We start from the raw sequence: 56308 nt of genomic DNA on the forward strand, positions 1-56308 counted from the left end.
AAAGGCAAAGGCAGATCACCTCTCACAACCCGTAAGCCTAACGTGCCTGATCTGCGCCCAGACTTGGTCGAGCGTGAATTCAAAGCCCCCGGACCGAACAAACTGTGGGTGGCTGACATTACGTATGTGCGCACGAAGAAAGGCTTTGTGTATGCCGCGTTTGTCACCGACGTTTACTCCCGACGGATCGTTGGGTGGGCGTTATCAGACTCCATGCGCACCGAAGCGTTGCCGCTGCAAGCTCTTAATCAGGCGATCGTGTGTGCTGAGGAAACAACAAGTCTCATTCACCATTCGGATCACGGCTCGCAGTACGTCAGCGTGGTCTACAACGAGCGCCTTGCCCAGCACGGGATTGCCGCTTCCACCGGAACTGTCGGGGATTCTTATGACAATGCTCTGGCTGAAAACGTTAACGGCTCCTACAAGAACGAGCTGATCCATACTCGCAGGTGGGAGGATGTTGTCGAGGTAGAAATCGCGACGTTCGAGTGGGTGTCATGGTGGAACGAGATGAGGCTTCACCAAAGCTTGGGATACCGAACCCCAGTCGAAGTGGAAACCGATTTTTGGAAGCAGAAACCGCCACAGGAAATAATAGAAATCAAGGCAAATGCCTAGGAACAAAACTCGGGGCACTTCATCGCAGTATGGCATGGCCACTCCACATACGTACTAAAGAGCGGCCGAATCCCGGCTTTAGACTAGCTCTTATTGCTTGATTGAACCATGAATATGCAGTTAAAACACTGCAGTTGCCAATCTCTGCTCGGCTATACCCAAGCATGGTGGAAACCCCCAATGTTCCTGATCTCCGTCGTCACCTAGATGAAGCGCGTTGGCAATTATTACCCTTAAAGAGTGATTACCAACGAACTTCGAGATTTACTGGCCAAAGCAACCACCCATGCACAGCGTTTTCAAGACGGAGAAGACCACACTGTAGCCGCAGCGCTCCTTACCAAATCAGGAAAACACGTACTCGGTTTGAACGCGCACCACTTCCTCGGTGGTCCTTGCGGGGAGATCTCGGCTTTAGCCAACCATGCTGCTAGTTATCCAGAGGACCCAATCCAAGCAGTAGTCGCCGTATACGGACCTACTGGTCAAGTTATTCCTCCCTGCGGTAAATGCCGCCAGGTGCTTTTTGATGTTGATCCGTCCATTCGGTGCATCGTGCGCGGAAGCAATGGACTTGAAGCACCTACCGTAGAAGAACTCTTGCCATTCGCATTCAACTGGCGAGAAATGGAACAAGAGCAGCGCATCTACATGTGGGAAGGCTACGAGGAATCAATTCGTAGCGGAGAAAAGCAACAAACCATCCGGGTAGACGATCCTTTCCATGAAGGAAGTGCCCAAATTGTCTTCGAGAAAGAATCCGGAGAGGTCGTCACTATCCCGGCACAGGTTACGTCCGTTGTCTCTACCCAGCGAAGTGAATTGTCGGAAAAGCAAGCTAGAAATGACGGTTTTGGCTCTCTCACCGAGCTTCAGGAAGCGCTAGATACTCACTATCCCGGATTAGGTGACGATGACGAAGTAGACGTCGTAGAGTTCAAACTGCGATAATCCATCCAGAACAAAAGGTGAAATCGCCCTCCTCCCCACGTGCAGAATTCGCCTAATCCATAGCGTCGTAATTGCGGTGTGAAGATTGCGGGGGCTAACGCTGGGGGTCTTCTAATTCCCTTATCCAGAAATCCATCATCTCAGCGGTAGGATTCGGGGAGGAAAACACTTCACTCGCTACTTCCCGAGGAGACCAACTATCCGGAAGGTCATGAAATCCTGCGCCGACCTTTCCAAGCGTCACTGCTGAGGAGTTTTTGACTGCGCTAAGGATGGTAACGACATCGTCATACGTAGCATCAAACGAGTCTTTCCCATTCGCCCCAGTTGCATCAGCAATACAGATCCAGTCATTGAGTTCCGCCATATCGCTCAAAATATTATCGATGATTTTTCTTGAATCTGTTTCCATATGCTCACTCGTTGTGTTTGCGCCTTCTACTAGCACTCAACCTTAACTCTGAGAATTAGCAACCGCTTTGCCAATGTTGGCTACGATTTTTATCGAACCAGCAAAAGCGGCCCGTGGGGTTTGTGATTTACCGGGAACCTAAGTGAATTTTGCAGGTGCCTACTAAGCACCACTCGCCCTCTACAATGACACCCATGGATGCACAAAGGCGGCAGGACTTGGAACGCTACGGCTCATGGGAGCGGATGACCGGTGGGGAGTGGTTCTTGCCGAGCATGCCGGAGGCGAAGGAAGAGCACCAGCGCACTTTTCGCTTGGTTAAGCAGCTCAATGAGCTGCACAATACGGACCAGAAGCGTGCCGAAGGCATCCTGCGCGAGATACTGCCGGAAGAATCTGCGGTGCCGGGCCTGCACGTTCCGCTGAACCTAGAATACGGCTGCAATTTGGTGTGCGGTGAACGCGTCTTTATTAATTTCGGTGCCACCATCTTGGCGCAGGCCAAGGTGACGCTCGGCGATGGCGTCATGATAGGCCCGAATTGCTCCCTGATTACGGTGGGGCATCCGGTCAATGATCATGAGATGCGCGCCGGTGGGTGGGAAATTGCCAAGCCCATCACCGTCGGTGAGAACACCTGGTTCGGCGCCAATGTCACCGTGCTGCCGGGGATTACCATTGGGAAGAACTGCGTCGTAGGCGCGGGCACGCTTATTACCACCGATATCCCGGATAATTCGCTGGTCCTGGGATCACCCGGCCGCGTGGTGCGCAAGCTGGAAGACAATGAGGAGGCCTGGGAGCGCCAGGATCTCAACGGCCCCGTCGAGGGTTTTGGAGCCGCCAACTAAATGTTTGATCTCGCCAGAATCGGCGCGGGCCTGCCCGTAGCCGAGACCATCGATTCGCTGCCGAGCTCCGGAAACGTTGTCATTCAGGCCCCGCCCGGTACGGGTAAAACCACGCTCGTGCCACCGGCGCTGGCCAATCATGCGGCAGGTCGCGGCAAGGTCATCGTCACCGCCCCGCGCCGTGTGGCTGTGCGTGCGGCCGCGCAGCGCCTGAGTACTCTCAGCGGCACCCCGGACAAGGTGGGCCTTGCCATCCGCGGTGAGTCCCGCAAGGGCAGTGAGGTCGAGTTCGTCACGCCGGGTGTGCTGCTGCGCCGCCTGCTCAAGGAGCCAGAACTCGAGGGCGTAGCCGCCGTTGCCATCGATGAGGTCCACGAGCGCCAGCTCGATACGGATCTGGTGCTGGGCATGTGCCTGGAACTAGCCGAGCTACGCGAGGACTTCCGCGTCATCGCCATGTCCGCCACCGTGGATGCACAACGCTTTTCCCAGCTCATGGACGCCCCCGTCCACGTCACCGAGGCAGTCACCCACCCGCTCGATATCCACTACGCCCCCATGCCGGGCAGGGCGGCGGGGGCGAGGGAGTTTTACGGGGACGTCGCCAAGCAAGCAGCCCGCCAGCACGAATCAACGCTGGTCTTTGTGCCCGGCGTGCGCGAGGTCAACCTCGTGTGCGAGGCGCTGGACGGCCATAATGTTTTCCCGCTGCACGGCAAGCAAACCACCGCGGAGCAAGACGCCGCGCTGTATACCGATGAGCAGCGCATCGTCGTGGCTACCTCCATCGCGGAGTCCTCGCTTACCGTGCCGGGCGTGCGCGTAGTGGTGGATGCCGGGCTCTCCCGCGTTCCCCGGCGCGATGCGCAGCGTGGCATGTCCGGGTTGGTGACGGTGTCTACCTCGAAGTCGAGCGCCGATCAGCGCGCTGGTCGTGCCGGCCGTGAGGCACCTGGCACCGTCATTCGCTGCTACTCGCAGGATGATTACCAGCACTTTTCTCCGCATACCACCCCGGAGATCTTGTCCGCGGATCTGACCCAGGCCGCGCTATTTCTGGACTGCTGGGGCGCGGGCCCGGATTTCCCATTACTCGATCCCCCGCCGGCCCCGGCCCTTGCGGCCGCGCACGCCACCCTTGAGCGCATTGGTGCCACGCAGGAGCTCGCCCTCCTGCCCACCGATCCGCGCCTCGGCGCCTCCTTGCTCCGGCACGGCAGTCAGGCCGCGCCCATTATTGCCTCGCTTGCCGACGCCCCCTTAACCCCCAACCTCACCCGTCACCGCCCACCCCACAGGGAGGTCAAGCGGCTCGCCCGCCTCGTCGACGATCTCGGCCCCGCCGATCCCGGAGAGGTCGTCGCCACTGCCTTTCCCGAGCAGGTGGCCAAGCGCGTGGGCGAGGATTACCTGCTGGCCAGCGGCACCCGCGCACGGCTGCTGGATAACTCGGGCCTGGCCGGCGCCCCGTGGCTCGCCATCGCGGAGGTATCCCTGTCCAACGCGGGCAATGCCATCATCCGCTCGGCCGCCCGCATCGAGGAAACCGCAGCCCTCGAGACCATCGGCGTCACCGAGGAGACCCGCGCCTTCCTGCGCGATGGCCGCGTGCGCGGCATCAAGGTCAAGGCTGCGGGCGCCATCACGCTCTCAGAAACCCCAGTCAAGGTCACCGGCCCCGCGGCCGAGGAGGCGCTTGCCGCCGGCATCCGTAAGGAAGGCTTGGGACTTTTCACCTTCAGCAAGAAAGCCCAGAGCCTCAAAGACCGCCTGCGCCACCTACACGCTCACTATGGCGCGCCTTGGCCCGATGTCGATTCCGCGGATCCCGCCGAGTGGCTCGGCCCCGAACTGCACAGTATTGCGGAGGGAACTCCCGCCGCCAAGCTCGACATGTATCCCGCGCTGCAACGCCTCCTGCCCTGGCCGGAAGCCACCCACCTGGACGAGCTCGCCCCCGAGCGCCTCCCGGTTCCCTCCGGCCGCGATGCCGCCATCGACTGGTCCGGCGATCGCCCCATGGTCCACATCAAGCTGCAGGAATGCTTCGGCTTGGCCGAATCCCCCGAATACTGCGGCCACCGTGTGCAATTCCACCTGCTCTCCCCCGCCGGCCGCCCGCTCGCGGTGACCGATGATCTCGCCAGCTTCTGGTCCGGCCCTTATGCCGGCGTGCGCGCCGATATGCGCGGCCGCTACCCCAAGCACCCATGGCCGGAAGACCCGTGGAATGCGGTGGCTACCGCGCGCACCAAGAACCGGATGTAGCTAACCCCACTGCTGCCAGCCGAGGTAGCAGCTCATAACCACGACCAGGATGAGCAGCGCGTAGCGAATCAACTTGGCGCCGCCGCCCAACACGGTGCGCGCGCCCAGCTGCGCGCCGGCGATATTCGCCACCGCGAGCACGATGCCGAGCGTCCACCACACGTGTCCACCGATAATGAAAACAATGAGCGCACCTAGATTGGTGGCGGTATTGACCACCTTGGCCATGGCTGCAGAGGTCAGGAAGCTCTGGGCAAAGATGGAGGTAAAGGCCATGATCAAAAACATGCCGGTGCCCGGACCAAAAATGCCGTCGTAGAAGGAAATAATGCCGGAAAGCACGAGGACCACGACGGTGCGCCAACCGCCGCGGATGCCGGCCGCGTCGCTGCTGCCAAAGTCTGGCTTGAAGGCCACGAAGATGCCCACGGCCACCATGAGGACAATGATGATGGGGCGCATGACGTCTTTATCTAGGCTCGAGGCCACGCTGGCTCCCAGCCCAGAGCACACCAGCGCGATGAGGATAAAGCGCGCCATTTCCGCCTTATCTAACTTCACCTTGCGCGCAAGGGTCACGGCTGCCGAGCCGGTGCCAGTTACCGAGGCCAGCTTGCTCGTTCCCAACGCCGCCGCAGGCGCGAGGCTGGGAAGGACTGCGAGCAGCAGCGGGATGAGGATCAATCCTCCACCGCCGATGACCGCATCGATCCACCCCGCAGTCGCGGTACCGAGGAAGAGAATCACCCACTGCGCCACATCGATTTCCATGCCCCGATCATAAATCTTTAATCATGTATTGTGATAACTCGCCCCTATCCGCTGCCCGCGGTAATGAAAGGAAGGGGCGCTAGACTCAAGTCGCAGAGGTAATTTGAGGAGGGCGCGCATGGCCGCACAGCAGGAAAGCAGTGGACTTAATGCCCACACCGTGGCGCGGTGGGCTATCGTCGTCCCAATCTCTGTCCTTTTGGGCTGGCTATTTAACTTGTGGCATGTGCCCGCCGCGTGGATTCTGGCGGCCATTATCGCCTCGGGCGCCATGGCTCTCATTACTGGCGAAGATCTCCAGGTCAACCGGACTTTTTATAATATGTCCCGCGGTTTTATCGGCATGATGGCAGCGCTGCCCCTCACCGTGGTGCCGCTGGGCCAGCTGGTCGGTTTCCTGCCCGCGGCGGTGACGATGTCCTTTGTCACCATCATGGTTGGCATCGTCGGCGGCTTGCTGTTGCACCGCGCGCAGCCGCGCGATGTGTCCTCCGAAACCGGCATTTTATCCATGCTGCCGGGTGGTGCCTCGCTGATGCCCGCGCTTGCCGACGAACTCGGTGCCGACTACCGCTACGTCGCCCTCACCCAGTACCTGCGCTTATTGGTGGTCTCCGTATCGCTACCGGCCGTCGTCGCGCTGCTTGATACCCCGGCCGGTAAAGGCGCGGACCTCACGGTGGAGGGAGAAACCACGTGGTGGATCATCGCGCTCGTTCTTGCCATCGCCTTGCTGGGCGAGAAATTGGGAAAGCTGCTGCACCTGCCCGCCACGGCCGTGCTCGGCCCCCTTCTGCTGACGGTGCTGGTCTCCTTCGTGCTGCCGGAGGGCCACACGCTTGAGCCGCTCTATGTCTTTAAGGTGATGGCATTCTTATCCATCGGCTGGGTCTGCGGCGGCGGGCTATCGCTGCCCGCACTCAAGGCCTTTGCCAAGCAATTGCCCGCCACGGTTCTTTTCATCGTAGTCATCATCGGCATCTGCGCGGCCACCGCTTGGCCGCTGACCAAGTGGTTGCACATCTCCTACTTCGAGGCCTACCTGGCCACGAGCCCCGGCGCGCTCGAGACGGTGCTTGCGCTCTCCGCCGAGGGCGGAGCCGGACCAGCGGTCATCGCGGTACAGCTCACCCGGCTCATTGCGGTGCTCGTCATCGCAGGCTACCTGCCGCAGCTGCTGCGGCTGGCGAAGCGCCTGCTGCGGCGTTAGTTGCCCAGCACGGCCTCGCGCAGGACGGACATCGGCACGGAGCCCAAGGCGAGGGCCTCCGAGTGGAACTCGCGCGCGCTCATGCCCTGCTTCTCGGCCTCGGCGCGAGTTTCCTGCCACAGGCGCTGACCCAGCGCATAGGACGGCGCCTGGCCCGGCCAACCGAGGTAGCGGTTGACCTCGAAGTTGAGGTTGGCATCATCCATGGCGGTGTTTTCGCGCATGAAGGTCTTTACGTGCGCCTTGTCCCAAACGCCGGAGGTAGAGCAATCCGGCAGCTGCTTGCCCAGGTGCAATCCGATGTCCACGACCACGCGGGCGGCGCGCAGGCGTTGCGCATCCAACATGCCCATGCGGAAGCCCGGATCATCCATGTAGCCCAGCTCGGCCATGAGCTGCTCGGCGTAGAGCGCCCAGCCCTCGCCGTGGCCGGAGTTCCACGTCACCGCGCGGCGCCACAGGTTGAGGTCTTCTTGCACCAGTGCGGAGCCGAGCTGCAGGTGGTGGCCCGGAACACCCTCGTGGTGGACGGTGGTCAGCTCCTGCCAGGTGTGGAAGGTGTCCTGGCCCTCTGGCACGGACCACCACATGCGGCCCGGGCGGGAGAAGTCATCACTCGGCGGGGTATAGAAAATGCCGCCAGTGCCGGCCGGATCGATGCAGCACTCGATCTCTTCTACTTCCTCCGGAATATCGAATTCCTTGCCGTTGAGCTCAGCGATGACGCCATCGGCGGTGGACTGCATCCACTCCACCAGCGCATCGGTGCCGCGCAGGGTATAGCGGTCCTCGTGGTTGAGCTTGCGCATCGCCGAGCGCACCGAACACTCGGAGCCGTAGAGCTCGTGGGCGATCTTTTCCTGCTCCGCGCGCAGGCTGCGCACCTGGTCGAGGCCCCATTCATAGGCCTCGTCGAGGTTGACGGCATCGCCCACAAAGAGCTTGGAAAAGCGCTCGTAGCGCTCGCGACCCACGGCGTCCTTGGTGGGCGCCTGGGGCTGCAGATCATTGGAGAGCCAATCGGAGAACTCGCCAAAGGCCTCCTTGGCCTGCTGCACCTCGGCGGAGTCGGCGTCGAGGCCGAGGGACTCGAGCATCGAGTCGGCGTCGGCAAGCCGCTCGCACTGCACAATAACCTCAGAGATCTGGCGGTGCGGTGCCACCATGCCGTGGGAGGCTGCTTCCTCCAAGGAGCTGCGGTATCCGGCCAGGGAGGTCTTCACCTGGGATAGGCGGGAGCGAATGGCATCGCGGTCCTCATCCGTGTCCTGCGGCATGAGCAGCAGGGTATCGCGGATGGTCTGCACCGGGGAGGCGATGTTATTCAGGCAGCGCACGTCCTCGCTGTGGTGGTGCAGATCTAGTTCAAGGCAGAGGCGATCGCGCAGGACGGCCGCGGTGACATAGTCCACGTCATCAAAGTCATCCTCATCATCGGACTCATCGGTGGTGTCATCCAAGGCATCCAAGTCTGCCACCATTTCGCGGGTGCGGTCTGCGATGGCGGTGAAGTACTCGGGGGAGAAATCCTGCAATTCGCCCTCGTAGCCGTCAATGCCCCACGCGGTGGCATCGGTGGGGGAAAGCTCGGCTAGGTCGTGAACGAAGTTATCGCACGAAGCGTCCAGTAGAGAGGGCTGGCGCTTAGCGGTCTGCTCAGAACTCATAACGAGGAAGTCTATCCCTAAGTATCGCCTATAGGCCACCCGGGCGGGCTGAAGTTGCGAACTTGTTAACTAATCGTTGTCCCACTTGGTTCCGGGGTAGCTCCAGCCGCTGAATTTATCTAAGATATCCTGCGGTTTCTCCTCCATCACCAAGGCGTCAACAAAACGCGGCAAGATGAAGCCGGACTCGGCCATGGCGGCGTACATGGCGTGGAACGGGCGCCAAAAGTCCTCCGTATTAACAAGGCCTACCGGGCCGCGGATGTGGCCCAGCTGCTGCAGGGTGAGCACCTCGGTGAGCTCTTCGAGGGTGCCGACGCCACCGGGAAGGCAAATATAGGCATCAGCAAGCTGCTCCATGCGGGTCTTGCGCTCGGCCATGGAGCCGACCACCTCGAGGGTGGTCAGACCGGGGTGGGAAATCTCCAGGTCCACCAGTGACTGCGGCATCACGCCGGTGACGGTACCGCCGGCGGCCAGGCAGGCCTCTGCCACCTCGCGCATCAGGCCGATATTGCCGCCGCCGTAGACCAGGGTCAGGCCGCGTCGGGCCAGCTCCGTGCCCAATTCCTGTGCCGCCTGCGTATAGGCCGGCGAGTTTCCTGTTGCTGAACCACAATAAACCGCTACTGACTGCATGCTCTCCAGCATAGATATCTGCGCGCCCACCACCACCTTTAGACCATTCGGTACATGGTGCATTTAAGAGATTAGACAAAGCAGTCTGGAATATTTATACTTCTTTTTATGATCAAACCTGGCCCAGTGTTCACGCGCCCCCGCACACCGGCCGCAAAGTGCCTTCATTTGGTGCGCCTGAACCCGATCATCACCCGGAGCGAGCTGGTGGAAGCCACCGGGCTTTCCCAGCCCACCATCACGCGCGCCACTACTTCCCTACTCAACGCGGGCCTCATCCAGGAACGCACCGACCTCACCCAGTCCCGCGGGCGCGGCCGGCCAACGGTGCCGCTTGAGGCGGCCGATAATGACTGGGCGCTCGGCGGCATTTCCGTGGGCACCAAACAGACCTACATCGGCCTTTATGACATCAAGGGCCGCACGTTGAGCGAAGAGGAATTGACCACCCCGGTGGCTAACCTCAGCGAGGATGACTTCCTCGAGCACATCATGGCCGGCATCAACCGCATGATGACCAACCTGAACCACCGCTTGGTCTCCCTCGGCGTGACCACCTCCGGCACCGTGGATGATAACGGCCTGGTCACCGCGGAAAACCTCAATTGGCACGGCGTGGACATTGCCGAGCGCCTGCGCTTCCAGTTCGGCGTACCCGTGGTGGTCTCCTCCGCCATCCCGGCCATCCTCGGCTCCGAAACCCAGGCGGCCGAGATTGGTACCAGCGAGCGCGTTCTGGTGCTCTTCGCGGATGATTCCATCGGCTCGGCGCTCTCCGTAGAAGACGAGGTCAGCCCCATTATTCCCGTGCCGCAAACGCACTCTGAGCTCCTTGGCCGCGGCGCCTCCGAGCGCCTGCTGGCCACCCAGCACGTCCTAGAGAAGGTGCGTCACGAGGGCGTGGAGGCAGCCACGCTTGCCGACGCCGCCCAGGTAGCCGACTCCCACCCCACCATCCGCGCCATTTTGGACGAGCGCGCCCGCCAATTGGGCGCCATCGCTACGGAACTGGTCAAGGCTCACTCCCCGGCCACCGTGGTCATCGCCGGCGGCGCGTTTACCGACGACCCGAAGGCCCCCAAGCAATTCGCCGCCACCGTCCGCGCCTCCGCAGGCGATGAGTTGCAGCTGCGAATGATCCCCAGCCATAAGGAGATTGTCCGCGCAGTAGCCCGCACCGTGGCCACCGACCAGCTCCTGCGCCAACCGCTGGAGCTGGGCCGCTCACTCCAGTGTGCTTAGCACCTCGCGTACCGAGTCGATGCCGCGAAAGAGGTGGGCATTGAGCCCGCAGTAACTAGCACCCTCCACGTAATCGATGCGGTCATCAAAAAAGTGCGTATCTTTCGGCTGCGCGGACAGCGCATCCACGGCTACACGATAGGCCTCTGGGTGCGGCTTTGACAGCCCAATATCGCAGCTGAAGGCCACCGCCGCGCAGTCCTCCAGCCACGTATGCTTCTCACGCACCTGCCCCGCCAGCGTGGTGGGAATATTGGACAAAATGCCTACACTATACCCTTCCCCGATAAGCCCCTTGACCAAAGCGACCATCTCCTGGTCGGCCTCCAGCAAACCGCGGTTTTCACACGCTACCGCCTCCGCGACGGGTATCTCCCCCAACCCTGCGCGGGCCGCTACCTCATTCCAAAAGTGGCTATCACTAAAGATGCCGGCATCATAGTCCGGGCGATAAAACCCGTAGGCCTCCCACATCGCCGCTGGATCGGGCGGCGCCACAAGGCGCTCCAAGTCCGCATGACTTTCTGGGGTGGCCGGGCGCATGAGCACGCCATACATATCAAAGAGGAGTTTGGGCATAACGAAAGCCAGTTTATGCGCGTTTCGGCGCCTGGGTCAGCACGGCCACGATTCCCACGCCCGCACCAGTGACAAAGATGGGCAGCATCGCGGAGGCTTGTTCTATAGACAAGGCGAAAATGCCGCCGATCGCGCCGATGAGCAGCATGCCACCGAGGCTGTACAGCGAGCGCGTAACCAAGCCGCGCTTGCCCGCGGCACCGTAAACCAGCAGCGCGAGCCCGGCGAATGGGCCGAGCATGAGCGCCGCGGTGGTCAGAAATACCCCCAAGGCCACGTGCGTGGACATGATTGCCGCTCCCACGATGAGAAAGAGCGCCAGAACGAACAGGGTTATGGCGCACAAAGCCTTGCGTTGCGTTGACATAGAAACAATCCTCCCACCATTCCGCAGTGTCGTGGGAGGATTGCTTTAAATCTTGATGGGTTTGTTATTCACCTAGGCGCGCTTAGGCAGCGCCGCCTTCGGTACGACCAGCCAGGCGCTCATCGATGCGCAGCAGGCCAGAGCCGTCATTTCCTACTAGCTTGATCTGGTCCAGAATCTCAGAAACGGTAGCTTCTTCTTCCACCTGCTCGCTCAGGAACCAGTCAACGAGTTGGCGGGATTCCAGGTCCTGTGCGTCCAGCGCCGCGCGAGCGATGGTACGGATTTCCTCGGAGACCTTCTGCTCGTGCTCGAGGGAAGCCTGGAAAGCATCCTGCGGGTTAGCAGCCTTCACGGAACCAACCGGGATGTCAGTGAGCTCTACGCGATAACCGCGGGAGAGCAGGTGGTCCGCAATCTTCTCGGCGTGCTCGCGCTCTTCAGCAGCCTGGCCCATGAACCAATCGCGCATACCCGGGAAGGAGAGGTTATCCATCTCAAAGGCCAGCTGGGTGTAGACCATGGAAGCGCCGTACTCGCTAATGACCTGGTTATTCAGGAGGGTTTGTAGTTTCTCGTCCATTGTAAAAACCTTTCTGTGCGGGAAAATTAATTAGTGCTAAGCACCACACTACCGAATATTCCCTTGCGATCCAGCAAGGTCTACTTAAGTAAACTTGCACGTCATTATGCTTTTTTAGATTGGATAACCTAAGTTAGCCAAGACAAAGCTAGCCACCGCGCGCAGGCAAAGTTCCCCTAAGAATGCGAGGTCATCGCGGATCCTTTGCATTTACGCGGACGCGAGCCCGGGACCAGTTCGGCGCCTACCGCTTGAGACCCCGCACCCTAATCCGTAAATGTGATATTAGTCACCTAAGCGGCCACTAAGGTGGTTGAGGCGCTGCGCGCTCGCTCCTTCCAGGCCACGGAACTCTACCTCGATGCCTCGCTCGGCATACTTCTTCTGCACCGCATCCAGCGTCGCCACGGTGGAGGCATCCCATACCTCAGCCTCGGTCATGTCTACCACCACGCGCTGGGCATCCAGCGTGTAATCGAAGGCGTAGACCAAGTCATTGGAAGAGGCGAAGAAAAGCTGGCCGCGCACCGCATACTCGGCATCGCCCACTTGTTGTACCTCCACCAGGTGCGCCACGCGGCGGGCAAAGCCAATGGATGCTGTCACCACGCCGAGCACCACTCCGACCGCTAAGTTATGTGTGGCCAGCGTACCTACCACGGTCACGAGCATCACCAGCGTTTCTGATAGCGGCATGAGCTTAAGCGTGTGCGGGTGAACCGAATGCCAATCCACCGTCGTTGCGGCCACGATGATCATCACCGCCACCAGGGCGGCCATCGGAATGCGGCCGACAGTCTCGCCGAGGAGCAGGCAGAGGATAAGGAGGAAGAAGCCCGCGAGGAACGTCGACAAGCGTGTGCGCGCCTGGGATGCCTTCACGCCGATCATGGTCTGGCCAATCATGGCGCACACGCCCATACCGCCAATGGCCGCGGCGAGGATATTGCCCACGCCCTGACCAAAGGACTCGCGCGTTTTATCGGAGTGGGTATCCGTAATATCATCCACCAGCTTGGCCGTTAGCAGCGATTCCATCAGCCCCACCAGCGCCATGCCGAAGGCATAGGGCGCTATCAGCTGCAAGGTATCCAGGTTCCACGGAATATCCGGCACGAAGAGCCCCGGCAGCGAGGTAGGCAGCTCGCCTTGGTCCGCCACATCGGGGACCTTCCAGCCGGCCGCGACCGCAATAATGCTGACCACCACAATGGTAACGAGCGGGGCGGGAATCACCGTGGTCAGCCGCGGTAGCCCCAGCATGATGGCTAGGCCCATGGCCACCAGCACATAGACCATCCACGGCACATCGATAAGGTGCGGCAGCTGCGTAGTAAACATCATGATTCCCAACGCATTGACGAACCCCGTCATCACCGAGCGCGGGATAAAGCGCATGAGCTTGGCGACGCCCAACGCGGCCAAGACCACCTGCATGATTCCCGCCAAGAGCACCGCGGCGACCACGTAGTCATGCCCGTGTTCATGCGCGAGCGGTGAGACAACGAGCGCCACCGCGCCGGCCGCCGCGGAAATCATCGCCGGCCGGCCGCCGGTAAAGGCGATGGACATTGCCATCACGACGGAGGAGAACAATCCCACCCGCGGGTCCAAGCCCGCAAGGATGGAAAAGCTTAAGACCTCCGGGATCAAAGCAAGCGCCACCGCCAGTCCGCCAAAGACTTCCTTGCGCAGTCGGGCAGGCGAGGAAAATGCATAACGAAAACTGGCGATGACGCCGGTAGGGGCAGGCTGTTCTTTAATCACGCCTGCACATCCTAGTGGACTTTAGGAGCCTTCCTTAAAGGAGCCATCTGCAGTGATAACAGGCAGCACGGACCAGGCGAAGTTGATCCACTGATCGGTCTTCTTCCACGAGAAGTCCGGTTCAAAGATGGTCTTCGGCTTGGTATAAATGACGGCCGAGCGCACCTCGTCTGCGGTTTCCTTAAGCAGATTAACCACCAGATCCAGGGTCTTGCCGGAGTCCGCGACGTCATCTACTACCAGTACCTTCTTGCCCTTTAGCGAGTCCGTATCCAACTGCGGGGACAAGATGATCGGCTCTTCCAAGGTCTGTCCGATATCGGTGTAGAACTCCACATTGATAGCGCCCATGGCCTTCACACCGATGGCATAACCGATAGCACCGGCTGGAATGAGGCCGCCGCGGGCGACGCCCACGATGAGGTCAGGGAACCAACCAGATTCCACAATCTGTTCCGACAGGTTACGGCTCGCCTCGCCGAAGACCTCCCAGGTGAGGTTTTCCCGGTCCGGGTGGATCCAATTTTCAGTCACGATTGTGTGGCTCCTTTTGCGTCATGGGATTTCTTTGTAGTTTAACGAGCATTGCCTGCCAAAGAAAAGGCACCTACCGGAATGGAACCTCGCCCAAAGTCCGGCGTAGCTTGCGCGTGCGCAGGCGCTCCGGATTTTCGGCTAGATGCTCCATCGCGCGCACCGCGCACATTACGTGAGCTTCCTTCGAATTGGAGTAGAAGGCCTGCGCCTGGGCCGGCAGCTTCGGCACCGCGTGCAGCGGCAGGTCAGAGACCGAAAGCAGAGTTCCATAAGGAACGCGGTAGCGATAGCCATTGGCCGCGAGCGTGCACGATTCCATATCTACGGCCACCGCGGTGGAGGTACGCAGCCACTCCCACAGATCCCGGTTAGTGCGCCACTCCCAATTACGATCATCGGTGGAGAGCACCGTACCAGTTCGCATGAGCGAATTATCGTCGCCATATACCGCCTTCACCGCAGACTCAAGCATGCGCTGTACCTCCGGAATCGCCGGGATGGGAGAGGTCGCCGCAACCTTTTGGTCCAAGATGTGGTCATTGCGCTGGTAGGCATTGCCCAAAATCAAATCCCCGATGCGCATGCGCCCATCCATGCCAGCGCAGTGGCCGATCATGATCCAGGCCTCTGGCCGCAGCACCGCCAAGCAATCCGTAATGGTCTTGGCGTTGGAGGGCCCTACACCGATATTGATCATCGTGATGCCATCACCACCGGCAGTGATCAGATCAAAGCGCGGCATTTGGTAGCGAGAGGTCAAGGTCAGACCATCCACATCTAGGTCCACCGCATCGTTGGGATGGATGGTCTCCCCATTGGGCAGCACCAAGGCGGTATAGCGCGAGTCTTCCCTGGTCAGCTCGCGCAAACCAAATTTCACAAACTCGGTGGTGTGCATCGCGTAGTTAGTAAACAAAATGTATTTCTGCACCGTATCGACCTCGATGCCGGTGTAATGCTCAATGCGCGCACACGCGATATCAAAACGCTGGGCACCAAAATGGAAGAGGGGCTTTTCCGCACCGTGGAAGGCCTCCCATTCGCCATCAATGATCGCATCATTGACCTCATCCAGCGTCGGACGCGGAATGGGCCCGCGCTCCTGCGGGGCTTTCCTTGTGTCCTTGATGTACTCCGGTGGAATGCGCTGGTCCGATTGACCGACGAAAATATCGCACGGATAATTCCCCGCCAGGCGAGTCAGCTGCTCGTGCAGGTAGTCCCTAATAATGTGCGGCTTGGAGATTACCGCCGAGTACTTGCCGGCCTCGTTAACGTAGCCGAAGGGCTCGGAACGATCGATCGGCTGCCATTTGCGGATATCCACCGTGACCTTGGGATAAACCACATAGCGATAGTCATCAAGGTTTCCTGATTCCAAAGTCTTGCGCGCAAGCTCGCAGGAATTCTCGTAAATCTCGATCAGGCGGTTTACCGCCTCATCAACGGAGTGGACATGCTGCAGATCGGTCATAAGCGCGAGTGTAGCGGGGACTTCGCAGTGCGGCAGCGGTCCGCGCATTTCATTATCAGCAACAAGGCGCAGGAAAGCCGAGGGACGCCTAAACCTGTACTTCTGGGGAGGTAACAAAGCGGTATCCCAACCCGGGTTCAGTAAGCAGATATTGGGGATTAGATGGATCGGTTTCCAGTTTGCGGCGCAATTGCGAGGTATAGATGCGCAGGTAGTGGCTTTGTCCTTCGAAGCCCGGGCCCCAAATCTCTGCGAGCAGATCTTCTTTGCGCACCAAACCGCCGTGGGCACGCAGCAGCGTCGTAAGCACGCCCCACTCAGTGGGGGTCAGGTGAAGAGGCTTTCCTGCCTTGGTGATGGAGTGTCGAGGGACGTCGATCAGCACATCGCCCGCCCGCACCATCGTGGCTTCCCGCTGGGCAGATGGATGCTGGGGACTGCCATGCCGCAAAGCCACGCGCACACGGGCCAAGAGCTCTTCCATAGAAAAGGGTTTGGTCACATAATCATCAGCACCGCGATCTAGGGCCGAGGCACTAAATAGGGGATCGGACCGGGCCGTAAGAATCAGAACGGGAATTGCTGACCACCCTCGAATCCCATCGAGGACCTCCCGCCCATCCATATCCGGCAGACCCATATCCAAAATCACCACATCGGGCTGGTGCTGGGAGACCACCTGCAGACCCTCCGCCCCGGTGCTGGCTGAATACACCTCATACCCACGCGCTTTAAAATTAATACTCAAGGTGGTGAGCAAACGCGGATCATCATCCACAATGACAATCGTGGCCTTCTTATCAGTCATGGCTTTTCTCCTCCCGCAGCGGGAAACTCAGGATAAAGGTCGCTCCTGGAGTGGCCTCTACGGTGATAGTACCGTCCATGGCCTCCACAAATCCGCGTACGACGGAGAGGCCTAAACCTACCCCGTTGTCATTGCTGGTATCTCCCAAGCGCTGAAAGGCTTGGAAAAGCTCTCGCTGCTTTTCCGGTGAAATTCCCGGCCCTTCATCGCTCACACTCAGCTCCACGCGCTCATCTGTAACCTGCGCATCAACGTTGACTGGTCCGCTCGGCGCGTAACGTAAAGCGTTATCGAATAGGTTCGCCAGCACGCGTTCGAGCAAAACGCTATCCGCGCAACAGGTGCGGCCACGGAGTCCAGAACCAATATGAATGCGACCAAGTTGGTCCTTGCTATGCCCAAAGGCACAGGAAGCAATAGCCCGATTGGCTACCTCGTATAACTCCACAGTATCCCGGCGTGCAGTTACCGCTCCTGCACTCAAACGCGAGTGATCCAATAGGTTGGTCACGAGCAGCGTGAGTTGATCAATGCTAGCCGCGGTTTCCGCCAGCAGTATTTCTTGATCCTTTGGACTGAATTCGATTTCGGAATTCCGCAAAGAGGACACAGCCAGCTTGGCCGTTGCTAGGGGCGTGCGCAGATCGTGGCTCACGCTCGATAGCAGTGCACGACGCAATTCATCAGCGGCAGCAATGGCATCGGCACGTGCGGCTTCAGCCGAAAGCTTGTTGCGGCGCACTATGCCGGCTAGGTAACCTGCCACAACCGCCACCAAAGCACGGTCGCGGGCGGATAACGCTGGGCCTTCCATCACAATCTGGACCGTAGTGTCCTCGCTGGAGACCAACGTTTCTACCTCACGTTTATGAGTCTTTGCGGGGATATGCAGGTGTCTACTTTGCCGGGGCGAGGCCGCCGAAGCGTGCCAGGTAGACAGTACGTCCCCGGAGGCGTCAAGAAGCACGGCCTTATGGCAGCCGAAAGTCTCTCCTACCTTGCGAAGCACTGCGTCGATGGGAGATACGTCCGCACGGCGGTTGAGGGCTGCGCGGGAAAAGACCGTCAAGAGCTCAGCATCGCGCGTGGCAATGGCCGCATTATGGTGCTCTATTTTGGTGCGCCGCACTTGTAAGCCCACGGCCAGGGCAATGGCTACCATGACCACGAGGATGACAGCGTTAGCTGGCTCAGCAATATCGAACGTGTACAGGGGCTCGGTAAAGAACCAATTGACCGCCAAGCCCGAGGCAAACGCAATAATTACCGCCGGCCACAGGCCAGCGAGCATGCTCACGAGGAGGATCAGCGCAAAGTAAAAAGCAGAACACGTGCCTGTTCCCAATGCCGAGCCGTCGATGCCTTGCAACAGTGCGGTCAAGGCGATGAAAGCGACAGCTGCGCCTACCCAAGACACCGCCCGGCGCGGGAGGGAATGCAATGGTCGCAGCAGTGGTGAAAGAGGCGAGGGTTTATCGGACGGAAGATTAACAATGTGACAATCAATCTTGCCTGAATCCCGCAACACGGCCTCAGCAACGGTGCCGCGCCAGTGCAGGCCTAAGCGACGCCGTGGTGAAACCCCCAGGACCAACTGGGTGGCGTTGACGCTGCGGGCAAAATTAAGCAGCGCTTCTGGCACCGAGTCACCGGTGACCTGATGCAAACGGGCACCCACGTCCTGAGCCAAGGATTGTAATTTGGCCAGTTGTTGAGCGGAACCTGCAACGGAAGATTCACCGGAAGAAAAGGAGTCCCCAAAAATTACGTGGACTACATGTAGCTCGGCTGAGGATTTGGATGCGATGCGGCGCCCGCGGCGAATGAGCAGTTCTGCATGCGCGACGTTCTGAATGGCCACGACCACCCGCTCCCGCGCCTCCCAGGTATCGGTAATGTCCTGCTCAGAACGGTAGGACGCGAGAGCCTCATCAACCTGGTCCGCCAACCACAACAGGGCAAGCTCCCGCAGTGCAGTCAGATTGCCCACCCGAAAATAATTATTCAACGCTGGGGCAATGCGCGCTTCTTTATAGATTTGGCCATCACTCAAGCGGGTGCGCAAGAGCTGCGGGGATACATCCACCAACTCGATCTCATTCGCCGCACGCACCACCTCGTCTGGCACCGTCTCCTGCGGGGAAATACCGGTGATCTGGTTTATTACGTCATTGAGGCTTTCAAGGTGCTGGATGTTCAGGGTAGAAATCACATCGATTCCTGCGGCTAGGAGTTCCTCTACGTCCTCCCAGCGCTTAGCGTGTTCCTCACCGCGCGGATTGGAATGGGCAAATTCATCGACCAGAACGGTTTCCGGCTGGCGCGAGATGATGGCTGCAGTATCGAGTTCTCCGGTGGATAGCCCGGCGGCGTAGCGCCGCGGGATGGTCTCAAGGCCATCACACAGCGCCCGAGTGAATTCGCGCCCATGATCTTCCACGATGCCAATGACCACATCGCGGCCGGCCAGCACAAGGCCGTGCGCCTCGTTGAGCATTGCACAGGTCTTACCAGACCCAGGCGCCGCGCCGAGGTAGATCTTCAAAGCGCCACGCTTGGTGCGCGCCGGAACTTTCTTGTCGTTCATATAGCACTCATCTTATGAGCAGGACGGTGGAATGGGCAGTGCTCGGTTGAGAGTAGTGACGTTGACTGCGTCTTCGCCCAGGAACCCGAGGCTGGCATGCTCCGTATTGTCCTCGATGAGGCTTCGCACTTCTTCGGTGCTCATCCCCTGCTCTCGAGCGACGCGCGGAGCCTGTAGTTCAGCGTACGCAGGGCTAATGCCAGAGTCGACACCAGAGCCGGAACCGGTTACCGCATCGGTGGGAACATCTTCTGGAGCGGCGCCTTCACGCTTGGCGATGTCCCCGCGCCGCTCCTGCACGGCTTTTTCTAGCTCGGAGCTACTAGCGCCGTAATTGCTCATGCCTTCGGCACGGGGGAAGAAGTACGGGCCTTCGGTCTGGCCATCTTGAAGCTGGGTCGAGCCAGCTAGGCACTCACCTTGGTAAATGAGGTTGCCCTCGGCGGAGTCCGGCTTGATGCGGGAGATTCCCCACACGGCAGCGGGATAGATCATTCCTAGTGCGACAACACACAATAGTACGGCTACGAATCCAGCGGCGAGGTTACGAAAATAGACACGCATTTTTGGTCCTTCTTTTTCTACATACCTGGAAGCAGGTTGACTACCTGGTCAATGAGCCAGATGCCTAGGAATGGGGTGATCACGCCGCCCAGGCCCCAGATGCCCAGGTTACGGCGGAGCAGGGACGAAGCAGAGGCCGGCTTATAGGCCACGCCCTTGAGCGCCAATGGAATAAGAGCAACGATGATGAGCGCATTGAATACCACTGCAGACACAATGGCGGATTGCGGCGAGTGCAGGTGCATCACGTTGAGGCGCTCGAGGTGCGGAAGCTGGGTAGAAAACAGGGCCGGCAAGATGGCGAAGTACTTCGCTAAGTCATTGGCCAAAGAGAAGGTGGTAAGCGCCCCACGGGTGATGAGCAACTGCTTGCCAATGCGCACGACATCGATAAGCTTGGTCGGATCAGAATCCAAGTCCACCATATTGGCGGCTTCCTTCGCTGCAGAGGTGCCCGTGTTCATGGCCACACCCACGTCCGCCTGCGCCAGCGCCGGCGCATCGTTAGTACCGTCACCGGTCATAGCAACCATGCGGCCGTGCGCCTGTTCCTCGCGGATCCTGGCCAGCTTGTCTTCTGGGGTGGCCTCCGCGATGTAATCATCGACGCCTGCCTCTTTCGCAATGGCCGCTGCCGTCAACGGGTTATCGCCGGTCACCATGATGGTTTTGATGCCCATCTGGCGCAGTTCGGCGAAGCGCTCCGCCATGCCCGGCTTGACGACGTCACTGAGCTGCACCACCGCAATAACCCTGCGGGTGCCGTCGGATTCTTCCACAGCAACGGGCAGCGGGGTTCCACCACCTTCAGCAATCTGGGTCACGGAGTCTGCAATTTCTTGCGGCCAGTCGCCACCTGCTTCAGTTACCCACCGGCGCACAGCATCACCGGCACCTTTACGCAGCTTTCGGCCTCTCAGGTTAAGCCCAGACATGCGGGTAGAAGCGCTAAATGGAATGACCTCAGCGGTCTTTTCTTCCTCTCCTGCTGCGGTAGAAAGGCGATAGTTTTCGGTCAACCACGACACGATGGAGCGACCCTCTGGGGTCTCATCGGCAACCGAAGCAACGCGGGCTATCTCCGCAGCTTCCTGCTCATCGACACCGTGCGCAACGATAAGCCCGGTGGCCTGCCGGTTGCCATAGGTGATGGTGCCGGTTTTATCCATGAGTAGGGTCGCTACGTCGCCCGCCGCCTCCACCGCTCGTCCGGACGTAGCCAGAACATTGTGGTGCACGAGGCGGTTCATTCCCGCGATTCCCACCGCAGATAGCAGGGCAGCGATGGTGGTTGGGATGAGGCAGACCAACAGGGCCACCAGCGAGAGCGGGGAGAGCTCCGCGCCGGTAAACAACCCCATTGGGGCCAGTGCGGTAACCGCAATGAGGAAGAGAATAGTCAGGGTAGACAGGAGGATGCTCAGCGCGATCTCATTCGGGGTCTTGCGGCGCTCCGCTCCCTCCACCAAGGCAATCATCGTATCGACGAAGGTAGATCCCGGCTCCGAGGTGATCCGTACCAAGATGGAATCAGACAAGACCACGGTACCGCCGGTTACAGCACAGCGATCGCCGCCGGCCTCGCGAACCACGGGAGCAGACTCGCCGGTAATGGCAGATTCATCGACGGTTGCCGCGCCTTCAATGACGTCGCCGTCGCCCGGGATCGTCTCTCCGGCTTCCACGCGCACGATAGCGCCCTTGGTGAGCTCAGAAGCGGCAATGACCTCGATGCCGCCATCGGTGACCAGGTTAGCGGTGGCGTCATCGCGCACGGCGCGCAAGCTATCCGCTTGGGCTTTGCCGCGGCCTTCGGCATATGCCTCAGCAAACGCGGCGAACGCAATGGTAAACCACAACCATACGGTCACCACCCAGCCATAAACGCTGGGGCTAAAGATGGACCACAGGGTAGTCAGCGCGGCGCCTACCCACACCACGAACATGACGGGGTTGCGGGCTTGGGCGAGTGGGGACATCTTGTGCGGCAACGACTTTAACGCTGCCGCAGCCAACCCACTGGTTTTGGTGGCAGGGCGCTGAGGAGTGCGTTGCTCAGTGGTCATAGTTGGTGTTGTCATGAGAGTGCCTCCGAAATGGGACCCAAGGTAAGAACGGGGAAGAAGGTAAGGGCGGCGACCAACACAATGACGCCGATGGTAAGCAGCGCGAAGGTCACACCGGACGTCGGCAAGCTGCCGGCGGTAGTGGCCTGCCGGCGTTGACCGGCTAGGCTGCCCGCCAAGTACAGGGTGAAAACGATGGGGAGGAAGCGGCCCAGCAGCATGGCGATACCGAGGGTGACTTGCCACCAGGGCTCGGTTACCGTCAGGCCGGCGAAGGCCGAGCCGTTATTATTCGAGGCCGAGGTAAAGGCATAGAGCACCTCGGAGAGACCGTGCGCGTTATCTGGGGTTCCTGGCGCGCCGAAGTTGGTCGCGGAACGCTCCACCAGCTTGCGCTGAGCCACCGATGCCCCCACGCCTACCAGGACGAGGACCGGCATGGTGAGGATGTATAAGCTCACCGCGGAGATTTCCTTGCGGCCGACCTTATTGCCCATGAACTCCGGTGTGCGCCCAACGAGCAGGCCGCCGATAAATACGGCGAGGATTGCTACCATCAGCAGACCGTAGAGACCCGTGCCCACGCCGCCTGGTGCAATTTCGCCCAGGAGCATATTGAGGATCAACAAGCCGCCACCCAATGGTGAGTAGCTATCGTGCATCGAATCGACCGCACCGGTAGAAGTGCCCGTGGTAGACACCGCAAAGAGTGCGGAAGCGTCAATACCTAGGCGCTGTTCGATGCCCTCCAAGTTGCCGCCCGCAGCCTGAGCTGCCGCACCGGTGGTAGTGTGCTGTGCCCATACCACCAAGGCAACCATAACGGTCCAGATGCCGCCGATGACGCCAAGCAAGGTCCATGCATGCTTCTGGGATTTCAGCATTACTCCGTAGGCACGAATGAAACAGAAAGAAATGACCAGCAAGGAAAAGATTTCCACGAGGTTGGTAAAACCAGTGGGGTTCTCAAAAGGGTGCGCCGAGTTGGCGCCGAAGATGCCACCACCATTGGTTCCCAGCAGCTTGATTGCCTCCTGGCTAGCCACCGGAGCGCGCGGAATATCCACGCCCGCGGAGCTCACCAGGTTGGACCCGAAGGTTTGCATGGTTCCGCCCAAGATAAGGACGAAGGAAATCAATAGTGAAAGCGGCAAAAGAATGCGCACCAAACCGCGGGTGAGGTCAACCCAGAAATTTCCGATGAGGTGCTGTCCGCTCTCAGAGCCCAGCTTGTCTCGGCTATATCCCAAGTGACCGATACCGCGAATGAGCGCAACCGCCACACACATGCCGACAGCCGCGGAGGCGAAGTTCTGGACGGTCAGGCCAAGCATCTGCGCAGCATTGGTCAGGGTTTCTTCGCCCGAATAGGACTGCCAGTTGGTATTGGACACGAATGACGCCGCGGTATTAAACGCCATCCACGGTTCCACCGCTGCGGAGCGGGGATTTCCAAAGCTAGGCACAACGGTTTGTAGGCGCTGCACCGCGTAAAGCACGAGTACGGATGCCAAGCTGAAACCAAGCAATGCACGGCTGTAGTTCTTGCTGTTATGCCCACGGTTTGGGTCAACGCGCAGGACTTTATACACCGCACGCTCTACCGCCCAGTCCTTGTCAGAGGTGTAGCTGCGTGCGATCCAATTGCCCAAAGGAACATATGCCGCCGCGAGTAAGACGACGAGGGCGAGGAACTGCGGTAACACCGCCCCAATGCTGGCGATCATGCGAAACGCTCCGGATCGACTAAGGAAATGATGAGGTAGGTCACCAAGGCCACAACAATGACGAGGCCAATGACCGCTGTAATGGTGTTCATGGTTATGCATCACCGTCCAGAAGCTCGTTGAGGACGGAGGGACAGCCAACCGTCAGGATGGCTATCAGGATTGCCACGATGTCTAACATGTGGGAAACCCCCTTGTGCGAGTGAAACTTTCCTGTGCCTGACAGGTATGCCTGCCAGGTGCCGGTACCAAGGCAGCACCTGCTAAGCACAAACGTTAGGACCACACCCCCGCTGCCCTAGGCAATCTTTGCGCTATCTTTACGCCTCTCGCTCGCAATTTTTATATTTCCTTTACACCCCTTTTGCGCCACCTTTTCTTCAGGCCGGGAACCGCCCCTTATCCACAACGAAGGCCCGCCGACAGCACATCGGCGGGCCTTCTCCCCATGACTAATCTCTCGGTACCCAAGGAGGGAATGGAGCGCACCCTCCTGCAAGCACCGCCCGTGATTAGGCAAGCCTAAGTTTATAAACCTTTCGTAGGATGGTCAAGGGTTTGCCCATAAATTTCTTCACCCCTGACAAAAACACAGTTAACCTGCAATAACGAGTACAATCCGGAACCATGGCTGAGTTGAAATCCACTATTTCCGAACAACTCCGCAAATTCTGGCGTGCCAACGAGAAGGAATTGACCGATTCCCCGCGTCGAGGCGTCGCCTCCCCTGCCGAGGCCACGGCACTGCGCGAGGAGGTCGCGGCCGAAATCGCGGACCTCATCAAAGCCCAGAAGGTCAAGACCAGCCCGGGCGACACCGCCCTCGATGCCGATGCCGCCGCCACCCTGCCCCTTGGCGCGCGCATCAAACCGCGCGGCGTCTTCGAAGATGACTGGAGCACGCGTCCTACTGCGCAGCGACCGTGGCCGGTCATCCTCATCCACGGCACCTGCGATACAAAAGGCGTATGGCAGCTCCTAGGCAATGAACTGCGCCAGGACGGCTGGGCCGTCTTCGCCCCTGACTATGGGCACCGCGCTACCCAGCCGCTTGCGGAATCTGCGCGCCAGCTTGGCGCTTATATCGATACCGTCCGCGCGGCTACCGGCGCGGACAAGGTTATTCTCATCGGCCACTCCCAAGGTGGGCTGCTTGCCCGCTATTGGATGCGTATGGAGGGCGGGGCCGAAAACGTCCTGCACCTGATGTGCATTAGCGCCCCGAATCACGGCACCACCTATGGGGGCATAGCCAGCCGCCTCATCCGCACCCCGCGCCAAGAAGCGGTGCTGCGCTCCATCATCGATGGCTGGTTTGGGCCGGCGGGCATGGACCAGGTCGTCGGCAGTGAAGCGCTGCGCGAAACCAACCGGGACGGCGATCTGGAATCCGGCGTGAGCTATACCTGCATTGCCACGCGGTCCGACGCCGTCGTTGTTCCACCCGAGACCTGCTTCCTCGACCCCCGCGGCGTCGCAGAGGGCACGGTCCGCAATATTTATGTCCAAGACTTCGACCGCCTCGCGATGGTCATGCACGAGGATATGCCTATGGATAAGCGCGTCCGCGCGATCGTGCGCACCATTTTGGAACTGGTGGAGAGCATCCCGCGCTAGTTATAGCCCCAGCTCATCGAGTACCGCGTCAAAGGCCGGTCCCACCCGGGTGCGCCACAGCGTATCCACTTTCTTATCACCCCGGCCGGGCCCACCATTGATGACGGCCACACGTTTGCCCTGTTTCTTTGCCTCCAGCACAAAGCGATACCCGCTCATTACCGCCAGCGAAGACCCAGCAACCAGCAGCGAGCGCGCCTGTCCTAACACGGCAAAAGCGGCATCACGGCGCTCCGCCGGCACGGGCTCACCAAAGTAGACGACGTCCGGCTTCAACAAGGCAGAACCACAGCGCTCGCACCCTGCCATGCGGAAGGCTGCCACATCGGCCTCATCAAGCGTCACATCACCGTCCGGGTTCACCTGATCCGCCTCCACGACAAGGCGTTCCAGGTACCCCGGGTTCGCTGCAGCTAGACGCGCATCAAAGTGCGGCCGCGCCTCCCGCTGCCCGCACATCAAGCACACCACGGTTTCCATATCGCCATGCAGCGCCACCAAGTTCGCGGTTCCCGCCTGTTTATGCAGGCCATCCACGTTTTGCGTGACCACGCCATTGACCAGCCCGGCGCGCTCCAGTTCCACGAGCGCATAGTGCGTGCGATTCGGCACCGCGGAATCCATGACCCGCCACCCCACAAAGCTGCGGGCCCAATACCTATGGCTTGCGGCCGGGTCGTGGCGAAATTCCTGATAGGTCATCGGCCGGTGCCTACTGAGCGATCCGCGCGGGCCCCGATAATCCGGCACGCCCGATTCCGTAGACACCCCAGCCCCAGTCAGCACCATCACTGGGCCCTCGCGCAGCTGCTTTACGACGTCCCCTAAGGCCTTCCCTTCCTCCGTATGCGGCGCCGATTCTTCGACCACTCGGGCGATCGAACGCAGCGCAGACTGGTGGGCAAGGGAAACGGCGGGATCCATGCCCCCGATGCTAGCTTTCGGGCAGGTGCTCTACATAAAGCCACTCCGAATCCAGCTCCCCGTGGCGCGAGCACTTAGTATGCCAGCCATCGGGGCGCACCTGGGCCACCATGCGGCGGCCACAGATCTGGCAGTAGCGCGGCACGTCGAGGCCGGCTGCAGCCGCGGGGTGCAGCGTGAAGACCTCTTCGATCGGCTTGCCGGTATTCGGATGGAAAATCGGCTCGTCCCCGGAGAGAACGGCAGCGGCCAATTCGGATGAGGGCTCGGATAAACCCGGCACTACAGGGCCTTAATCGGCAGATCGATGCGGTGCAACATGTCCACATCCTTTTCAATCTGCTGGCCCAGGGTAGTCAGGTAATTGCCGGCGATAATGGCGTTGATGCCGCCGAGCAGGCCGCGCTCAGTGCCGTCGTCGCCAAGCGAAAGCTCGCGGCCACCAGCAAAGCGCAAGGTGGTAGACGGCATGGCCAGGCGGAACGCCGCCACGGCGCGCAGGCCCTCACCCAGCGGAACCAGCGGGCGATCCGCAAAGGGGGTGCCAGGTCGCGGATCGAGGAAGTTCATTGGCACCTCGCACGGATCAATCTCTGCCAGCTGCGCGGCGAACTCAGCGCGCTGCTCCAGGGACTCGCCCATGCCGATGATGCCGCCGCAGCAGACCTCCATGCCTACCTCGCGCACGTAGTCGAGGGTCTGCTTGCGCTCCTCCCAGGTGTGGGTGGTGACCACATTAGGGAAGAAGGAGCGGGAGGTCTCCAGGTTGTGGTTATAGCGCTGCGCGCCCATATCCTTCAGGCGCTGCGCCTGCTCGCGGGTCAGGGTGCCCAGCGAGCAAGAAATCTCGATATCGACGGCGTCATTAATTGCGGCAATCGCCTCGCCCACCTGGTCCAGCAAGCGATCATCCGGGGACTTGACCGCAGCGACGATGCAGAACTCGGTGGCGCCGGACTTAGCGGTCTTCTGCGCCGCCTCCACCAGCTCCGGGATGTTCAGGCGCACGGCGCGCACCGGGGACTCAAAAAGGCCGGACTGGGAACAGAAGTGGCAATCTTCTGGGCAGCCGCCGGTCTTAATGGAGATAATGCCTTCCACCGATACGTCCGGGCCACACCACTGCAGGCGGGTCTGGTGGGCGATATCGGCGATCTCCTCCAGCTGGGAATCCGGAACCTGCAATACCTGCAGTAGCTCTTCCTGGTTGAGGCCTTTGCCTTGCTCCAGGGCTTTCTCACGGGCGATGTCAACGATGCTCATGGTGCTAAACCCTACTTGAACGGCGTTCAACTTTGGTTAAAACCACATATAAATCTGTGCGGAACTACCCTCGGGGGCATGACGCTTTATGATGACACCCTCTCCCTTCTCCAAGAGCTTATCCGCAATGCCTGCGTTAATGACCTCACCCCGGATTCCGGCCACGAGGTGCGCAATGCGGATAGCCTGGAAAAATTCTTCGCGGGCGAAGACGTGCAGATTGAGCGCTTCGAGTCCCACCCGGGCCGCGTCTCCATCGTGGTGACCGTCCCCGGCGATCCGGACAAGGAACCGCTCACCCTCATGGGCCACACAGACGTCGTCCCCGTAGATGAGCCGAAGTGGACCAAGCCGCCCTTCGAGGCCCTCATCGAGGACGGCAAGCTCTACGGCCGCGGTTCCGTAGACATGCTCTTCATGACCGCCACCATGGCCGCCGTCACGCGCGAGGTCGCCCGCGCGGGTAACACGGGCGGTACCCTCGCCTTCGTCGGCATGGCCGATGAAGAGGCCCGCGGCGGGCTCGGCGTGCGCTTTATGTCCGAGAACCACCCCGACGCCTTTTCCTGGAAGAACTGCTTATCTGAAACCGGCGGCAGCCACCTGCCCGGCGCGGTGGGCTTTAACGTGGGAGAAAAGGGAGCCGGCCAGCGCCGCCTGCACGTGCATGGCGATGCCGGCCACGGTTCCACCCCTTATGGCAAGGACTTTGCCATCGTGAAGATCGGCGAGGTGGCCCGCCGCATCGCCACCGCCGAACCGCCCACAGCCTCCAATGAGATCTGGGAAGGCTTTGTGCGCACCTTCAAGTTTGATCCCCAGACGGAGCAGGAGCTTATCGACGGCACGGGTGACTACTCCAAGTTCGGCAACCTCGACGCCTACGCGCATGCCTTTAGCCACACCACCATCGCCGAGACCGTCCTGCGCGCGGGCGGCGCAATCAACGTGCTGCCTTCGCACGCTTACCTGGAAATGGATGTGCGCCCCTTCCCCGGCCAGACCCAGGAGGATCTGGATGACTTCCTGCGCAGCGCGCTCGGGGACATGGCCGATGAGGTAGAAATCGAACACCTCATCACCGAAGATGCCACGCAATCCTCCACCGATACCGAACTATGGCGGGCGATTGAGGCCACCTCCAAGGAATTATTCCCGGACAAGGACGTTGTCCCAGTCCACGCCACCGGCGGCTCAGATCTGCGCTTCGCCCGCCGCAAGGGCGGCAATGCCTATGGCTTTGCCATGCACGCCGAGGGCCGCGATATGGCCAGCGCCAACTCCCAGCTGCACAGCCACGACGAGCACCTCTACCTAGAGGACCTCGAGCTCACCGTGCGTGCCTACCGCAGCCTGGTCAATCGCTTCCTCGGCCTGTCACAGGCGTAACAAGTGTGGCAAGATGTCTGGCATGAGCTTTGCACGTAAGTCCGCGCTGCTATCTGCAGCTACCGCCCTGACCGTCACCCTCGCCGCCCCTGCCGCTGCCCATGCCGACGCCGTTGATAATCTCCTCGACAAGATGCCTGCCGGCCAGATTTCCTGCTCCCAGGCCAAGCAGTACTGGACCAACTCCGCTGACTACAATCAGAAGAAGTCCCAGGCCCTCGCCGTTGCCACCGTGCACCCACGCGGCAACGAGGTCCGCGGCGCCATCGGCCGCATGGATGAGGCCATTGCTCGCTGCGGCCTGAACGGCACCACCGGTCAGGGCAAGCCGGTCAACACGGGCGGCCAGCGCGGCAATGCCCCCGCACCAAAGCCAGCTCCGGCTCCGGCCCCAGCTCCAGCCAAGAACGCCAAGGTCATCGAGCTGGGCACCATCCCTGGCCAGCCGACTGTCGATGTCCCCTTCCTGGGCCAGACCTTCCGCATCCCGGACGCGGCCAAGATTGCCCAGAACGCCGTATCCCAGTTCCAGCTGCCACAGATCCCACAGATCCAGCAGCTACAGCAGCTGTCTTCCTTCTAAGACACTAAGACACCGACTTGGCCGGACCGCTTAGCGGTCTAGCTGAAAATAGATCCCGGCATGCGCACTGCAGCCGGGATTAAATTTATGTCCACAGTGGGGACACGCAGGCGCGGCGGAATAGGCGTGATAGTTCATCTCGGTGCGGCAGGCGCCGCAGAGGACCGAGGGGGCGTCGACAAGCATGGGCCCAAACTCATGCTCAGTAAGCTCGGCATGGCACAGCGCGCAGGCAAAATACTTCCCGCAGGTGGCGCACTTATTGGCCACCACATCCAGCGGCGAATGCCAATGCTTGCACCGGCCCTCCGCATCAATCGCGCCGTGAATCTTCATGGCCGTCAGCATACGCGCCATTCTGCTGCCACTGGTGCTTCTTTTCCTCGGATTTCTTGGCATTGCGCACGGCCTGAATGCCCACCACGATGGCGATGATGAGTGGTACCCACACCTTGCTGTAATCCATCAAAAATACGAGCCAGTCGGGCGGATCGATGTCGATGTTGAAGTCGATATTCGGCACCGGCAGCTCTATCTGCGGAAACTCCGGCACCGGGAGCGCGATATCCGGCAGGTTAATTTCCGGCAGCTCCCAATCCGGCAACAACCGAGACAAGATGCGGCTGATGATCGGGCCAAGCACGATCACGCCAATGGCCCAGCCGGACTTTCCCAGGCCACCCAAAAGCGGATACAGCACCCGCTTGAAGGAGCTTTCCTCCATGGCCTTGCGGCGCTTTTCTCCCAATGAGCCGGCCGGGGGCTCGAGGGCGACTGCCTCCTCCCCATTGCGGTAGTACACGTCGAGGAGCTCGCCAAAGGGAGAAGCTTGGATATCTAGATAAGGTTTGCTGCGCGGGGCGGAGTTCTCAAGCAGGGTGAGGTCTTTTTCAATCTTCTTCTTAAGCGAATAGCGGCCCGTACGCGGCCGATCGTGGCGGCTGCGTACCTGACCGTTCACCACAATCTGCAGGCGTGGGCTGGGGTTCTTCCGCCAGAGTTGGACGCGCTCCGGCAGCGAAGCATCGCCCGGTACCGGGGTGAAATCCTTGGCTTTCTTCGGCCACTCGCCCATCTCCGCGAACTCGGCATCGTACCCGCGCTGCACCTCGATGGTGCCCACTTCTGGGTGCTCTAGGCGCCACGTCTCCATTAGCTCTTCCCTGCCTTAGAGCCCACCACGGCACCCAGTCTGCTCGCAGCCCATGCCAGGAACACGAATACTGGGAGGTATATCCAGGTGCCCTCGTTGAAGTACAAGGACATGGCGGCAAAATAGGCTAACCCTGCCACGCTAAAGATGGTCCAGGAGGCGCGGAAAGTGGCGCCGTCGGCAAAAGCGATGACCACCGTCAGCACGGCCATGAGGATGAGCAGATCTACGCCGGAGACTAGGTGATAGACCGCGGGCGGAAGGCCAACAAAGACCACGGCCATGGCGATGGGTGCCCACCACTGCCACCACACGCGGGTGGGCTCGTCCTTTGCCTCTGCTTCTTCCGCTAGCTCCTCAAACACGCACCCAACCTATCACAGGGCTTAAGGAAACTTATGGGGAAGAAATCCTCCCTGCGACCGGCCTAATCCTCCCCGCGGAGGATACCGCGCTGAGCAGTGCGTACCTAGCGTTGAAGGCATGAAAAGCACACCACTCATCCTCGCGGCGGGCGTAGTATTTGGCGCCATCTACGGCACCAATGCGCTCCTGCCAGACATGTATGACAACCCCACCTCTGAGGTGCAGGCCGGCCAGGCCCGCGTCCCCGGATTATCCTGCACGGAAGAAGATGGCTCTACCAGCAGTGAACCACGCTGGGACTGTGACGGCACCCAGATCCGCGCTAAAGATGTCGGCGTACAGGACAAAGACCAAGCCACCCGGCGCTACCTCCGGGCAATAGGTGAAGGTACGGCCATGCCGGAAGGAGACATCGACCGCGACGGGGATAAGCGCACGCTTAGCGATGGCGACCTCGTAGCCATCAGCATCGAGGGCGATGGCCCCACCACGTTCCTCTCCTTGCACGGACCGCGGGCTGAAGAACTTGCCCAGGAGGTAGAAAAAGCATGAAGAATCTGTACTGGCTATCTATCGCTTTCGGCCTGGTAGTTTCCGGCTTTTTCTTTGTTGATCGCCGTTTTACCGAGGTGGGGCTCATCGGTGCGCTCATCTGCGCTGGCTTGACGCTTGGACTGGGATTCTGGTGGTTTAGGCCGCGGCCAATGTGGCAAGGCATCCTATGGGGCGCGCTCGCCCAGCCGGTAGTGGTAAGCCTCAACGACCAGATGGTGGGGATTTCAGACAAGCTGGGGCTCACCTACCTGGACGGGGCCTTTTACTCGCCGCTTCCGGAGGAAACCATCAAGCTCCTTGGCGTCGTCATTATTATTGCGGCCTTTGGGAACGTGCGGCATCCGTACCAGGCCGCCGCGATCGGCATGGCGGTAGGCCTGGGCTTCGATGCCATGGAAAACGTGCCGTTCATCCTCAACGCGGCCATCGATGACCTGGATGGCGATCTCTGGGGCGTACTCATTACCGGTACCGGGCGAATCTTCACCGGCGCCTTTGGCCATGCGCTGTATACGGGGGTTGCGGCGTGGGGCGTCGGCAAGCTCTATGCGGGTGCGCGCCACGGCTACTGGCAGGTGGCCGGATTCTGGCTGGCCGCTATCGCCCTGCATACCTTGTTCAATGGCGCGACCATGATTGCGGGTGAATGGCCGGCGACCATCCTCGTTATCGCCCTCATCACGTGGGCGCTTATTATCTGGGGCCTGCGATTCATGCGCAAGCAGGACAAGAAACACGCGGCACAAAGCAGCGAAAATCCCCTACCCGCTAAAGATTCGGAATATAGCTCCTGAGCTGGATCAATGCGAAGAAAAAGGCTCGTGTCCGAGGGGTGTTATAAGGTGTAAATCGTACACAAGTTCACACGATAATTTAGGTACGATGCGCCATGGAAGAACCCTACTTTTCCACGACCAACACCACCGACCCCACCACACGCTTAGCCTTTGAGATGCGAAAGGCGGAGTACGAGTTCTGGGTAAGCCAAGTCCCGGATCTCGATTCTGATTTCGAATTAGTTACCCAATCCCTCTACCGCACCACCGGCGTTAATGAAGGCCGGATCGGCCATATCCTCATGGCGCTGCACCGTCTGGAGGAGCTGCCCGAGCTCCAGGCGCTGCAGCACCGCCTCTATCACTTGGACCTCGACCGCATTATTGCCATCAATAAATCCCTCAACCGCTTGGGAAACCCAACGCCAGAGGTAGTGGCGCGCATCGACGAGCAGCTCACCGCCTACCTCACCCCTACCCGGCCGAACCAGGCCATGCGCACGCAGGCGCAGATTAAACGCAAGCTCAACGAGCTCATCAACCTCGCCGATGACACGCTGGCCGTCACCCAAGGCCCTACCCAGCCGCGCTACACCATGGAAAACTGGGGCGATAACACCTCGGCGGTGACTTTGAGTGCGGACCCGGCGGTTATCGCGAGCGTCGATAAGTGCGTCCGGCAGACCGCGCTGGAGCTAGGTTGCTCGCTTGCCGACGCCGCCGTTGCGCTCCTCACCGGCCGCACCCAAGCCCCCGAGATCATCCTCAACGCCTACAAGGCCACCGACGTGCCCAATTCCCCGGCATTTATTGAGTCCGTAGGCTGGCTCGACCCGGCGCGCTCCAATGCGCTGCCCTACACTAAAATCCGGGAGATGAACCCAAACCACGAGGTCAAGGGCTATGTCACTCCCACCGCCATGGCCGCGTACCTGGAAGGTTTCGACGGCACCTGCCGCTACCCTGGATGCAACCGCCCAGCCACGGCCTGCCAGAAGGATCACCGCATCAACCACGCGGACGGCGGGCCGACCACCCCGGCAAACCTCGCCTGCTTATGCCAGCACCACCACAACGTAAAGACCGATGGCCGAGCCTTTTATGTCATGGATCCACATACGCGCGACATCATCTGGCTTTTTGAGGATGGCACCTGGACCACCACCGAGCCCTCCGGCCCGCTGGCGCCCAAGAACAAGAATTGGGTGCAGACATTTGCTCAAACCATGACTGCCCAGCGCGCCCGAGCATATGAAGAGGCGCAAGAACTCATGCGCCAGCAGAAAACCACCCCTAGGGAGGAGGAATAAAACCAGCAGCTTCCCTACAGTGGCTGGTATGACGCAAAATTTATTCACACTTGACGAGCTCGTAATTACTCAGACCAAGTCCTTCCTCAACGATCAGTTCATGATCACCGATCTAGACGGCACTCCTGTGGGCACTATCCTGCAATCCACCAGTCTCAAAGACATGGTGTTTAAATCCTCCCGCAGCTTGGAGGTTGCCATCACGGATGCTGAAGGCAACCCGCTACAGACGGTCATGACGATTTCGGACCCGCCGAATTTTCTGCGGGATACCTATGAGGTGCACTTGCCGGGAATCGAAAAGCCCATGGCCGTCATTACCAAGCGTTTCTCCATGCTCAAGACAAAGTTGGACTTGACCATGGAGGGTTTTGCCGACGTCGAAATTCACGGCGACTTCTGGGATTGGAACCTTTCCATCACTTCAGAAGATCGCCTGCTTGCTGACGTCTCTAACGAATGGACTGGCATGGGTAATTTCTTCATGGGCAAAAACACGTATCGCCTGCGCATCACGCCGGGCCTCAATGAGCAACATCACGCCGCCATCATCGGCGCCGTGATGAGCATGGATATGCTGCGCACTAAGCAAAAGAACAGCGACTAAGAAAAATAAAAAGGTGCTGTTGCAAAATTGGGCGGAGAGCAGCGAAGACTCAGTTTCTCGTTCCCTGATGGCCGCTGCGTGTGGGCGTTGTTAGGCGGTCTCGAAGACCCGGTTGACGATCACCGCGTCCGGGTTCGGTTGCCTGTTGGCAAACATCGCGCCTTGCCCTTTCCGCAATGAGTACATCGCCTCCATCCCTTTCAACGTCCGATATGCAAATGTCCGGTTCTTAAACGCCCCTTTCGGACCGAGGATCCGCTTCAGCCGACCATGGTCGCCTTCCAGGATGTTGTTGAGGTTTTTCACCTGCCGGTGTTCCACTGTTGGCGGGCAGATTCCCTCTGACTTCAACTCGGCGATTGCCCTGGCCAGGGAGGGTGCTTTATCGGTGTTGATCACTCTGGGATACCCGGCTGACGCATTGGATCTGACGGCCTTGGCCAAAAACACTTCGCTGCGGCCACGTTCCGCTTCGAAGAGATAAAAGTCCAGGGTCTGGCCACCGGCGGTGATCGCCCGATAGAGGCCTCATCCACCCGCCAGGAACTAGCCTGCCAGTCAGGTACCTGCCGGTACCACCGTGTTTGCTTGTCCAGCTCACGGGCGTATTTCTGAACCCAGCGGTAGATCGTGGTGTGATCGACCGGCACGCCCCGCTGAAGTCATCATTTCCTCCAGATCGCGGTAACTCACCCCGTAGCGGCAGTACCACCCACTGCCCACAGAATAATGTCACGGGGGAAATGACAACCGGAGAAAATACCCATGGCTGTGACTATTTCACGTCACTCTGCCTACTGCCCCAACTTTGCAACAGCACCTTTCAGGGTCATATGGGGGCAGTGGAGAGAAGTGGTGGATCAGTGGACGGCGGTGGATGCCGGAGTAGGCATGGCGTGTTCCTCTTTCGACTCGGTCGGAGCCAGGTGAGCCGGATCCAGATCAATGCGGCGCAGCAGCTGGGCGTTCAGGGCCACCACGATGGTCGAGGCAGACATCAAGATCGCGCCCACGGCCGGGGACAGCACGAACCCGATCGAGGCGAGCACTCCGGCGGCCAACGGCACGGCGAGGATGTTGTAGCCAGAGGCCCAGATCAGGTTCTGGATCATCTTGCGGTAGCTGGCCTGGGACAGCTCAATCATCGACAGCACTGCCCGTGGGTCATCACTGGCTAGGACCACCCCGGCAGATTCCATGGCCACATCCGTGCCGGCACCGATGGCGATACCGACGTCCGCGCGGGTCAGAGCGGGGGCGTCATTGACACCGTCACCGACCATGGCCACGCTCAAACCCCGGTCCTGCAGCTGCGTGACCTTGGTGTCTTTGTCCTGGGGCAGGACCTCGGCGAAGACCTCATCAATGCCTAAGTCCTGACCGACGGCGTGGGCCACCTGCTGGGCGTCGCCGGTGATCATCGCGACCTTCACCCCGCGGTCCTGCAGGGCTTTCACGGCGGCGCGGGATTCGGGGCGGATCTTGTCCTCGACGGCCACCGCACCGATGATCTGACCGTCGCGGACAATATGGAGCACACCGGCCCCACGCCCGGTCCAGGCGCTGGTGGTGTCGGTGAGCTCGGCCGGGGAGGTGAGGTTGAACTCGCGCAGCATGTTCGGCCCGCCCACGAGGATCTCAGCGCCATCGACAGTGGCCCGGACCCCTCGGCCGGAGGCGGCGCTGAAACCAGTTGCCCGGATTTGCCGACGGGAGGCCTCGGGATGGGCGGCCGCGGCCGCCACGATGGCGCGGGCCACGGGGTGCTCACTGTCGGCCTCCGCGGCGGCGGCCAGGGCCAGCAGCTCTCCCTCGGTGACGCCGACAGCTGCCGCGACACCGGTGACCGCGTGCGCACCCTCGGTCAGGGTGCCGGTTTTGTCGAAGAGCACCACGTCGATGGTGCGCATCCGCTCGAGCGCCATACGGTCCTTGATGAGCACCCCGGATTTCGCGGCCCGCTCGCTGGAGATCGCAATGACCAGCGGAATCGCCAGGCCCAGGGCATGCGGGCAGGCGATGACCAGCACCGTGACCGTGCGCACCACGGCGTCGTCCGGGCTGCCGATAATGGTCCACACCACCGCGGTGATCAGAGCGGAGATCAGCGCGAACCAGAACAACAACGCCGCCGCCCGATCCGCCAGGGCCTGGGCCCGGGAGGAGGACTCCTGGGCGTCGGCAACCATGCGTTGGATCCCGGCCAAGGCGGTGTCCCCGCCGGTAGCCTCCACCCGGATGCGGACGGTGTTGTCGGTGGCCACGGTACCGGCGACCACCTTGTCACCGGTGTCGCGGAAGACGGGACGGGATTCGCCGGTGATCATCGCCTCATCGAATTCGGCGGCTCCGTCGAGGATGGTTCCGTCGGCCGGCACCCGGGCACCGGCCCTCACCAGCACGACGTCGTCGACGACCAGGTCGGAGATGGCCACGGTGCGGGTGGTTCCGTCGATGACTTTCTCGGCCTCATCCGGCAGCAGGGCAGCCAGCGCGTCAAGCGCGGAGGACGCGGCCCCGAGAGCGGACATCTCCAGCCAGTGGCCCAGCAGCATGATGGTCACCAGCAGGGCCAGCTCCCACCAGAAGTCCAGCTCAAAACCGCCCAGCCCCAGAGTGGTGACCCAGGAGGCGACAAACGCCACGGTGATGGCCATGGCGATCAGGAGCATCATCCCGGGTTGGTGGGATTTCAGTTCTCTCCATCCGCCCTTGAGGAAAGGCGTTCCGCCGTAGACGAAGATGATCGTGCCCAGCACCGGGGGGATCCAGGTGGATCCGGGGAATGCCGGGAGTTGGTAGCCGAGCAGCTGGGCGACCATGGGGCTGAAAATAACGACGGGAATGGACAGAATCAGCGACCACCAGAAGCGGTCCCGAAACATTGCAGTGCTGTGTCCGGCGTGTTCGCCGTGACCATGAACGTGGTGGTCTTCGTCCAGGGCGGAGTGCGGGTGATCGTGGGGCATCGCCTGGCCGTGGGTGTCGGCATCCGCGTGGTGTTCCTGGCCGGCATGATCCGGGTGGTGGGTGTGGTCTGTTTCCGGAGCGGGGTGATCACCATGGTGACCACCCGAATGGTGGGGAGTGCTCATGACGTTCCTTTCGCTCAACCCGGTCGGGGTCGAGATGATGGGTAAAACTGATCAGGATAAGACGGTGTAGCCGGCCTCCTCGATGGCCCGGCGAACCATCTCCGGAGGTACGACACCGGTGACCGTGACGGTGGAAACTTCACCAGCAGCGAGATCAATCTGGACGTCGTCGACCTGGGGGAGGGCCTGAAGGGCCTGGGTCACGCTTTTCGCGCAGTGCCCGCAGGTCAGGCCGGTGACCTGGTAGCTAGGGGAGGACCCTCCTGCTGACGAGTCGCTGGTGGCAGGGGTGGAGGCGGTGTCGGCACGTGAGGCAGGTCCGCAACAGCTGCAGCCGTGGGAGGCCATCGGCAAGAGGCGGGGCGGGGAGGTGATCATGGGAAAGCTCCTTCGGTTCGGTGGGGTGCGGCGATGCCGCTCTCCAGCGTATACCCCCAGGGGGTATATCTTCAGCATACCCCCTGGGGGTATATTTTCAAGGGGTGGAGGGCACGGCCCTCACGCGGGGCAGGGTGTGGTCACCGAGCAGCCTCCTCACTGTCGGGAGGGGACAGCGGGAGGCGGAGGGCAAACACCGCTCCGCCACCGGGTCCGGGGGAGGTGGCGGTGAGAGTGCCGCCGTGGGCCTCGATCAATGCCTTGGAGATGGTCAGACCGATACCGGCCCCGGCGTCGTCCCGGCTGCGGGCGGCATCCCCCCGGTAGAAGCGTTCGAAGATGTATCTGAGCTGGTCAGGTGGGATGCCCTCGCCGTCATCGGCGACGTGGATGAGTACGGTGGACGCCCCCTGTCGGTGGACGCTGATCCGGACCTGCCCGCCGGCCGGGGTGTGTCGTAGCGCGTTCGACAGGAGATTGCTCATCACCTGGCCGAAGCGTTGCCGGTCCACGAGCACCCGGGTGGTGTCCGTAATGGTCTCGACCTGTAAATCGACGCCTTTGTCAGCATAAGCTTCCCCCGCGGCAGCAGCGGCGGTATGGAGCAGATCCCCGAGCCCTTCCTCCGCCAGGTCCAAATCGATCCGGTGTTCCTGGGCCCGGGAGACATCGTCGATGTCTTCCATCAACCGGGTCAGGCGGGTGAGTTGGTCAGCCATGATCGTGTGGGTGGCATTATTCCAGTCCACGACCCCGTCCTGGAGACCATCGAGGTAGACCGTGAGCACCGATAAGGGGGTGCCCATTTCGTGGGCCAGATCAGAGAGCATCTGGCGGCGGACCTGTTCGATGTGTTCCAGCCGGTCGGCCATGGTGTTGAAGGCATGCGCCAGGGTGGCGACCTCGGGGCCTGCTTTTCCGGCGGGCACGCGGATACGGGAGTTGCCGGCCGTCAGACTGGTAGCGGCGCGGGTGAGATCCTGCAGGGGAGTGCGCAGACGACGCGATAACCACAGGCTGGCCAGCAGGGCGCTGATCAAGGCGGTGGGCAGGGCGACGGCCAGGGTGATCAGGTTGGCGCCCCGGTAGGCCTGCTCGGCATGGAACAGCTCCAGCGAGGGGTCCTCCTGGCCGGTCATCAACATATGATCATGGAACAGGGTCGGGCCCACCATCGTGGCCACGGCCGCGGCCACCAGCAGGCTAATCACCACAACCAACACCTGGGCGGCCAGGAAGCGGAAGGTCAGGCCGGGTCCGTGATTCATGGCTGCCCCACCCGGTAGCCCACGCCACGCACGGTGTCGATAAACCCCCGGCCCCGGGTGTCGGTGCCGAGCTTGCGACGCAAGTTGCCGATGTGGACATCGACGATGCGTTCATCACCGACCCAGGTGGTGTCCCAGACCTCGGTGACCAGGTCGTGGCGGGTCAGCACCTGGCCGGGGCGCAAGGCCAGGGCAACCAGCAGCTCGAACTCCGTGCGGGTGAGCTCCACGGTCGTCTCCCCCACCCGCACCTGATGGGCGACGGGGTCAAGGATGAGGTCACCAACGATCAAGGGGGTGGTCACCTGCGGTGAGGTGGTGCTGGTGCGCGGGCGGCGCAGCACCGCATGCACCCGGGTCACCAGTTCCCGGATGCTAAAAGGTTTGGTGATGTAGTCATCCGCCCCCAGGGTCAAACCGCTGATCTTGTCGTCCTCGCTGCCCCGCGCGGTGAGCATGAGGATGTAGCAGTCCGAGAAGGTGCGGATCCGTCGGCACACCTCCAAGCCGTCGAGTTCGGGCAGCCCCAGATCCAGCACCACAACATCGGGGGAAAAGCGACGGGCCTCGTCCACGGCCTGGGTGCCGGTGTGCGCCTGGCGGGTATCGAAGCCGGCCCGGATGAGGTAGGAGGCCACCATCTGAGCCAGGGGTTGTTCATCATCGACGACCAGCACCCGCCCCGGGGGCGTGGCGATGGTCGGTGTGCGGTCAGCCATAGACCCCAGTATCGCTCCGGCCAGGGGGGAATACCACCCTCGCTCAGTACCCGGCGGGGAAATCTTCATCAAATCTTCAAACATCACCCTTCGACCGCCGTCACCCCTGTGCCCCACCCCGGGCCGGCGGCATCGCCTCCCCTGGTCGGTTCCGCAGGCGCCACCAGGGATTTCACTGCCTGCACCGCATACCCGGGGCGGGTAGAAGGACATCGCCCACGGCTGTGGGGCGGTGTCCCGGTGGTGACCCAGCCCACCGAATTCACCCCCTTTTCGCCCTGTTATAAGGCTGTGAGCAGGGTTTTTGATTTCTAGTCCGTCAGGCACCCGTGCTAGATAAAGGTATGGCATCGACCTTGAGGCGGTGTCTTCTCACGGTCTTACCACGATCCAAGGAGATTGACGTGAAACGAGCAGCGATCGCAGCCGCCGCCCTTGCCCTCGCCCTCACGGGGTGTTCGGCCGCCGACCCGGAACCCACCGCCGACGGAACGGTGTCCCAGGATACATTCCTGACTACCCATGGCCTGGCCGGCATGGACGCGGTGGAGATCATTGATCACCTCGACCGGCAGAAGGTCTCTGAGCGTCCCACGGATCTGAACGCTTCAGTGCGTGCCGATGAACTGCTGCTCTCGAGCGATGACCAGGAAGTCGTGGTCGATCTTCCCGACAATCAGACGTATGTCTCGATCGCACCCTATCTCACCTCCACCCACGACTGCTTCTACCACAGCCTCACGACCTGCCAGGGGGAACTCGACAATGAGGATATCCAGGTCACGATCACCGATGAGGCGACCGGTGAGGTTCTGGTGGACGAGGCGACAACCACCTTCGACAACGGGTTTATTGGCTTCTGGCTTCCCGATGATGCCACCGGCCTGATTGAGGTGAGCTACCAGGGGCGTACCGGCACCGCGGAGTTTTCCACCGCCGACGACGGTGCCACCTGTGTCACAGACCTGCACCTGACGTGATGGCTCAGCAGGGTCCTCACCTGCGCCTGTCTCCCGTGTCACTGAAACCTAGCACCAAGGAAGGTGAAATCATGATAAACGCGTTTTCCCGACGACAGTTTCTGCTCGGCGGGCTCGTCCTCGCCGGCACCGGGGCCGTGGCCGCCTGCACCAGCGACCCTGGACCCGCTGCCTCGGCACCAGGTTCCTCCCTTCGCCCCACTCCCACCCCCACTGCGCTCGGTGAGCCGACGGTGCGCCGGACACTGACCGCCCGGCCCCTCTCTCTGGATATCGGCGGCATCGAAGCCAAGACGTGGGGATACGTCTCTGACACCGGGGATGCGGCCATTGAGGCCACCGCCGGCGACGTCCTCCAGGTCGATATCACCAATGAACTGCCTGAGAGCACCTCCATCCACTGGCATGGCATCGCACTCCACAACGCAGCCGACGGTGTGCCCGGCATGACCCAGGACCCCATTGAACCTGGCGAGTCTTTCTCCTATGTTTTTGAAGTCCCCCACGGTGGCACCTACTTCTACCATTCCCACTCCGGCCTGCAGCTTGATCGCGGCCTCCACGCCCCACTGATCATCCGTGACCCGCAAGACGCTGAGGACCAGGACGTCGAGTGGACCATCGTGCTCGACGACTGGGTCGATGGCATTCAAGGCACTCCCGACGATGAGCTCGACAAGCTCACCGGAATGGGTTCGGGCGACCATAACGGGAAGAAGGGGATGGGAGGTCACGGCCAGATGATGCACGGCACCCCGGACCGGGTACTGGGCGGGGATGCCGGCGATGTGATGTATCCGCACTACCTCATCAACGGACGTATCCCCCGTGCTCACCGGACCTTCGAGGCTCGCCCGGGCGACAAGGCCCGCCTGCGGTTTATCAACTCCGGCGGTGACACCATCTTCAAGGTGGCCCTCGGTGGTCACCGCATGACCGTCACCCACACCGACGGCTTCCCTGTCCAGCCCCGGGAGGCCGAATCGATCTACCTGTCGATGGGCGAGCGTGTCGACGTCGAGGTCATCCTCGACGACGGCATCTTCCCGCTCACGGCTTTGGCGGTGGGGAAGGACGACCGCGCCTTCGCCGTCATCCGCACCGCCGGCGGCCAGGCCCCCCACCCCGATGTCGACTTCCCCGAATTGTCGTCCACCGGACTGCTTCTATCCTCCCTGAAGCCAGCAGACCGTGCACTCCTGCCCGAGGACACACCAGACCGAGAAGTCAGCATCGACCTGGGCGGGCAGATGATGCCGTATGAATGGAGCATTCTCACCGACGGCCAATCCTCCTCCGCGACCGTGCAGGAGGGCCAGCGCCTGCGGATGGTCATGCGCAACAGGACCATGATGCCCCATCCCATGCACATCCACGGCCACACGTGGGCGCTGCCCGGCAGCGGCGGGCTACGCAAGGACACCATCCTTCTCCGCCACGGTGAAACCATGATCGCCGACCTGATCGCTGACAACCCCGGTGAGTGGGCATTTCACTGCCATAACGCCTATCACATGGAAGCCGGGATGCTCAGCTCGCTTCGCTACGAGTAACCCCCACAGCAGGGTTGAGTGCCGAGGTGGGCGGGGCGTCCCCCGAGTAGTGGACACGACGTTGGCGTCAGGGTTGAGCAATGTGTGCTAGGAGTCGACGGGATTGAAGTATGCGTCAGCGCGCACGGCAGCAAGTTCAATGATGCGGTCGTAACGCTTGTTAAAGCCGGTGGTTTCGGTATCAATGACCGCAAAGACCGGCTTGCCCGGTGTGCACGGGGCGTAGTGGTTGAGGAGGTTTTCTAAGAAGCCTATGGCCTCAAGCCAAGAGGCCCATACCGACATGCCCACCTAAACGCTATCGAACACTGCAACCAACGTGGATTTCTGTGGATAACCACACTAGCCGTGTGCGGGTTGTCCACAAGGTTAATGTGGTTGGCCTTTCGTAGCGGGCGTGGGTGTGGTTGCCTTAGTGCTATGAGCACTTCGCAGGACTATCCGAACTCCACCCCAGCCCCCGCTACTACGACCACTGGGGAGGGTCAGCGGCGGGGGCCGAGTTTGCGGGATATTTCCCAGCAGGAATTAAATACTGCTACCCAGTACATGATTGATGAGCATGGATATGCTGCGCACTAAGCAGAAGAACAGCGACTAGGAAAAATAAAAAGAACCGGAGTGGAAACTTCTGTGGTTTCCATCTCCGGATTTCGATGGTGCCCGGGGCGGGACTTGAACCCGCACGTTCTTATCGAACACTGGCACCTGAAGCCAGCGCGTCTGCCAATTCCGCCACCCGGGCAGGGTGTGGTTGTCTTAGCGACTTGATAAAGATACCACGAAGATCGCACCGAACCACAAATCTGCAGGAAAACTAGACTATTCCGGGGAGGCAGCGGCGAAAATTCTGGGAACTTTCGCGTCGCCATCTACGTTTCGAGGGAGTGAACAAACTATACTGATCGCTACTGATCGCTACTGATCGCTGCATGGTGGAAAGGAGAATGGCTCGTGGCGTTTTTGGAAAAGCTGGCGAAGCTGGACTCCGCCATGCAACGCGGCCTTGATAACGGCATGGCCCTTGTCTTTGGCGGCAAGGTCGTCCCCGCGGAAATTGATGAGCTTTTGAAGCAAGAGGCTCAAGACAATCTTGCGCGCGGCGACGATGACAATCTTTATAGTCCAAACGTGATGACTGTAGGTGTCTCCTCCAAGGATTTGGAGAACTTGTCCCAGGATCGCAACCTGCCGGCCGATTGTGCAGACCAGTTGACGCGCTTTATTCGCAATAGCGGATGGTCCCTTGCGGGCCCCGTGATCGTGCGGGTGGCGGAGGAATCTGGTTTGCGTACAGGTCAGCTTCGCGTGTCCTCGTTTATTGATCACGAGCCCACGGAAGAGACCGGTTTTGAGGCTATTTTCCACGACTTTGATGGTCAGGAGGACCAGATGACCGAGCAGCACGACAATACTGCCGATGATGCAGTAACTACCGCTTTCATTGCTCCAGATAGTCAACCCGCCCCGCAGCCGCAGGGCCCGGCAGTCAACCTGATGCTGCAGGACGGCTCGTCCCGCGTCTATCACGTACAGGAAGGCTCCAATATTATCGGCCGCAGCAATGACGCGGACCTGCGCCTGCCGGATACGGGTGTTTCCCGCCAGCACGCGGAGATCACCTGGAACGGCCAAGACGCAGTGCTGGTGGATTTGCAGTCCACCAACGGCACCACGGTGAATGAAACGCCGATTGATAATTGGCTGCTTGCCGATGGCGACGTGATCACCATGGGCCATTCCCATATCGAGGTCCGCATTACGGGCCTTGATTCGCACAGCTACTAAGTTCAGTTAAGGAAGGGAGGTCGCCATGGATGCAGTCATCATGCTGGCGCTTCGCATCGGCTTGTTGGCTCTGCTCTGGATTTTTATCCTGGTGGCCTTGAACGCCATGCGCCGCGATACTAATAAATCTGCTGGTGCTATCCGCCAGCAGTCGAAGAAGGTTGGCGCACCGCGGCGTCGGGAAGCGATTAAGCAGCTGTCCATCGTGGAGGGTCCCCTGCAGGGCTCCCATATGGAATTAGGCACGTTGGAGGACTGCACGTTGGGCCGCGCCTCTGACTGCGATTTTGTCACGGGCGACGATTATTCTTCTGGCCACCATGCCCGGCTATTCCGCCGCGGCAGCGAATGGGTTGTGGAGGATTTGGAATCTCGCAATGGCACCTTTGTCAATGGCGTGCGCATCGACCAACCCGAGGTAGTCGGCGCAGACTCCGAAATTAAGCTGGGTCGCACCACCGTGAGGTTGAACGCATGACACTGAAGCTGAACTTCTTTGCTAAGTCCGATCGCGGCCTCATTCGCGATAACAACGAGGACTCAGGCTACGCCGGTCCTCACCTTTTGATCTTGGCCGATGGCATGGGTGGCCACGCGGCAGGCGAGGTTGCCTCCGAACTGATGGTCAACCACCTGGAAATCTTGGACCAAGATCCGGGCCAGGAAGACACCAAGGCCCTGCTGGAAGCGGCCGCCGAACAGGCCAATGAGGCCATTAGTGACCATGTCAAGGCCCATCCAGAGACCGAAGGCATGGGCACCACGCTGTCCACCATGCTCTTTAACGGCACGGATTTCGGCGTCTGCCACGTGGGCGATTCCCGCGGCTACCTGCTGCGCGACGGCAAGCTCAAGCAGATCACCAAGGACGATACCTACGTGCAATCCTTGGTGGACAAGGGCGAGCTGGACCCAAGCGACGTCTCGTCGCACCCGCAAAAGTCCCTCATCCTAAAGGCCTATACGGGCCGCCCGGTTGAAGCAACGCTGTTTACTCTCGACGCCAAGCCGGGCGACCGCATCTTGCTGTGTTCCGATGGCCTTTCGGACCCCGTGACCGCGTCCACCATTGAAACCGCGCTGGGGCAAGGCAGCATCGAGCAGGCCGGATCCGCCCTAGTGGACCTGGCTATTCGCTCCGGCGGCCCGGATAATGTCACCGTCGTAATCGGTGAGGTAACCGAAGAAAAGCCCAAGGAACATGAACCGTTCCGCGTGGGCGCGCTCGCCGGCCCGACGGAAGAGCCCACCCACCCGGATTCTTCCGCTTCGCGGGCGGCACAGCTCTCCCGCAAGCCACAAGTAATTCCACCGGCTGTCATGGCCGATAGCGAGGACGAGCGCCCCGCGCCTGCCGACGACGACACGGAGGACGAATCTTCCGGTCGAAAGATCGGCTGGAAGGTCCTCATTGCCTTGCTCATCGTGCTCGCGCTGGTCATTGGGGCCGGCCTATGGGCGAAGAACTTCTTGTCCAATAACTACTACGTGGCCACCAACGAGGCGCAGGAAATCACCATCCAACAGGGTGCTGACTACTCCGTCTTTGGCAAGGAACTACACTCCACGCACCAAAACGTGTGCATCAATGACAGCAACTCGCTGCTCTTTTCCGGCCAGCCCTGCGATGGCGACTTCGCACCGCTGAAGGTCACGGACTTGCCGGAATCTGAGCGCAGCGCCGTCGACCATCTCTCCACTGGTGATCTCGGTGAAGTGCAGCAACAGATCAATGATTTGGGCGATAAGGCGCTCAAGCCATGTATCACTGCACCGAGCCAAAAAGATAAAAAGGATGCCAAGAAAAACAAGCCTGGCGTTACCTGCCGGGAGGTGTAGGTTGTGAAAAAGTTTTTTAGCCGAGGAACCGAACTCGGCCTGCTCATCCTATCCGCCATCGTCTTCGCTATCACTTTGGTCAGCCTGGAGCTATCCCAGGACAACGCGTTGACCATGGATCTGGTTTACCTTATTGGCGGATTCATTGGCGTCTTCACCGTCGCCCACTTGGTGATGTGCTTCTTAGCGCCTTATGCCGATCAGATCATGCTGCCCATCGTGGCGATCCTCAACGGCATCGGGCTCATCATGCTGGCCCGCCTGGACTTGGTCAATGAACAAGGACTCGCCGTGCGCCAGGTCATGTGGACCGTAGTCGGACTCGTGCTCTTCGTGCTTGTCTTGGCCATTTTGAAGGATCACAGGTCACTGACGCGTTACTCCTATATCTTGGGCGCCGCCGGCCTCGTCCTGCTGGCCCTGCCACTGGTGTGGCCGCAGCCTGCCGGCGTAGAGGCACGCATCTGGCTTAACCTGGGCCCCTTCTCCATCCAGCCGGGTGAGTTCTCCAAGATCCTGCTGATCTTGTTCTTTGCCATGCTGCTGACGCAGAAGCGCTCCTTGTTTACCGTCGCGGGCTACCGCGTATTCGGCATCTCCCTGCCGCGCCTTCGCGACCTCGCCCCCATCCTGATCGTGTGGGCCATCGCGATCGTCATCATGGGCATTTCCAATGACTTCGGTCCGGCACTGCTGCTATTTAGCACCGTTCTTGGCATGCTATTCATGGCCACCGGCCGCGTGAGCTGGCTGCTCATCGGCGTTGTTCTTGTCGGCGTCGGCGGTTTTGGCATCTACCAGATTTCTTCCAAGATCCAGCAGCGCTTTTCCAACTTCCTGGATCCGTTGGGCAACTACGATGGCACAGGTTTCCAGCTCTCCCAGTCGCTGTTTGGCATGTCCTCTGGTGGCATCTCAGGCAGCGGCTTGGGCCAAGGACACCCAGAGCTGGTTCCGGTGGCTCACTCGGATTTCATCCTTGCCGCTATTGGTGAGGAGTTCGGCCTCATCGGCCTCGCCGCCGTGCTGGTGCTTTTCGGTATGCTGACCACCCGCGGTTTCGGCACCGCGCTGCGCACCCGCGATACCTACGGCAAGTTGGTGGCCTCCGGTCTTTCTCTTACCTTGGCCGTGCAGGTCTTCGTGGTCACCGGCGGCATCTCTGCCCTGCTGCCAATGACCGGACTGACCACGCCATTCATGTCTGCCGGTGGTTCCTCTCTCATGGCTAACTACGTGTTGTTGGCGATTCTGCTGCGGATCTCTAACGCGGCTCGTCGCCCCATGCAGGAGACCTCGGGCAATGCTCCGAGCGATACCTCCATGTTCCCGTCGGTCCAGGAGGCTCACCGATGAATCGATCCATCCGTCTAGTGTCCCTGTTCGCCATCATTTTGACCGCCATTTTGCTGGTCAATATGACGGTAATCCAGGCTTTTTCTGAGGATAAGTACGCCCATAATCCGCGGAACATGCGCGGGTTTATGGAGATGCAGACCACCCCGCGTGGCCAGATCTTTGCGGGCAATACCGTGCTGGCGCAGTCTACGCAAAACCCGGATGAGACTTACTCGCGCTCCTACCCCATTGATTCGCCGGCCTTTGGCAACCTGACCGGTTACCTGTCGAGCCAGTTTGGCGCCTCCGAGTTGGAGTCATCGCAAAATGACATCCTCAATGGCACCGATGACTCCCTGATGAAGCAGAATTGGCTCGATGCACTGGCCGATAAACCGAAGCAGGGCGCCAACGTAGAGGTCACCATCGATCCTGCGCTCCAGCAGGCGGCTTACGATCAGCTCGTGGGTCCTGGCTACGAAGGCTCTGCGGTTGCCATTCAGCCTTCAACCGGCAAGATCCTTGCCATGGCCTCCAACCCTGGCTATAACCCCAATGATCTGATGGGCGATTCCGCCGAGGAGAATTGGGCCAACCTGCAGGAGCAAGAGGGACAGCCGCTGGTCAACCACGCCGGTGCAGAGACCTTGCCTCCTGGCTCCATTTTCAAGATCATTACCACCGCAGCAGGCCTTAACAATGGCTTTGATCCTTCCTCCACCCTGACCGGTTCCAATGTCATTACCTTGCCGGATACGGTGACGGAGCTGACTAACTACGCCAACCAAAAGTGCAATGGTCAGGATGCGGTAACCCTGCAGACCGCCTTCGCGCTGTCGTGCAATACCGCGTTTGTGGAAATGTCGGAGCAGCTCGGCGCTGATGAGCTGCGCAAGTACGCCAAGGCCTTTGGCGTGGGCGAGAATTACGACCTCGGCGTGTCTACCTCCGCCGGCACCTTGGGCGATTTGCCGGATGGGGCGGCCACGGCGCAGTCCGCCATTGGCCAGCGCGACGTCACCATGACCGCGCTGCAGGCTGCCGTCATGGCGGGCACCGTGGCCAATAAGGGCACCCGCATGCAGCCCTACCTGGTCAATCGCATTACCGACGCCCAGATGAAGGATGTCCGCACTACCAAACCGAAGAAGGCAGACCAGGCAGTTAATGAGGAAACTGCGGCGACGCTTACTGACTTGATGTACGCCTCCGAGCGTTCCTCCGCCGGATATGACGGTAATGGCTTTGCCTCGAAGACCGGCACCGCCGAGCACGGCGAGGGGCTGGCCCCGCATGTGTGGTACGTTGCCTTCGATCCGGAACGCGATATCGCCGTAGGCGTCGTGGTGAAAAATGGTGGTAACTTGGGTGAGTCCGCGACGGGCGGCAAGGTTTCCGGCCCAATTGGCCGCGCCATCCTGCGCGCATACCAAGGGGAGCAGTAATGAATAGCGCCGAGAATAAGGAACATCTCCAGGCACTGATTGGCAGCGACTACGAGCTGCAGTGGATCATCGGTCACGGCGGAATGTCCACCGTGTGGTTGGCCGATGACACCCGCAATGATCGTGAGGTGGCGCTCAAGGTTCTGCGTCCGGAATTTTCCGATAACCAGGAGTTCCTCTCGCGCTTTCGCAACGAGGCGAAATCGGCCGAATCCATTCAGTCCGAGAACGTGGTGGCCACCTATGACTACCGCGAGCTAGAGGATAACGGCCGCAAGTTCTGCTTCATGGCCTTGGAGTATGTGCGCGGCGAATCCCTCGCAGACCTTTTGGCGCGCGAAAATACGCTGCAAGAAGAGCTCGCTCTCGACGTCCTCGAGCAGGCAGCGCATGGCCTATCCATCATTCACCGCATGGAGCTGGTCCACCGCGATATTAAGCCCGGCAACCTCCTCATTACGCAAAATGGCCAGGTCAAGATCACGGACTTTGGCATTGCCAAGGCGGCCGCGGCTGTGCCGCTGACCCGCACCGGCATGGTGGTGGGTACCGCACAGTATGTATCGCCCGAGCAGGCACAGGGCAAGGACGTCACGCCGGCTTCCGACGTCTATTCGCTCGGCGTCGTCGGCTATGAAATGCTGGCAGGCAAGCGCCCCTTTACCGGAGATTCCTCCGTGTCCATCGCTTTGGCGCACATCAACCAAGAGCCAGAACCGCTTTCGACGAATATCAGCGCTCCAGCCCGCGAGCTCATTCGCATCGCATTGCGCAAGGACCCCTCTACCCGCTACGCCGATGGCAATGAGTTCACTCTGGCTATTTCCGCAGTCAGACTAGGCAAGCGCCCTCCGCAACCCAAGTCTGCACCGCTAGCACAGCGCGCGCCGGAGCCATCGCCGTCTGCCTCGACGGAGATGTTGGGCAATGTCGCCCAACCCACCACCATCCACCCAGCCGCGGGGACCGCCCCCACAAAAGAGTCCAAGGGCGGCTCCTCTTTCCTGAAGGGATTAGGTATCACCCTGCTCCTCGCAGCCTTGGCCGGTGGGGGCTATGCCGCCTACCAGCACTTTAGCGATAGCGAGGGACAAAGCGAGCCCTCCAGCACTCCGGAGACCTCGGTAGTTACGAAGTACCGCGATCCCACCACCACCCCGCAGGACACCCCGGACGAAGATACGGAAGAGGCCCCTGCACCGGTGACGGTGACAGAGACCGAGCCGCAGGAACCCGATCAGGAAGAGGCCCCACGTACGACTCACCGCGAGGCACCCACGCGCCACTCGCCTACCCACCAGGAACAGCCCCCGGCCGTGCCGACGCAACAGAATCCGCAGGATACGCACGTTGAAACTACACCTGAGCTGGATACTCCAGTAAACTCGCAGGCTAATGAGCTCCCCGGAGACTTGGCCGATCTACTTACACAGGAGGGTGACTAAGCGATGGTCAATGACCGCTATCGGAGAGGCGAGATCATCGGCGCCGGCGGCATGTCTGAGGTCTATGCTGCCGAAGACACCGTCCTAGGCCGCCAAGTAGCGGTAAAGATGCTCCGCCCGGAAATGGCGCGCGACGTCAACTTCCGCGAGCGTTTTTACCGCGAGGCGCAAAACTCGGGCAAGCTGAATCACCCCAATATCGTGGCGGTTTATGACACCGGCGAAACCGAACTGGATGGCATGACCATCCCTTATATCGTCATGGAGCGGGTCAACGGCCGCACTCTGCGCGATATCATTCGCGAGGATGGCGCTCTGTCCGCCCAGGAAGCGGCGGATATCCTCAAACCGGTAGCGGATGCACTGCAAGCCTCGCACGAGGCCGGGATTATCCACCGCGATATCAAGCCGGCAAATATTATGCTCACCAACACCGGCCAGGTGAAGGTGATGGATTTCGGCATCGCCCGTGCCTTGGATGATTCCACCTCGGCGATGACGCAAACTTCCGCCGTTATCGGCACCGCCCAGTACCTTTCCCCGGAGCAGGCCCGCGGTAAGAACGCGGATGCCCGCTCCGATGTCTATGCGCTGGGCTGCGTGCTCTATGAGGCGCTTACTGGCCATACTCCTTTTGAGGGCGAAACCCCCTTTGCGGTTGCGTATCAGCATGTGCAGGAAGAGCCGACGCCGCCGTCGGAGCTCATCGCGGATCCCTCGCTGACTCCTACCCAGCGCGTCAATATCGATGCGGTAGTACTTACCGCTATGGCCAAGCATCCGGCGGATCGTTATCAGTCCGCTTGGGAGATGGCCGGCGATTTGGAGCGCCTGCGCAATGGGCAGGTCACCGCTGCGGCCCGCATGCACGTCAACGAGGAAGAAGACGAGCAGCCTACCGAAATGGTCGGTGCCGCCGCACCAGCTGCGGCCGCGCACCGCGCGCCAATCCAGTCCACCCGCCCCACCGAGGACGATGACAATCAGGGTGGCGGCTGGATGAAGTGGCTGGCGGCATTCCTGGCCGCCCTCTTGGTAGCCATCGTGGGCTACTTTGCCTGGGATTTCTTCTCCAACGATAAAGACTCTGAAGATAAGCCACGCCAGACCCAATCGGCCCGCGAGGACAAAATCACCGTGCCCGAGGTGGAAAACCGCCCGCGCAACGAGGTGGTTAAGGAACTGGAAGACATGGGTCTGCAGGTCACCGTCAATGAGGAGGCCAACCCGGATATTCCACGCAATAATGCCATCCGCATTAATCCGGCACCAGGCTCCGAGCTGCAGAAGAACGCCTCGGTCACGCTGACTGTTTCCTCTGGCAAGGAGATTACGGACGTTCCGGATATCACCGGCATGACCTTGGATGAGGCCGCTCAGGCCCTCGAAGGGGCAGGCTTGGTGCTCAATTCCGATGTTTCGGAAGAAAACGATGAGTCCCCGGCCGGCCAAATCATCAAGCAGGACCCGGCCGGCGGCACGCAGCTGTCCAAGGGATCGAAGGTGCGGGTGACGGTATCTAAGGGCGTCGAGAAGAAGCGCGTTCCCGATGTTGCCGGCATGGATGTCGAGGATGCCCAGAGCCGCCTAGAGTCGAATGATTTTGACGTAGACGTGCGCGAGGTAGATTCCTTGGAGCCGAAGGGCACGGTGCTGAGCGTCTCCAATCAGGGCGCGGAGCTGGAAAAGGGCAAGCCCGTTACCGTTGAGGTATCCAATGGAATGCTCTTTAAGGCCCCTGACCTGGTACGCAAGAATCAAGGCCAGGCGGAGGCTGCACTGCGGGAGGCTGGCTGGACCGGGCAGTTCATCGTGGGCGAGCCGGCACCTACCGGTGCCTTGGTGGATGCCAATAAGATTGGCTGGGCGTCTGTGAACCCGGGCGATACTATGCGCAAGGATCAAAATATTGATATCCGCCTGTGGAACTTCGACCCCGCTGCACTTCTGCCGCAGCCATAACTGCTGGTATCCTAAGGCCTCAGTAAGAACTTAGATAAGAACTTAAATCTAGAAAAGGTATCTTATGCCGAAGTCAAAGATTTCCCAGAGCTCCTCCGTCCCTACCTCGAGCTCTACTACCAACCGCACGCCCGTCAAGATCAATTCTGAGGGCACCCCGAAGTGGTACGTCGCCATCATGCTGGGACTGATGGTCATCGGCCTGCTGTGGCTGGTGGTCAATTACCTCGCTGGCCAGGACATCCCGTTCATGGCGGATCTCGGCGCTTGGAATTACGGCATCGGCTTCGGACTGGCCATTATCGGCCTGCTGATGACCATGGGTTGGCGCTAAGCTCAATCTCCCAGCCTGTTCCCTCGCTCCCTACTTCCTGTAGGTGGCGAGGGTTTTTCACATCAAGGAGCCAAATGTCTCGCCATATTCTTGCTGCTGGCCTCATCATTTCGGTGGCCTACGCGGTCGTGCACATCGCGTTTGCCGACGCCACCCTACTCACCGGCGCCGCTCCCCTCCGCCTTTCCGTGCGCAATTACCTAGGCAACGTCCTGGGCTCGGGCATGGTGTGGGGAATCTTTAGCTACCTCATGGGCAAGAATTTTCCGGGCCGGTGGCTCAAGGCACTCCTGGCCGGTACGGGAATCATCGTGATGATGCTGGCCGTGCACTACACCTTGCTCGTGGTCTTCGGTGTATATAGCTGGAGCGAGGCTTTCGAGTACAACGCCCAGTGGTTCTTCCTAGCGCTCCTCTCTGGACCGGTACTGGGGCTAGCCGGCGCGGCCTCGGCACGGTTCCGCTGGTTCGACTACCTCGCCGTCCTTGGTTTTCTCCTCGAGCCCGTGGTTGCCGGACTCATCCCAGGCAGTTCCTACCTGCCCCGCACCACGACCATCCCTGGGTACTGCGCCGCCGCGACTCTGTGGCTCATCGGCGCGGGCTTCCTTATTTGGAAGCGCCATTCCACGCGCTAAGCGCTTCTTCGGCGGCCCACCACCCCGGCATGCCGTGCACGCCAGCGCCGGGAGCGGCGGAGCTAGAAGCCATAAATACTCCCGGGGTGAGGCGGTGCGGATGGGCCGACAGGCGTGGTCGCAGGAGGGTTTGCAGCCCGGTCATGGCGCCGCCAGCAATATCGCCGCCCACCAAATTAGGATTCCATCGCTCCAGATCGGCCGGGCTCGTAGCACGGGTGGCCAGGATGGTATCGCGAAATCCGGGGGCAAAGCGCTCAATCTGGGCAGCAATCAGCTCGGTGACCTCACCCGGATAGCGCTCCACATAGCCGCGCGGGACATGCGCATAGGTCCACAGCGTTTGCCCTCGGGAGGGGTCGGCAACAAATTGCTGACATGCTAATACCAAGGGTCGCTTAGGCATACGCCGCTTGCCGACGTCCCCCTCAGCCCCACAGATTTCCTCCATGGTGCCTCCCACATGCACGGTGCCGGCCCGACCCACGCGCGGATCGATCCATGGCACGGGTTCGCTGAGGTGGAAGTCAACTTTGAATACGGCGCTGCCATAGCGCCAGCGCGCGAGGCTCCGCCGAGTGCCGTCCCGCAGTTCCAGTCCGCTCAGGCTCAGAATCTGGCGCGGGGTGAGGTTCACAATGATCGCATCGGCCGGAGGCAGCTCCCGCAGGTCGGTGACTTCGCATCCGGTGTGGAGGCGGGCATGGTGGGAACGGAGGAGGTTAAGGAGGGCGTCGATAAGAGCACCGGTGCCACCCTCCACCACGGGCCAGCCGCGGGTCATCCCTAGCCCGCCAAAGAGCAGGCCGAACGCCGAGGTAAAGGGCGTGGTCGGCGAGGTGATCGCGTGTACCGCGCTGCCCGCAAACAGGGCGCGAGCCTGGGGCGTGCGGAAGGCCGCCCGCGCCAAGCTGCTGGCGGGCAACGCCCCGGCCGCGCCAAACTGTGCCAGACGCACAGGGCGATGGGGCCAGCGCACCAGCGGGGTAAGCGCGTTGTCCACATGCTCATCGATGTGGCGGACGATGTGCCCGTGCAGCCGCCTCCACGCCTGGGCATCGGTCCCCAACTCCGCCGCCGTATCCGCCAAGGAACCGTGCAGGATCCCGGCCGGCGCGCCTTCTAGCGGATGCGCCATGGGATAAGGGGCATTGAGCCACCGCACACCGTGGGCTTCCAAGTCGAGGGCGCGAAAGGCCGGGCTCGCTACGCCAAAGGGGTGCCCAGCCGCACCGAGATCCACAATCGTGCCCGGGAAAACCTCCGCGGAGGATGCCGCTGCACCACCGGCCCGGCCGGCGCGTTCGTAGACATCCACACTCCATCCGGCCATGGCCAAGCGCGCCGCGGCCGTGAGCCCATTCGGGCCTGCGCCGACGATCACAGCGCGAGGTTGATAATCCACAATGCTCCTTATGCAGGTCAGTACCCAAATTTATCAGTCTTGTTAACACAATGGGTAGAAAGTTATCCACAGGCTGTGGAGAAAACCTGTGAAATGTGAATTTCACACAATCATTAACACCCTGTGGATAACTGTTTTCACGGGCTTCCACAAGCTGATTTTCGCACTTTCGCACCGGCCAGACCAGCGTGATCAGGGAAAACTCCGGAAAAGCGTTCGGTAAATTACAAAAATGTAGTTATCCACAATGTGGATAACCATTGTGGAATTTTTTCGCACACGCTTTCCGGTGATCAAATTCCACAGTTATCCCCAAACCCCAGCTTGTTGGGCTAATAGCGCGAGGACTACCGCGGCCACCGCAGCAACGCCGCCCCAGCGGAGGCTGGAGCTTTTTCGATAGAGGAAGAGGCTCAACACGATGCCTGTGCACAACCCGCCTAGGTGTCCCCACAGGGATACGCCATCGGCTAGAAAGGTATAGGCCACATTCGCCAGAACGAGCGCGATGGGCGCACGGAGATCGAGCCCACGCTGGCGGTAAGCACCTACCAGCATGGCCATGAGCGCGAAGAGCGCACCCGAGGCGCCGACGGTGGGGGTCTCAAAGTCGAATGCCAAGATCATGGCGGACGCGCCGAGGCACGAAATGAGGTAGGCGGCGAGGTACAACCCAGTGCCAAGCGCCCGCTCCACCTCCTTGCCTATGAGAAGGAGCATGATCATGTTCACCGACACGTGGCCCGCATCCAAGTGCATAAACGCGGAGGACAGGGCGGTCTGCGGCGCAAACGGGAACCGCGGGCCCCACAGGCCCCAATCCACCGCGAGGTCGGAATCATAAAAGGTAGCGCCCAGCGTCCGCGCCTGCACCGCGGTAATAAGCCAGGCAATGATGCAGACGACGGCGATGAGTGCGGTTGCCGGGGTGGCGCGGACATAGTTTCTCACCATGGTCATGAAGTTGTCAGTCCTTGAGGCGGGTCTAGTGGTGGATGGCTCGGGGTAAAACTGCAACGAGCCCGCCGCCGCATGGATAATGCGGTGACGGGCCCGAGGGAAAAGGCGATTACGCGATATCGATGGACTCGATAACAACGTCCTCGTGCGGACGGTCCATGCGGTCGGTATCAACCTTGGCGATCTTGGACACAACCTCCTGGGAGGCAGCATCGGTAACCTCACCAAAGATGGTGTGGTGGTTGTTCAGGTGCGGGGTCGGCGCCACGGTGATGAAGAACTGGGAGCCGTTGGTGCCTGGGCCAGCATTGGCCATGGCCAGCAGGAATGGGCGGTCAAACTGCAGCTCCGGGTGGAACTCGTCCTGGAACTGGTAGCCCGGGCCACCGCGGCCGGTGCCGGTAGGGTCGCCGCCCTGGATCATGAAGTTATCGATGATGCGGTGGAAGATTGCGCCATCATAGAACGGGCCGGACTGCTCGCCCTTTGCGTTCTGGGTGGAGTAGTCCTTCTCGCCCTTGGCCAGGCCGATGAAGTTTTCAACGGTTACCGGTGCGTGGTTACCGAAGAGATCGATAACAATGTCACCGTAGTTGGTATGCATCGTTGCAGTTGCGGTCTTCTGAGTCATGCCAGCCATTGTAAAGAATTTAACGCGCGCCTGCCGCGCATGACATAACGCTGTCAGCGATCGCGCTAGCCTGAAGGCATGATTCGCGCGCTACTTTTTGATCTGGATGACACCCTGCTCGACCACACCGGCGCGGCCCGGGACGCGGTGGATCAATGGTGCCGCGAACTCGGCCTGCCCGAGGGCCAGCATGCGCGGTTCGCGGCCATTGAACGAAAGTGGTTTCAAGCCTATGAGCGCGGCGAGGTCACCCACCAGGGTCAGCGGGCGGCGCGCTGCCGCGAATTCCTCGGCCG

Annotated in this window: 56 protein-coding genes, 1 tRNA gene and 1 pseudogene (1 of these 58 cut by a window edge); 26 read left to right on the plus strand and 32 right to left on the minus strand. The window is 60.6% G+C overall.

What is annotated here, in order from left to right; all coding sequences use genetic code 11:
- Positions 1-621, plus strand: a 621-nt coding sequence (locus QP965_RS09435; RefSeq protein WP_284852691.1) for an IS3 family transposase, incomplete at its 5' end; no start/stop codon positions are given.
- Between the two features lie 240 nt (positions 622-861).
- A complete protein-coding gene (locus tag QP965_RS09440) occupies positions 862-1572 on the plus strand; it encodes an ASCH domain-containing protein (protein ID WP_284844804.1) in 711 nt (236 codons plus the stop codon).
- Positions 1573-1666: 94 nt separating this feature from the next.
- Here the strand turns inward: QP965_RS09440 and QP965_RS09445 are convergent, their stop codons facing one another.
- Entirely contained in the window at positions 1667-1984 is a 318-nt protein-coding gene (locus QP965_RS09445) for a hypothetical protein (protein ID WP_284852692.1), read from the minus strand.
- Between the two features lie 185 nt (positions 1985-2169).
- Here QP965_RS09445 and QP965_RS09450 point away from each other — a divergent pair, with 185 nt between their 5' ends.
- On the plus strand, positions 2170-2835 hold the full coding sequence (locus QP965_RS09450; protein WP_284844802.1) for a sugar O-acetyltransferase: 666 nt from the start codon (positions 2170-2172) through the stop codon (positions 2833-2835).
- Positions 2836-5103, plus strand: coding sequence for an ATP-dependent RNA helicase (locus tag QP965_RS09455; protein ID WP_284844801.1), 2268 nt, complete (start codon positions 2836-2838; stop codon positions 5101-5103).
- On the opposite strand, the gene QP965_RS09460 is transcribed toward QP965_RS09455, so the two are convergent.
- On the minus strand, positions 5104-5874 hold the full coding sequence (locus QP965_RS09460; protein ID WP_284844800.1) for a TSUP family transporter: 771 nt from the start codon (positions 5872-5874) through the stop codon (positions 5104-5106).
- Positions 5875-5992: 118 nt separating this feature from the next.
- Between QP965_RS09460 and QP965_RS09465 the strand changes: the two genes are divergently transcribed.
- A complete protein-coding gene (locus QP965_RS09465) occupies positions 5993-7084 on the plus strand; it encodes an AbrB family transcriptional regulator (RefSeq protein WP_049377100.1) in 1092 nt (363 codons plus the stop codon).
- Here the strand turns inward: QP965_RS09465 and QP965_RS09470 are convergent.
- Entirely contained in the window at positions 7081-8751 is a 1671-nt protein-coding gene (locus QP965_RS09470) for a DUF885 domain-containing protein (protein WP_284844799.1), read from the minus strand. The two genes, QP965_RS09465 and QP965_RS09470, sit on opposite strands and share 4 nt — an antisense overlap.
- A 69-nt stretch (positions 8752-8820) precedes the next feature.
- Entirely contained in the window at positions 8821-9402 is a 582-nt protein-coding gene (locus tag QP965_RS09475) for an LOG family protein (protein WP_502869819.1), read from the minus strand.
- 96 nt (positions 9403-9498) lie between these two features.
- On the opposite strand from QP965_RS09475, the gene QP965_RS09480 reads away from it, so the two are divergent.
- On the plus strand, positions 9499-10632 hold the full coding sequence (locus QP965_RS09480; RefSeq protein ID WP_284844797.1) for an ROK family transcriptional regulator: 1134 nt from the start codon (positions 9499-9501) through the stop codon (positions 10630-10632).
- Here QP965_RS09480 and QP965_RS09485 read toward each other — a convergent pair.
- From QP965_RS09485 to kdpF, 12 genes are all read right to left on the minus strand, one after another.
- On the minus strand, positions 10615-11211 hold the full coding sequence (locus QP965_RS09485) for an HAD-IA family hydrolase (RefSeq protein ID WP_049358984.1): 597 nt from the start codon (positions 11209-11211) through the stop codon (positions 10615-10617). The two genes, QP965_RS09480 and QP965_RS09485, sit on opposite strands and share 18 nt — an antisense overlap.
- A gap of 13 nt (positions 11212-11224) precedes the next feature.
- Positions 11225-11578: a hypothetical protein gene (locus QP965_RS09490; protein ID WP_284844796.1), complete on the minus strand. Its 354-nt coding sequence runs from the start codon at positions 11576-11578 to the stop codon at positions 11225-11227.
- 82 nt (positions 11579-11660) lie between these two features.
- Positions 11661-12161, minus strand: coding sequence for a ferritin (locus QP965_RS09495; protein ID WP_284844795.1), 501 nt, complete (start codon positions 12159-12161; stop codon positions 11661-11663).
- Between the two features lie 285 nt (positions 12162-12446).
- Entirely contained in the window at positions 12447-13928 is a 1482-nt protein-coding gene (locus QP965_RS09500; RefSeq protein ID WP_284844794.1) for a SulP family inorganic anion transporter, read from the minus strand.
- Between the two features lie 21 nt (positions 13929-13949).
- Complete coding sequence (locus tag QP965_RS09505) at positions 13950-14462, minus strand: phosphoribosyltransferase (RefSeq protein WP_005326355.1); 513 nt, start codon at positions 14460-14462, stop codon at positions 13950-13952.
- A gap of 73 nt (positions 14463-14535) precedes the next feature.
- Positions 14536-15939, minus strand: a complete 1404-nt coding sequence (gene amn, locus QP965_RS09510; RefSeq protein ID WP_284844793.1) for an AMP nucleosidase — start codon at positions 15937-15939, stop codon at positions 14536-14538.
- Positions 15940-16027: 88 nt separating this feature from the next.
- The gene (locus QP965_RS09515) at positions 16028-16747 is read right to left on the minus strand and encodes a response regulator (RefSeq protein ID WP_284844792.1); all 720 of its coding nucleotides are present in this window, start codon (positions 16745-16747) and stop codon (positions 16028-16030) included.
- Entirely contained in the window at positions 16740-19334 is a 2595-nt protein-coding gene (locus QP965_RS09520; protein WP_284844791.1) for an ATP-binding protein, read from the minus strand. The genes QP965_RS09515 and QP965_RS09520 overlap by 8 nt, the downstream gene beginning before the upstream one ends.
- 12 nt (positions 19335-19346) lie before the next feature.
- Positions 19347-19898, minus strand: coding sequence for a potassium-transporting ATPase subunit C (locus QP965_RS09525; protein WP_284844790.1), 552 nt, complete (start codon positions 19896-19898; stop codon positions 19347-19349).
- A 17-nt stretch (positions 19899-19915) separates the two neighbouring features.
- The gene (kdpB, locus tag QP965_RS09530; protein ID WP_284844789.1) at positions 19916-21979 is read right to left on the minus strand and encodes a potassium-transporting ATPase subunit KdpB; all 2064 of its coding nucleotides are present in this window, start codon (positions 21977-21979) and stop codon (positions 19916-19918) included.
- Positions 21976-23691: a potassium-transporting ATPase subunit KdpA gene (gene kdpA / locus QP965_RS09535; protein WP_284844788.1), complete on the minus strand. Its 1716-nt coding sequence runs from the start codon at positions 23689-23691 to the stop codon at positions 21976-21978. Before kdpA ends, kdpB begins: the two co-directional genes overlap by 4 nt.
- Positions 23688-23783, minus strand: coding sequence for a K(+)-transporting ATPase subunit F (kdpF, locus tag QP965_RS09540; protein ID WP_005328272.1), 96 nt, complete (start codon positions 23781-23783; stop codon positions 23688-23690). Before kdpF ends, kdpA begins: the two co-directional genes overlap by 4 nt.
- Positions 23784-24318: 535 nt before the next feature.
- On the opposite strand from kdpF, the gene QP965_RS09545 reads away from it, so the two are divergent.
- Entirely contained in the window at positions 24319-25308 is a 990-nt protein-coding gene (locus QP965_RS09545; RefSeq protein ID WP_284844787.1) for a lipase family alpha/beta hydrolase, read from the plus strand.
- Here the strand turns inward: QP965_RS09545 and QP965_RS09550 are convergent, their stop codons facing one another.
- The 3 genes from QP965_RS09550 to bioB are packed head-to-tail and all read right to left on the minus strand — an operon-like array spanning position 25309 to position 27495.
- Positions 25309-26232 carry a Sir2 family NAD-dependent protein deacetylase gene (locus tag QP965_RS09550; protein WP_284844786.1) on the minus strand — a complete coding sequence of 308 codons (924 nt, stop codon included), beginning with the start codon at positions 26230-26232 and terminating at the stop codon, positions 25309-25311. It abuts the gene before it with no gap.
- A gap of 10 nt (positions 26233-26242) precedes the next feature.
- Positions 26243-26515, minus strand: a complete 273-nt coding sequence (gene bsaP / locus QP965_RS09555; RefSeq protein WP_284844785.1) for a biotin synthase auxiliary protein BsaP — start codon at positions 26513-26515, stop codon at positions 26243-26245.
- Complete coding sequence (gene bioB, locus QP965_RS09560) at positions 26515-27495, minus strand: biotin synthase BioB (RefSeq protein ID WP_284844784.1); 981 nt, start codon at positions 27493-27495, stop codon at positions 26515-26517. The genes bsaP and bioB overlap by 1 nt, the downstream gene beginning before the upstream one ends.
- Before the next feature lie 78 nt (positions 27496-27573).
- Between bioB and QP965_RS09565 the strand changes: the two genes are divergently transcribed.
- The gene (locus tag QP965_RS09565) at positions 27574-28884 is read left to right on the plus strand and encodes a M20/M25/M40 family metallo-hydrolase (RefSeq protein ID WP_284844783.1); all 1311 of its coding nucleotides are present in this window, start codon (positions 27574-27576) and stop codon (positions 28882-28884) included.
- Positions 28885-28906: 22 nt separating this feature from the next.
- Complete coding sequence (locus QP965_RS09570; RefSeq protein WP_284844782.1) at positions 28907-29467, plus strand: hypothetical protein; 561 nt, start codon at positions 28907-28909, stop codon at positions 29465-29467.
- Positions 29468-29497: 30 nt separating this feature from the next.
- On the opposite strand, the gene QP965_RS09575 is transcribed toward QP965_RS09570, so the two are convergent.
- The 3 genes from QP965_RS09575 to QP965_RS09585 are packed head-to-tail and all read right to left on the minus strand — an operon-like array spanning position 29498 to position 30985.
- Complete coding sequence (locus tag QP965_RS09575; RefSeq protein ID WP_198492306.1) at positions 29498-29803, minus strand: CHY zinc finger protein; 306 nt, start codon at positions 29801-29803, stop codon at positions 29498-29500.
- Positions 29781-30620 (minus strand): hypothetical protein, encoded by an 840-nt coding sequence (locus tag QP965_RS09580; protein ID WP_284844781.1) that lies wholly within the window; start codon positions 30618-30620, stop codon positions 29781-29783. The genes QP965_RS09575 and QP965_RS09580 overlap by 23 nt, the downstream gene beginning before the upstream one ends.
- Entirely contained in the window at positions 30620-30985 is a 366-nt protein-coding gene (locus QP965_RS09585) for a hypothetical protein (RefSeq protein ID WP_005326304.1), read from the minus strand. The genes QP965_RS09580 and QP965_RS09585 overlap by 1 nt, the downstream gene beginning before the upstream one ends.
- A gap of 118 nt (positions 30986-31103) precedes the next feature.
- Here QP965_RS09585 and QP965_RS09590 point away from each other — a divergent pair, with 118 nt between their 5' ends.
- The 4 genes from QP965_RS09590 to QP965_RS09605 all read left to right on the plus strand — a co-directional run bounded on the left by QP965_RS09590 (position 31104) and on the right by QP965_RS09605 (position 34234).
- Positions 31104-31538, plus strand: a complete 435-nt coding sequence (locus tag QP965_RS09590; protein ID WP_284844780.1) for a hypothetical protein — start codon at positions 31104-31106, stop codon at positions 31536-31538.
- Entirely contained in the window at positions 31535-32335 is an 801-nt protein-coding gene (locus QP965_RS09595) for a PrsW family intramembrane metalloprotease (protein WP_284844779.1), read from the plus strand. Before QP965_RS09590 ends, QP965_RS09595 begins: the two co-directional genes overlap by 4 nt.
- 95 nt (positions 32336-32430) lie before the next feature.
- Positions 32431-33627, plus strand: coding sequence for an HNH endonuclease signature motif containing protein (locus tag QP965_RS09600; protein WP_284844778.1), 1197 nt, complete (start codon positions 32431-32433; stop codon positions 33625-33627).
- 28 nt (positions 33628-33655) lie between these two features.
- A complete protein-coding gene (locus QP965_RS09605) occupies positions 33656-34234 on the plus strand; it encodes an LURP-one-related/scramblase family protein (protein ID WP_005326299.1) in 579 nt (192 codons plus the stop codon).
- Positions 34235-34324: 90 nt separating this feature from the next.
- Here QP965_RS09605 and QP965_RS09610 read toward each other — a convergent pair.
- The 5 genes and pseudogenes from QP965_RS09610 to copR all read right to left on the minus strand — a co-directional run bounded on the left by QP965_RS09610 (position 34325) and on the right by copR (position 39694).
- Positions 34325-35001, minus strand: a pseudogene (locus QP965_RS09610) (IS6 family transposase).
- A 93-nt stretch (positions 35002-35094) separates the two neighbouring features.
- Entirely contained in the window at positions 35095-37329 is a 2235-nt protein-coding gene (locus tag QP965_RS09615; protein WP_284844777.1) for a copper-translocating P-type ATPase, read from the minus strand.
- Between the two features lie 51 nt (positions 37330-37380).
- Positions 37381-37707, minus strand: a complete 327-nt coding sequence (locus tag QP965_RS09620; RefSeq protein ID WP_005328297.1) for a heavy-metal-associated domain-containing protein — start codon at positions 37705-37707, stop codon at positions 37381-37383.
- 140 nt (positions 37708-37847) lie between these two features.
- Entirely contained in the window at positions 37848-38975 is a 1128-nt protein-coding gene (copS, locus tag QP965_RS09625; RefSeq protein ID WP_284844776.1) for a two-component system sensor histidine kinase CopS, read from the minus strand.
- The gene (copR, locus tag QP965_RS09630) at positions 38972-39694 is read right to left on the minus strand and encodes a two-component system response regulator CopR (protein WP_284844775.1); all 723 of its coding nucleotides are present in this window, start codon (positions 39692-39694) and stop codon (positions 38972-38974) included. The genes copS and copR overlap by 4 nt, the downstream gene beginning before the upstream one ends.
- Before the next feature lie 404 nt (positions 39695-40098).
- Here copR and QP965_RS09635 point away from each other — a divergent pair, with 404 nt between their 5' ends.
- The gene (locus QP965_RS09635; RefSeq protein ID WP_250409461.1) at positions 40099-40674 is read left to right on the plus strand and encodes a CueP family metal-binding protein; all 576 of its coding nucleotides are present in this window, start codon (positions 40099-40101) and stop codon (positions 40672-40674) included.
- Positions 40675-40745: 71 nt separating this feature from the next.
- Positions 40746-42227, plus strand: a complete 1482-nt coding sequence (locus QP965_RS09640) for a multicopper oxidase domain-containing protein (protein ID WP_284844774.1) — start codon at positions 40746-40748, stop codon at positions 42225-42227.
- 87 nt (positions 42228-42314) lie between these two features.
- On the opposite strand, the gene QP965_RS09645 is transcribed toward QP965_RS09640, so the two are convergent.
- Positions 42315-42512, minus strand: coding sequence for an exonuclease domain-containing protein (locus tag QP965_RS09645; protein WP_284844773.1), 198 nt, complete (start codon positions 42510-42512; stop codon positions 42315-42317).
- 135 nt (positions 42513-42647) lie between these two features.
- On the opposite strand from QP965_RS09645, the gene QP965_RS09650 reads away from it, so the two are divergent.
- Complete coding sequence (locus QP965_RS09650; RefSeq protein ID WP_284844772.1) at positions 42648-42809, plus strand: hypothetical protein; 162 nt, start codon at positions 42648-42650, stop codon at positions 42807-42809.
- A gap of 75 nt (positions 42810-42884) precedes the next feature.
- Here the strand turns inward: QP965_RS09650 and QP965_RS09655 are convergent.
- Positions 42885-42972: transfer RNA gene (locus QP965_RS09655), tRNA-Leu, on the minus strand.
- A gap of 209 nt (positions 42973-43181) precedes the next feature.
- Here QP965_RS09655 and QP965_RS09660 point away from each other — a divergent pair.
- The 9 genes from QP965_RS09660 (at position 43182) to QP965_RS09700 (ending at position 53016) form a co-directional block, all read left to right on the plus strand.
- Positions 43182-44015, plus strand: coding sequence for an FHA domain-containing protein (locus QP965_RS09660; RefSeq protein ID WP_150851627.1), 834 nt, complete (start codon positions 43182-43184; stop codon positions 44013-44015).
- Between the two features lie 25 nt (positions 44016-44040).
- Entirely contained in the window at positions 44041-44493 is a 453-nt protein-coding gene (locus QP965_RS09665; protein WP_005329668.1) for an FHA domain-containing protein FhaB/FipA, read from the plus strand.
- Positions 44490-45854 (plus strand): PP2C family protein-serine/threonine phosphatase, encoded by a 1365-nt coding sequence (locus tag QP965_RS09670; RefSeq protein ID WP_284844771.1) that lies wholly within the window; start codon positions 44490-44492, stop codon positions 45852-45854. The genes QP965_RS09665 and QP965_RS09670 overlap by 4 nt, the downstream gene beginning before the upstream one ends.
- 3 nt (positions 45855-45857) lie before the next feature.
- Positions 45858-47210, plus strand: coding sequence for an FtsW/RodA/SpoVE family cell cycle protein (locus QP965_RS09675; RefSeq protein WP_284844770.1), 1353 nt, complete (start codon positions 45858-45860; stop codon positions 47208-47210).
- The gene (locus tag QP965_RS09680; protein ID WP_284769316.1) at positions 47207-48637 is read left to right on the plus strand and encodes a penicillin-binding transpeptidase domain-containing protein; all 1431 of its coding nucleotides are present in this window, start codon (positions 47207-47209) and stop codon (positions 48635-48637) included. Before QP965_RS09675 ends, QP965_RS09680 begins: the two co-directional genes overlap by 4 nt.
- Entirely contained in the window at positions 48637-50082 is a 1446-nt protein-coding gene (locus QP965_RS09685) for a serine/threonine-protein kinase (protein WP_284844769.1), read from the plus strand. The genes QP965_RS09680 and QP965_RS09685 overlap by 1 nt, the downstream gene beginning before the upstream one ends.
- Before the next feature lie 3 nt (positions 50083-50085).
- Complete coding sequence (pknB, locus tag QP965_RS09690) at positions 50086-52044, plus strand: Stk1 family PASTA domain-containing Ser/Thr kinase (protein ID WP_284844768.1); 1959 nt, start codon at positions 50086-50088, stop codon at positions 52042-52044.
- A gap of 64 nt (positions 52045-52108) precedes the next feature.
- Positions 52109-52378 carry a cell division protein CrgA gene (gene crgA / locus QP965_RS09695; RefSeq protein ID WP_198492290.1) on the plus strand — a complete coding sequence of 90 codons (270 nt, stop codon included), beginning with the start codon at positions 52109-52111 and terminating at the stop codon, positions 52376-52378.
- Positions 52379-52452: 74 nt separating this feature from the next.
- Positions 52453-53016, plus strand: a complete 564-nt coding sequence (locus QP965_RS09700) for a hypothetical protein (RefSeq protein WP_284815523.1) — start codon at positions 52453-52455, stop codon at positions 53014-53016.
- On the opposite strand, the gene QP965_RS09705 is transcribed toward QP965_RS09700, so the two are convergent.
- The 3 genes from QP965_RS09705 to QP965_RS09715 all read right to left on the minus strand — a co-directional run bounded on the left by QP965_RS09705 (position 52988) and on the right by QP965_RS09715 (position 56021).
- The gene (locus QP965_RS09705) at positions 52988-54421 is read right to left on the minus strand and encodes a phytoene desaturase family protein (RefSeq protein WP_284844767.1); all 1434 of its coding nucleotides are present in this window, start codon (positions 54419-54421) and stop codon (positions 52988-52990) included. The two genes, QP965_RS09700 and QP965_RS09705, sit on opposite strands and share 29 nt — an antisense overlap.
- Before the next feature lie 306 nt (positions 54422-54727).
- The gene (locus QP965_RS09710) at positions 54728-55381 is read right to left on the minus strand and encodes a rhomboid family intramembrane serine protease (protein WP_284788834.1); all 654 of its coding nucleotides are present in this window, start codon (positions 55379-55381) and stop codon (positions 54728-54730) included.
- 109 nt (positions 55382-55490) lie between these two features.
- Positions 55491-56021 (minus strand): peptidylprolyl isomerase, encoded by a 531-nt coding sequence (locus QP965_RS09715; protein WP_005326254.1) that lies wholly within the window; start codon positions 56019-56021, stop codon positions 55491-55493.
- Positions 56022-56090: 69 nt separating this feature from the next.
- Between QP965_RS09715 and QP965_RS09720 the strand changes: the two genes are divergently transcribed.
- On the plus strand, positions 56091-56308 hold the 5' portion of the coding sequence (locus tag QP965_RS09720) for an HAD family hydrolase (RefSeq protein ID WP_284844766.1). It continues 442 nt past the right edge of the window; the window shows 218 of its 660 coding nt (coding positions 1-218); its start codon is at positions 56091-56093; its stop codon lies off the right edge, out of view.

Source organism: Corynebacterium sp. MSK074 (assembly GCF_030229735.1).
Lineage (GTDB): Bacteria > Actinomycetota > Actinomycetes > Mycobacteriales > Mycobacteriaceae > Corynebacterium.

Excerpts from the sequence above, each read along its gene's own strand:
- QP965_RS09445 (WP_284852692.1), bottom strand. The coding sequence starts at position 1,984 with ATGGAAACAGATTCAAGAAAAATCATCGATAATATTTTGAGCGATATG.
- QP965_RS09450 (WP_284844802.1), top strand. The coding sequence starts at position 2,170 with ATGACACCCATGGATGCACAAAGGCGGCAGGACTTGGAACGCTACGGC.
- QP965_RS09455 (WP_284844801.1), top strand. The coding sequence starts at position 2,836 with ATGTTTGATCTCGCCAGAATCGGCGCGGGCCTGCCCGTAGCCGAGACC.
- QP965_RS09460 (WP_284844800.1), bottom strand. The coding sequence starts at position 5,874 with ATGGAAATCGATGTGGCGCAGTGGGTGATTCTCTTCCTCGGTACCGCG.
- QP965_RS09465 (WP_049377100.1), top strand. The coding sequence starts at position 5,993 with ATGGCCGCACAGCAGGAAAGCAGTGGACTTAATGCCCACACCGTGGCG.
- QP965_RS09470 (WP_284844799.1), bottom strand. The coding sequence starts at position 8,751 with ATGAGTTCTGAGCAGACCGCTAAGCGCCAGCCCTCTCTACTGGACGCT.
- QP965_RS09475 (WP_502869819.1), bottom strand. The coding sequence starts at position 9,402 with ATGCTGGAGAGCATGCAGTCAGTAGCGGTTTATTGTGGTTCAGCAACA.
- QP965_RS09480 (WP_284844797.1), top strand. The coding sequence starts at position 9,499 with ATGATCAAACCTGGCCCAGTGTTCACGCGCCCCCGCACACCGGCCGCA.
- QP965_RS09485 (WP_049358984.1), bottom strand. The coding sequence starts at position 11,211 with ATGCCCAAACTCCTCTTTGATATGTATGGCGTGCTCATGCGCCCGGCC.
- QP965_RS09490 (WP_284844796.1), bottom strand. The coding sequence starts at position 11,578 with ATGTCAACGCAACGCAAGGCTTTGTGCGCCATAACCCTGTTCGTTCTG.
- QP965_RS09495 (WP_284844795.1), bottom strand. The coding sequence starts at position 12,161 with ATGGACGAGAAACTACAAACCCTCCTGAATAACCAGGTCATTAGCGAG.
- amn (WP_284844793.1), bottom strand. The coding sequence starts at position 15,939 with ATGACCGATCTGCAGCATGTCCACTCCGTTGATGAGGCGGTAAACCGC.
- QP965_RS09515 (WP_284844792.1), bottom strand. The coding sequence starts at position 16,747 with ATGACTGATAAGAAGGCCACGATTGTCATTGTGGATGATGATCCGCGT.
- QP965_RS09520 (WP_284844791.1), bottom strand. The coding sequence starts at position 19,334 with ATGAACGACAAGAAAGTTCCGGCGCGCACCAAGCGTGGCGCTTTGAAG.
- QP965_RS09525 (WP_284844790.1), bottom strand. The coding sequence starts at position 19,898 with ATGCGTGTCTATTTTCGTAACCTCGCCGCTGGATTCGTAGCCGTACTA.
- kdpB (WP_284844789.1), bottom strand. The coding sequence starts at position 21,979 with ATGACAACACCAACTATGACCACTGAGCAACGCACTCCTCAGCGCCCT.
- kdpA (WP_284844788.1), bottom strand. The coding sequence starts at position 23,691 with ATGATCGCCAGCATTGGGGCGGTGTTACCGCAGTTCCTCGCCCTCGTC.
- kdpF (WP_005328272.1), bottom strand. The coding sequence starts at position 23,783 with ATGAACACCATTACAGCGGTCATTGGCCTCGTCATTGTTGTGGCCTTG.
- QP965_RS09545 (WP_284844787.1), top strand. The coding sequence starts at position 24,319 with ATGGCTGAGTTGAAATCCACTATTTCCGAACAACTCCGCAAATTCTGG.
- QP965_RS09550 (WP_284844786.1), bottom strand. The coding sequence starts at position 26,232 with ATGGATCCCGCCGTTTCCCTTGCCCACCAGTCTGCGCTGCGTTCGATC.
- bioB (WP_284844784.1), bottom strand. The coding sequence starts at position 27,495 with ATGAGCATCGTTGACATCGCCCGTGAGAAAGCCCTGGAGCAAGGCAAA.
- QP965_RS09565 (WP_284844783.1), top strand. The coding sequence starts at position 27,574 with ATGACGCTTTATGATGACACCCTCTCCCTTCTCCAAGAGCTTATCCGC.
- QP965_RS09570 (WP_284844782.1), top strand. The coding sequence starts at position 28,907 with ATGAGCTTTGCACGTAAGTCCGCGCTGCTATCTGCAGCTACCGCCCTG.
- QP965_RS09575 (WP_198492306.1), bottom strand. The coding sequence starts at position 29,803 with ATGAAGATTCACGGCGCGATTGATGCGGAGGGCCGGTGCAAGCATTGG.
- QP965_RS09580 (WP_284844781.1), bottom strand. The coding sequence starts at position 30,620 with ATGGAGACGTGGCGCCTAGAGCACCCAGAAGTGGGCACCATCGAGGTG.
- QP965_RS09590 (WP_284844780.1), top strand. The coding sequence starts at position 31,104 with ATGAAAAGCACACCACTCATCCTCGCGGCGGGCGTAGTATTTGGCGCC.
- QP965_RS09595 (WP_284844779.1), top strand. The coding sequence starts at position 31,535 with ATGAAGAATCTGTACTGGCTATCTATCGCTTTCGGCCTGGTAGTTTCC.
- QP965_RS09600 (WP_284844778.1), top strand. The coding sequence starts at position 32,431 with ATGGAAGAACCCTACTTTTCCACGACCAACACCACCGACCCCACCACA.
- QP965_RS09605 (WP_005326299.1), top strand. The coding sequence starts at position 33,656 with ATGACGCAAAATTTATTCACACTTGACGAGCTCGTAATTACTCAGACC.
- QP965_RS09615 (WP_284844777.1), bottom strand. The coding sequence starts at position 37,329 with ATGAGCACTCCCCACCATTCGGGTGGTCACCATGGTGATCACCCCGCT.
- QP965_RS09620 (WP_005328297.1), bottom strand. The coding sequence starts at position 37,707 with ATGATCACCTCCCCGCCCCGCCTCTTGCCGATGGCCTCCCACGGCTGC.
- copS (WP_284844776.1), bottom strand. The coding sequence starts at position 38,975 with ATGAATCACGGACCCGGCCTGACCTTCCGCTTCCTGGCCGCCCAGGTG.
- copR (WP_284844775.1), bottom strand. The coding sequence starts at position 39,694 with ATGGCTGACCGCACACCGACCATCGCCACGCCCCCGGGGCGGGTGCTG.
- QP965_RS09640 (WP_284844774.1), top strand. The coding sequence starts at position 40,746 with ATGATAAACGCGTTTTCCCGACGACAGTTTCTGCTCGGCGGGCTCGTC.
- QP965_RS09645 (WP_284844773.1), bottom strand. The coding sequence starts at position 42,512 with ATGTCGGTATGGGCCTCTTGGCTTGAGGCCATAGGCTTCTTAGAAAAC.
- QP965_RS09650 (WP_284844772.1), top strand. The coding sequence starts at position 42,648 with ATGAGCACTTCGCAGGACTATCCGAACTCCACCCCAGCCCCCGCTACT.
- QP965_RS09665 (WP_005329668.1), top strand. The coding sequence starts at position 44,041 with ATGGATGCAGTCATCATGCTGGCGCTTCGCATCGGCTTGTTGGCTCTG.
- QP965_RS09670 (WP_284844771.1), top strand. The coding sequence starts at position 44,490 with ATGACACTGAAGCTGAACTTCTTTGCTAAGTCCGATCGCGGCCTCATT.
- QP965_RS09680 (WP_284769316.1), top strand. The coding sequence starts at position 47,207 with ATGAATCGATCCATCCGTCTAGTGTCCCTGTTCGCCATCATTTTGACC.
- QP965_RS09685 (WP_284844769.1), top strand. The coding sequence starts at position 48,637 with ATGAATAGCGCCGAGAATAAGGAACATCTCCAGGCACTGATTGGCAGC.
- pknB (WP_284844768.1), top strand. The coding sequence starts at position 50,086 with ATGGTCAATGACCGCTATCGGAGAGGCGAGATCATCGGCGCCGGCGGC.
- crgA (WP_198492290.1), top strand. The coding sequence starts at position 52,109 with ATGCCGAAGTCAAAGATTTCCCAGAGCTCCTCCGTCCCTACCTCGAGC.
- QP965_RS09700 (WP_284815523.1), top strand. The coding sequence starts at position 52,453 with ATGTCTCGCCATATTCTTGCTGCTGGCCTCATCATTTCGGTGGCCTAC.
- QP965_RS09710 (WP_284788834.1), bottom strand. The coding sequence starts at position 55,381 with ATGACCATGGTGAGAAACTATGTCCGCGCCACCCCGGCAACCGCACTC.
- QP965_RS09715 (WP_005326254.1), bottom strand. The coding sequence starts at position 56,021 with ATGGCTGGCATGACTCAGAAGACCGCAACTGCAACGATGCATACCAAC.